The organism is Salinilacihabitans rarus, assembly GCF_024296665.1.
Taxonomy (GTDB): domain Archaea; phylum Halobacteriota; class Halobacteria; order Halobacteriales; family Natrialbaceae; genus Salinilacihabitans; species Salinilacihabitans rarus.
On record NZ_CP100762.1, the window covers coordinates 1,717,210 to 1,770,678 of the forward strand.

59 protein-coding genes and 2 pseudogenes (1 of these 61 only partly in view) are annotated in these 53,469 nt (G+C 68.3%); 41 read left to right on the forward strand and 20 right to left on the reverse strand.

Features of this window, described 5'->3' with window-relative positions; all coding sequences use genetic code 11:
- The 4 genes from NKG98_RS08960 to NKG98_RS08975 form a co-directional block, all read left to right on the forward strand.
- Positions 1 to 98, forward strand: the final stretch of a protein-coding gene (locus NKG98_RS08960) for a DUF357 domain-containing protein (RefSeq protein WP_254769314.1). It extends 187 nt beyond the left edge of the window; only the last 98 of its 285 coding nucleotides appear in the window; its start codon lies off the left edge, out of view; the stop codon is at positions 96 to 98.
- Positions 99 to 288: 190 nt separating this feature from the next.
- Positions 289 to 1,260: a transcription initiation factor IIB gene (locus tag NKG98_RS08965; RefSeq protein ID WP_254769315.1), complete on the forward strand. Its 972-nt coding sequence runs from the start codon at positions 289 to 291 to the stop codon at positions 1,258 to 1,260.
- 98 nt (positions 1,261 to 1,358) lie between these two features.
- On the forward strand, positions 1,359 to 1,538 hold the full coding sequence (locus tag NKG98_RS08970) for a DUF7836 family putative zinc-binding protein (RefSeq protein ID WP_254769316.1): 180 nt from the start codon (positions 1,359 to 1,361) through the stop codon (positions 1,536 to 1,538).
- A 259-nt stretch (positions 1,539 to 1,797) separates the two neighbouring features.
- Positions 1,798 to 2,034, forward strand: a complete 237-nt coding sequence (locus NKG98_RS08975; protein ID WP_254769317.1) for a UPF0058 family protein — start codon at positions 1,798 to 1,800, stop codon at positions 2,032 to 2,034.
- A gap of 224 nt (positions 2,035 to 2,258) precedes the next feature.
- On the opposite strand, the gene NKG98_RS08980 is transcribed toward NKG98_RS08975, so the two are convergent.
- A complete protein-coding gene (locus NKG98_RS08980) occupies positions 2,259 to 2,726 on the reverse strand; it encodes a DUF555 domain-containing protein (protein WP_254769318.1) in 468 nt (155 codons plus the stop codon).
- Between the two features lie 139 nt (positions 2,727 to 2,865).
- Between NKG98_RS08980 and NKG98_RS08985 the strand changes: the two genes are divergently transcribed.
- Positions 2,866 to 3,783, forward strand: coding sequence for a DNA-3-methyladenine glycosylase family protein (locus tag NKG98_RS08985; RefSeq protein WP_254769319.1), 918 nt, complete (start codon positions 2,866 to 2,868; stop codon positions 3,781 to 3,783).
- Positions 3,784 to 4,184: 401 nt separating this feature from the next.
- Here the strand turns inward: NKG98_RS08985 and NKG98_RS08990 are convergent, their stop codons facing one another.
- Entirely contained in the window at positions 4,185 to 5,153 is a 969-nt protein-coding gene (locus NKG98_RS08990; RefSeq protein ID WP_254769320.1) for a DUF3179 domain-containing protein, read from the reverse strand.
- On the opposite strand from NKG98_RS08990, the gene NKG98_RS08995 reads away from it, so the two are divergent.
- From NKG98_RS08995 to NKG98_RS09015, 5 genes and pseudogenes are all read left to right on the forward strand, one after another.
- Positions 5,152 to 5,433 carry a hypothetical protein gene (locus NKG98_RS08995; protein ID WP_254769321.1) on the forward strand — a complete coding sequence of 94 codons (282 nt, stop codon included), beginning with the start codon at positions 5,152 to 5,154 and terminating at the stop codon, positions 5,431 to 5,433. The genes NKG98_RS08990 and NKG98_RS08995 overlap by 2 nt on opposite strands.
- 103 nt (positions 5,434 to 5,536) lie before the next feature.
- Positions 5,537 to 5,771, forward strand: a pseudogene (locus tag NKG98_RS09000) (MarR family transcriptional regulator).
- Between the two features lie 97 nt (positions 5,772 to 5,868).
- Positions 5,869 to 6,045 carry a hypothetical protein gene (locus tag NKG98_RS09005; protein ID WP_254769322.1) on the forward strand — a complete coding sequence of 59 codons (177 nt, stop codon included), beginning with the start codon at positions 5,869 to 5,871 and terminating at the stop codon, positions 6,043 to 6,045.
- A gap of 245 nt (positions 6,046 to 6,290) precedes the next feature.
- A complete protein-coding gene (locus NKG98_RS09010; RefSeq protein WP_254769323.1) occupies positions 6,291 to 7,703 on the forward strand; it encodes an FAD-dependent oxidoreductase in 1,413 nt (470 codons plus the stop codon).
- Positions 7,704 to 7,861: 158 nt separating this feature from the next.
- Positions 7,862 to 8,980, forward strand: coding sequence for a Gfo/Idh/MocA family protein (locus tag NKG98_RS09015; protein WP_256558483.1), 1,119 nt, complete (start codon positions 7,862 to 7,864; stop codon positions 8,978 to 8,980).
- Between the two features lie 144 nt (positions 8,981 to 9,124).
- Here the strand turns inward: NKG98_RS09015 and NKG98_RS09020 are convergent.
- A pseudogene (locus NKG98_RS09020) lies at positions 9,125 to 9,361 on the reverse strand (NAD(P)/FAD-dependent oxidoreductase); the annotation flags it as partial.
- Positions 9,362 to 9,596: 235 nt separating this feature from the next.
- On the opposite strand from NKG98_RS09020, the gene NKG98_RS09025 reads away from it, so the two are divergent.
- The 6 genes from NKG98_RS09025 to NKG98_RS09050 all read left to right on the forward strand — a co-directional run bounded on the left by NKG98_RS09025 (position 9,597) and on the right by NKG98_RS09050 (position 12,744).
- On the forward strand, positions 9,597 to 9,971 hold the full coding sequence (locus NKG98_RS09025) for a winged helix-turn-helix transcriptional regulator (RefSeq protein WP_254769325.1): 375 nt from the start codon (positions 9,597 to 9,599) through the stop codon (positions 9,969 to 9,971).
- Positions 9,972 to 10,133: 162 nt separating this feature from the next.
- Positions 10,134 to 10,874: a glycoside hydrolase family 15 protein gene (locus NKG98_RS09030; protein ID WP_254769326.1), complete on the forward strand. Its 741-nt coding sequence runs from the start codon at positions 10,134 to 10,136 to the stop codon at positions 10,872 to 10,874.
- Between the two features lie 289 nt (positions 10,875 to 11,163).
- The gene (locus NKG98_RS09035) at positions 11,164 to 11,520 is read left to right on the forward strand and encodes a hypothetical protein (RefSeq protein WP_254769327.1); all 357 of its coding nucleotides are present in this window, start codon (positions 11,164 to 11,166) and stop codon (positions 11,518 to 11,520) included.
- Between the two features lie 82 nt (positions 11,521 to 11,602).
- Entirely contained in the window at positions 11,603 to 12,028 is a 426-nt protein-coding gene (locus NKG98_RS09040; RefSeq protein ID WP_254769328.1) for a CBS domain-containing protein, read from the forward strand.
- A gap of 121 nt (positions 12,029 to 12,149) precedes the next feature.
- Positions 12,150 to 12,335: a DUF5786 family protein gene (locus NKG98_RS09045; protein WP_254769329.1), complete on the forward strand. Its 186-nt coding sequence runs from the start codon at positions 12,150 to 12,152 to the stop codon at positions 12,333 to 12,335.
- 166 nt (positions 12,336 to 12,501) lie between these two features.
- Positions 12,502 to 12,744, forward strand: coding sequence for an amphi-Trp domain-containing protein (locus tag NKG98_RS09050; RefSeq protein ID WP_254769330.1), 243 nt, complete (start codon positions 12,502 to 12,504; stop codon positions 12,742 to 12,744).
- Between the two features lie 95 nt (positions 12,745 to 12,839).
- On the opposite strand, the gene NKG98_RS09055 is transcribed toward NKG98_RS09050, so the two are convergent.
- Entirely contained in the window at positions 12,840 to 14,186 is a 1,347-nt protein-coding gene (locus NKG98_RS09055; RefSeq protein WP_254769331.1) for a ribonuclease J, read from the reverse strand.
- Between the two features lie 785 nt (positions 14,187 to 14,971).
- Here NKG98_RS09055 and NKG98_RS09060 point away from each other — a divergent pair.
- Both NKG98_RS09060 and NKG98_RS09065 read left to right on the forward strand, forming a co-directional pair.
- Positions 14,972 to 15,625, forward strand: coding sequence for a DUF7504 family protein (locus tag NKG98_RS09060; RefSeq protein ID WP_425504404.1), 654 nt, complete (start codon positions 14,972 to 14,974; stop codon positions 15,623 to 15,625).
- A 301-nt stretch (positions 15,626 to 15,926) separates the two neighbouring features.
- The gene (locus NKG98_RS09065) at positions 15,927 to 16,763 is read left to right on the forward strand and encodes an alpha/beta fold hydrolase (protein ID WP_254769333.1); all 837 of its coding nucleotides are present in this window, start codon (positions 15,927 to 15,929) and stop codon (positions 16,761 to 16,763) included.
- A gap of 263 nt (positions 16,764 to 17,026) precedes the next feature.
- On the opposite strand, the gene NKG98_RS09070 is transcribed toward NKG98_RS09065, so the two are convergent.
- The 5 genes from NKG98_RS09070 to NKG98_RS09090 form a co-directional block, all read right to left on the reverse strand.
- Positions 17,027 to 17,170 (reverse strand): hypothetical protein, encoded by a 144-nt coding sequence (locus NKG98_RS09070; RefSeq protein WP_254769334.1) that lies wholly within the window; start codon positions 17,168 to 17,170, stop codon positions 17,027 to 17,029.
- An 86-nt stretch (positions 17,171 to 17,256) separates the two neighbouring features.
- A complete protein-coding gene (locus tag NKG98_RS09075) occupies positions 17,257 to 17,709 on the reverse strand; it encodes an Ig-like domain-containing protein (protein WP_254769335.1) in 453 nt (150 codons plus the stop codon).
- Positions 17,710 to 17,839: 130 nt separating this feature from the next.
- Complete coding sequence (locus NKG98_RS09080; RefSeq protein WP_254769336.1) at positions 17,840 to 18,514, reverse strand: hypothetical protein; 675 nt, start codon at positions 18,512 to 18,514, stop codon at positions 17,840 to 17,842.
- Between the two features lie 321 nt (positions 18,515 to 18,835).
- Positions 18,836 to 19,630, reverse strand: a complete 795-nt coding sequence (locus NKG98_RS09085; RefSeq protein WP_425504409.1) for a CBS domain-containing protein — start codon at positions 19,628 to 19,630, stop codon at positions 18,836 to 18,838.
- 154 nt (positions 19,631 to 19,784) lie between these two features.
- Positions 19,785 to 20,810 (reverse strand): MBL fold metallo-hydrolase, encoded by a 1,026-nt coding sequence (locus NKG98_RS09090; RefSeq protein ID WP_254769338.1) that lies wholly within the window; start codon positions 20,808 to 20,810, stop codon positions 19,785 to 19,787.
- An 81-nt stretch (positions 20,811 to 20,891) separates the two neighbouring features.
- On the opposite strand from NKG98_RS09090, the gene NKG98_RS09095 reads away from it, so the two are divergent.
- Positions 20,892 to 21,170 carry an acylphosphatase gene (locus NKG98_RS09095; protein WP_254769339.1) on the forward strand — a complete coding sequence of 93 codons (279 nt, stop codon included), beginning with the start codon at positions 20,892 to 20,894 and terminating at the stop codon, positions 21,168 to 21,170.
- 17 nt (positions 21,171 to 21,187) lie between these two features.
- Here NKG98_RS09095 and NKG98_RS09100 read toward each other — a convergent pair whose 3' ends face one another.
- Positions 21,188 to 21,724: a hypothetical protein gene (locus NKG98_RS09100; protein WP_254769340.1), complete on the reverse strand. Its 537-nt coding sequence runs from the start codon at positions 21,722 to 21,724 to the stop codon at positions 21,188 to 21,190.
- 75 nt (positions 21,725 to 21,799) lie between these two features.
- Between NKG98_RS09100 and NKG98_RS09105 the strand changes: the two genes are divergently transcribed.
- Complete coding sequence (locus tag NKG98_RS09105) at positions 21,800 to 23,227, forward strand: NAD(P)H-hydrate dehydratase (RefSeq protein WP_254769341.1); 1,428 nt, start codon at positions 21,800 to 21,802, stop codon at positions 23,225 to 23,227.
- Entirely contained in the window at positions 23,220 to 23,711 is a 492-nt protein-coding gene (moaC, locus tag NKG98_RS09110; protein WP_254769342.1) for a cyclic pyranopterin monophosphate synthase MoaC, read from the forward strand. Before NKG98_RS09105 ends, moaC begins: the two co-directional genes overlap by 8 nt.
- On the opposite strand, the gene NKG98_RS09115 is transcribed toward moaC, so the two are convergent.
- Complete coding sequence (locus NKG98_RS09115; RefSeq protein WP_254769343.1) at positions 23,708 to 24,121, reverse strand: DUF7344 domain-containing protein; 414 nt, start codon at positions 24,119 to 24,121, stop codon at positions 23,708 to 23,710. The genes moaC and NKG98_RS09115 overlap by 4 nt on opposite strands.
- Positions 24,122 to 24,233: 112 nt before the next feature.
- On the opposite strand from NKG98_RS09115, the gene NKG98_RS09120 reads away from it, so the two are divergent.
- A complete protein-coding gene (locus NKG98_RS09120) occupies positions 24,234 to 25,508 on the forward strand; it encodes a DUF7504 family protein (protein WP_254769344.1) in 1,275 nt (424 codons plus the stop codon).
- Positions 25,505 to 27,601 carry a hypothetical protein gene (locus tag NKG98_RS09125; RefSeq protein WP_254769345.1) on the forward strand — a complete coding sequence of 699 codons (2,097 nt, stop codon included), beginning with the start codon at positions 25,505 to 25,507 and terminating at the stop codon, positions 27,599 to 27,601. Before NKG98_RS09120 ends, NKG98_RS09125 begins: the two co-directional genes overlap by 4 nt.
- A gap of 114 nt (positions 27,602 to 27,715) precedes the next feature.
- Here NKG98_RS09125 and NKG98_RS18990 read toward each other — a convergent pair whose 3' ends face one another.
- Positions 27,716 to 27,850 carry a DUF7503 family protein gene (locus NKG98_RS18990; protein WP_256558484.1) on the reverse strand — a complete coding sequence of 45 codons (135 nt, stop codon included), beginning with the start codon at positions 27,848 to 27,850 and terminating at the stop codon, positions 27,716 to 27,718.
- 188 nt (positions 27,851 to 28,038) lie between these two features.
- The gene (locus NKG98_RS09130; protein ID WP_254769346.1) at positions 28,039 to 28,782 is read right to left on the reverse strand and encodes a beta-ketoacyl-ACP reductase; all 744 of its coding nucleotides are present in this window, start codon (positions 28,780 to 28,782) and stop codon (positions 28,039 to 28,041) included.
- A gap of 149 nt (positions 28,783 to 28,931) precedes the next feature.
- Between NKG98_RS09130 and NKG98_RS09135 the strand changes: the two genes are divergently transcribed.
- Complete coding sequence (locus tag NKG98_RS09135) at positions 28,932 to 29,363, forward strand: hypothetical protein (RefSeq protein ID WP_254769347.1); 432 nt, start codon at positions 28,932 to 28,934, stop codon at positions 29,361 to 29,363.
- A 4-nt stretch (positions 29,364 to 29,367) separates the two neighbouring features.
- On the opposite strand, the gene phaC is transcribed toward NKG98_RS09135, so the two are convergent.
- From phaC to NKG98_RS09155, 4 genes are read right to left on the reverse strand one after another with little or no spacing between them, the layout of a single operon-like run.
- Entirely contained in the window at positions 29,368 to 30,759 is a 1,392-nt protein-coding gene (phaC, locus tag NKG98_RS09140; protein WP_254769348.1) for a class III poly(R)-hydroxyalkanoic acid synthase subunit PhaC, read from the reverse strand.
- Positions 30,756 to 31,295 (reverse strand): poly(R)-hydroxyalkanoic acid synthase subunit PhaE, encoded by a 540-nt coding sequence (locus NKG98_RS09145; RefSeq protein WP_254769349.1) that lies wholly within the window; start codon positions 31,293 to 31,295, stop codon positions 30,756 to 30,758. Before NKG98_RS09145 ends, phaC begins: the two co-directional genes overlap by 4 nt.
- A 43-nt stretch (positions 31,296 to 31,338) precedes the next feature.
- Positions 31,339 to 31,836 (reverse strand): hypothetical protein, encoded by a 498-nt coding sequence (locus NKG98_RS09150; protein ID WP_254769350.1) that lies wholly within the window; start codon positions 31,834 to 31,836, stop codon positions 31,339 to 31,341.
- 8 nt (positions 31,837 to 31,844) lie between these two features.
- Positions 31,845 to 32,159, reverse strand: coding sequence for an AbrB/MazE/SpoVT family DNA-binding domain-containing protein (locus NKG98_RS09155; RefSeq protein WP_254769351.1), 315 nt, complete (start codon positions 32,157 to 32,159; stop codon positions 31,845 to 31,847).
- A 227-nt stretch (positions 32,160 to 32,386) separates the two neighbouring features.
- On the opposite strand from NKG98_RS09155, the gene NKG98_RS09160 reads away from it, so the two are divergent.
- From NKG98_RS09160 to NKG98_RS09185, 6 genes are all read left to right on the forward strand, one after another.
- On the forward strand, positions 32,387 to 33,043 hold the full coding sequence (locus tag NKG98_RS09160) for a MaoC family dehydratase (RefSeq protein ID WP_254769352.1): 657 nt from the start codon (positions 32,387 to 32,389) through the stop codon (positions 33,041 to 33,043).
- Between the two features lie 57 nt (positions 33,044 to 33,100).
- A complete protein-coding gene (locus tag NKG98_RS09165; protein ID WP_254769353.1) occupies positions 33,101 to 34,462 on the forward strand; it encodes a phosphohexomutase domain-containing protein in 1,362 nt (453 codons plus the stop codon).
- A 129-nt stretch (positions 34,463 to 34,591) separates the two neighbouring features.
- Positions 34,592 to 35,650, forward strand: a complete 1,059-nt coding sequence (locus NKG98_RS09170) for a BMP family lipoprotein (RefSeq protein WP_254769354.1) — start codon at positions 34,592 to 34,594, stop codon at positions 35,648 to 35,650.
- Between the two features lie 6 nt (positions 35,651 to 35,656).
- On the forward strand, positions 35,657 to 37,285 hold the full coding sequence (locus tag NKG98_RS09175) for an ABC transporter ATP-binding protein (RefSeq protein ID WP_254769355.1): 1,629 nt from the start codon (positions 35,657 to 35,659) through the stop codon (positions 37,283 to 37,285).
- Positions 37,282 to 38,514: an ABC transporter permease gene (locus tag NKG98_RS09180; protein ID WP_254769356.1), complete on the forward strand. Its 1,233-nt coding sequence runs from the start codon at positions 37,282 to 37,284 to the stop codon at positions 38,512 to 38,514. The genes NKG98_RS09175 and NKG98_RS09180 overlap by 4 nt, the downstream gene beginning before the upstream one ends.
- On the forward strand, positions 38,507 to 39,574 hold the full coding sequence (locus NKG98_RS09185; RefSeq protein ID WP_254769357.1) for an ABC transporter permease: 1,068 nt from the start codon (positions 38,507 to 38,509) through the stop codon (positions 39,572 to 39,574). The genes NKG98_RS09180 and NKG98_RS09185 overlap by 8 nt, the downstream gene beginning before the upstream one ends.
- A 13-nt stretch (positions 39,575 to 39,587) precedes the next feature.
- Here NKG98_RS09185 and NKG98_RS09190 read toward each other — a convergent pair whose 3' ends face one another.
- A complete protein-coding gene (locus NKG98_RS09190; protein ID WP_254769358.1) occupies positions 39,588 to 40,091 on the reverse strand; it encodes a cupin domain-containing protein in 504 nt (167 codons plus the stop codon).
- A 140-nt stretch (positions 40,092 to 40,231) separates the two neighbouring features.
- Here NKG98_RS09190 and cdd point away from each other — a divergent pair, with 140 nt between their 5' ends.
- Positions 40,232 to 40,618, forward strand: a complete 387-nt coding sequence (cdd, locus tag NKG98_RS09195) for a cytidine deaminase (protein WP_254769359.1) — start codon at positions 40,232 to 40,234, stop codon at positions 40,616 to 40,618.
- An 81-nt stretch (positions 40,619 to 40,699) separates the two neighbouring features.
- On the opposite strand, the gene NKG98_RS09200 is transcribed toward cdd, so the two are convergent.
- Positions 40,700 to 40,882 carry a hypothetical protein gene (locus NKG98_RS09200; RefSeq protein WP_254769360.1) on the reverse strand — a complete coding sequence of 61 codons (183 nt, stop codon included), beginning with the start codon at positions 40,880 to 40,882 and terminating at the stop codon, positions 40,700 to 40,702.
- 275 nt (positions 40,883 to 41,157) lie between these two features.
- Positions 41,158 to 41,586 carry a DUF488 family protein, N3 subclade gene (locus NKG98_RS09205; protein ID WP_254769361.1) on the reverse strand — a complete coding sequence of 143 codons (429 nt, stop codon included), beginning with the start codon at positions 41,584 to 41,586 and terminating at the stop codon, positions 41,158 to 41,160.
- Positions 41,587 to 41,646: 60 nt separating this feature from the next.
- Here NKG98_RS09205 and NKG98_RS09210 point away from each other — a divergent pair, with 60 nt between their 5' ends.
- From NKG98_RS09210 to nrfD (NKG98_RS09255), 10 genes are all read left to right on the forward strand, one after another.
- Complete coding sequence (locus NKG98_RS09210; RefSeq protein WP_254769362.1) at positions 41,647 to 42,468, forward strand: nucleoside phosphorylase; 822 nt, start codon at positions 41,647 to 41,649, stop codon at positions 42,466 to 42,468.
- 79 nt (positions 42,469 to 42,547) lie between these two features.
- Positions 42,548 to 43,168: a helix-turn-helix domain-containing protein gene (locus tag NKG98_RS09215; protein WP_254769363.1), complete on the forward strand. Its 621-nt coding sequence runs from the start codon at positions 42,548 to 42,550 to the stop codon at positions 43,166 to 43,168.
- Positions 43,169 to 43,275: 107 nt separating this feature from the next.
- Positions 43,276 to 43,533 (forward strand): 4Fe-4S ferredoxin N-terminal domain-containing protein, encoded by a 258-nt coding sequence (locus NKG98_RS09220; RefSeq protein WP_254769364.1) that lies wholly within the window; start codon positions 43,276 to 43,278, stop codon positions 43,531 to 43,533.
- Positions 43,526 to 45,997 carry a molybdopterin-containing oxidoreductase family protein gene (locus NKG98_RS09225; protein WP_254769365.1) on the forward strand — a complete coding sequence of 824 codons (2,472 nt, stop codon included), beginning with the start codon at positions 43,526 to 43,528 and terminating at the stop codon, positions 45,995 to 45,997. Before NKG98_RS09220 ends, NKG98_RS09225 begins: the two co-directional genes overlap by 8 nt.
- Positions 45,997 to 46,725, forward strand: a complete 729-nt coding sequence (locus NKG98_RS09230) for a 4Fe-4S dicluster domain-containing protein (protein WP_254769366.1) — start codon at positions 45,997 to 45,999, stop codon at positions 46,723 to 46,725. Before NKG98_RS09225 ends, NKG98_RS09230 begins: the two co-directional genes overlap by 1 nt.
- Positions 46,722 to 48,095 carry an NrfD/PsrC family molybdoenzyme membrane anchor subunit gene (gene nrfD / locus NKG98_RS09235; RefSeq protein ID WP_254769367.1) on the forward strand — a complete coding sequence of 458 codons (1,374 nt, stop codon included), beginning with the start codon at positions 46,722 to 46,724 and terminating at the stop codon, positions 48,093 to 48,095. Before NKG98_RS09230 ends, nrfD (NKG98_RS09235) begins: the two co-directional genes overlap by 4 nt.
- A complete protein-coding gene (locus tag NKG98_RS09240; protein ID WP_254769368.1) occupies positions 48,088 to 48,615 on the forward strand; it encodes a TorD/DmsD family molecular chaperone in 528 nt (175 codons plus the stop codon). Before nrfD (NKG98_RS09235) ends, NKG98_RS09240 begins: the two co-directional genes overlap by 8 nt.
- A 254-nt stretch (positions 48,616 to 48,869) precedes the next feature.
- On the forward strand, positions 48,870 to 51,350 hold the full coding sequence (locus NKG98_RS09245; protein WP_254769369.1) for a molybdopterin-dependent oxidoreductase: 2,481 nt from the start codon (positions 48,870 to 48,872) through the stop codon (positions 51,348 to 51,350).
- Positions 51,350 to 52,087, forward strand: a complete 738-nt coding sequence (gene dsrO, locus NKG98_RS09250) for a sulfate reduction electron transfer complex DsrMKJOP subunit DsrO (RefSeq protein ID WP_254769370.1) — start codon at positions 51,350 to 51,352, stop codon at positions 52,085 to 52,087. Before NKG98_RS09245 ends, dsrO begins: the two co-directional genes overlap by 1 nt.
- The gene (gene nrfD, locus NKG98_RS09255; protein WP_254769371.1) at positions 52,084 to 53,457 is read left to right on the forward strand and encodes an NrfD/PsrC family molybdoenzyme membrane anchor subunit; all 1,374 of its coding nucleotides are present in this window, start codon (positions 52,084 to 52,086) and stop codon (positions 53,455 to 53,457) included. The genes dsrO and nrfD (NKG98_RS09255) overlap by 4 nt, the downstream gene beginning before the upstream one ends.
- The last annotated feature ends 12 nt before the right edge of the window (positions 53,458 to 53,469 follow it).

Below are 53,469 nucleotides of genomic sequence, written 5' to 3' on the forward strand. Positions count from 1 at the left end.
CGCTGGCGTCGTTCTCGTACGGCCACGCCTGGCTCGACGCCGGCGCGCGCGTCGGCCTCTTCGACGTGCCGACCGACGGACACCTATTCACCGTTTAACCGGACCCCCATCGAATATCCATCACGATCAATCATCCGATAACCGAAACGCACATAACCGTCGACGCGGGGGTTTATTAAGCAGGCGAAAACTTTATATGGCTTTCGGCCTAACTCTACGTTAGCCGAGGCGTCCGGGTTTTCTTCTGGTTACCCCACCCGGGAGCCCCGAGTAACCATCCCATCCACCATGACCGACACGACAATTCGAACCTACACGGGTGAGACCGAACGGGAAGAGGAGACCGAACGAGCCGACGAGCAGGAGCGCTGTCCGGAGTGTGGCGGCCGGCTGGTGTCGGACGCCGAGCACGCCGAGACCGTCTGCGAGGAGTGCGGGCTGGTCGTCGAGGAAGGCGAGATCGACCGCGGGCCGGAGTGGCGCGCGTTCGACGCCAGCGAGAAAGACGAGAAGAGCCGCGTCGGCGCGCCCACGACGAACATGATGCACGACCAGGGGCTGTCGACGAACATCGGCTGGCAGGACAAAGACGCCTACGGGAAGGCGCTCAGCTCGCGCCAGCGCCAGAAGATGCAGCGGCTTCGCACCTGGAACGAGCGCTTCCGCACCCGCGACAGCAAAGAGCGCAACCTCAAACAGGCGCTCGGCGAGATCGACCGCATGGCCAGCGCGCTCGGCCTCCCCGAGAACGTCCGCGAGACGGCGTCGGTGATCTACCGCCGGGCGCTCAACGAGGATCTGCTGCCCGGCCGGTCGATCGAGGGCGTCGCCACCGCCGCGCTCTACGCCGCCGCCCGCCAGGCCGGCACCCCCCGCAGCCTCGACGAAATCGCCGCCGTCAGCCGCGTCGACCGGATGGAGCTGACCCGGACGTACCGCTACATCGTCCGCCAGCTCAACCTCGAGATCAAGCCGGCCGACCCCGAACACTACGTCCCGCGGTTCATCAGCGACCTCGACCTCTCCGAGGAGACCGAGCGGGTCGCCCGCGAACTGCTCGAGGCCGCCCGGACGGAGGGCGTCCACTCGGGGAAGTCGCCGGTGGGGCTTGCGGCCGCGGCCGTCTACGCCGCCGCCTTGCTGACCAACGAGAAGGTCACCCAGAACGACGTCAGCGACGTCGCCAACATCTCCGAAGTCACCATCCGCAACCGCTACAAGGAGCTGCTCGAGGCGTCCGACGCGGCGACGCCGGCCTGAACCGGTCACACGCCGGCGCGGAGTCGACCGCCCGTTCGGTCGGCATCGGATGGGGATTCGCGGCAACCTTTTTCAGCTCCGCTGTGAAATAGAATCACATGGAGGAAACGACCGTTCAACTGTTGTGTCCGGAATGCGCGAAAGACTGGCAGCTGCCGCCGGGAGAGCTGCCGGACGCCGCCGACACGTTCCACTGCCCGAACTGTCACGCGAGCCGCCGGACCGCCGAGTTCACCCGGACTGACCGCGACCTGCGGACCCTGAAACAGCTCGGGTAACGCGGCCCTCCGTTCTTCCAGTCGTTCACGCCCGACGGACGTTCTAACCCTCCGTCGGAACCCCGTCAGAAGCTGGGGACGACCGACCGTCCACGCGGACAATCGAAGATTTCCGTGCGGGCCCGCCGCCGGTTCCGCGCGAACGGTTTCGTTGTGCGATAGGTAAGAGGATGCTACACGACGGGAATCGGACAGGGTATGCGTGTTAACGCAACTCAAGATAATAATATAACCCTGCAGTGGATAGGACTGCATGGTTATGAAGAAACAGGAGCTCATTCACCTTCACGGCCTTCTCGCGGAGGTATCGAACCAGTGTGCCGAGTGGAACGATTGTCAAATCGACCTCGACGAGTACGAGTCGCTCGGTATTCGACCAACATCGATCCATAAATCCAAGACTGACCACAAGGCCGCTGTTTTTGCACTTGCCGGCGGAATTACGGAACACATGCGCGAGGGCGAGGCCGAAGCCGTCGCCGCAACCGCCGACTGAACGTCCCGAGTGAGTCGCCACATCCTCCGAGCGCCACGATTCCCGACTGGCGAGACTCGCCCCTGTTTCATATTCCCTCTCCCGTCGACGCCGGCCGGGACGGGCGGTCGACACTCACGGTCGTCCCCCTCTCCGGACGACTCGTAGACGGGTGGAGAACGTCGCGGTATCGTCGTATTTCGCCGCCGTTTTCCCGCGTAGTACGTCGTTGATCCGACGGCTCGTCACTCGATCAGGTCCTCGAACTCGGGGAGGATGTCGTCGTCGCTTTCGCCCTCGCCGTTGCCGTCGGCCTCGGTCACGGAGTCTTCGGGCTCTTCGTCGGCCGTCTCCGCGTCGTCGTCTTCGTCGTCCTCCTCGTCGAGAACCTCGATTTCCTTGACTTCGAGGGGGATGTTTTCGAGGCGCTGGCCGACCTCCTTGCGGGCGATACGGGAGGCGTGTTCCTCGCGCTCGACGTTGAAGACGGTCATCTCCAGTTCGAGCGCGACGAGCGCCTCGTCGGCGGCGATGAACGCGGGCGGCAGTTCCTCGCCCGACGGCGAGGTCCGCTCGCCCATGTTGATCTCGACGTAGTTCAGGTCAGGGTTCAGCATCTCGCCCGTCTTCGAGATGGCGATCCGGATCGCCTCGTCCTCCGTTTCGACGTCGAACACCGGCACCGCGGCTTCGACGACAACCCTGCAGTCCATACGTAGTTATTGTATGGCCTACAGTATGAAGGTTCGCCCTCGAACGGCGGAAAACGGCCCCCTGTGCCGCCGTCGGGGATCTGTGGCCGACCGTCCCGGTTCGAAAGGCCCAAGCCCGCCCCCTCGAACGGTCGATCGAATGGCGACCGGCGCGATCCCGATCGACGACCTCTCAGGCGGGATGGACCTCTACCTGACCCTCGAGAGCGGCCAGAGCTACCTCTGGCGGCGCGAGGACGGCCGGACGTACGCCGGCGAACGCGCCCCGGGTGCGTGGTATACCACCGTCGTCGACGGCTCGCGGCTCGGGGACGGCGCGGACCCCGTTCCGATCCGGGTCCGCCAGCGCGACGGCCTGCTCGAGTGGGAGTCGCCCGTCGACGCCGAACCGGCGGTCCGTCGGCTGCTCCGACTGGACGACGACCTCGACGCGGTCGTCGCCGACGCGCCCGCGGACCCCCTCGTCCGGGAGGCCTACGACGCCCACGCGGGGCTGCGACTCGTCGCCGACCCGCCGTTTGGCTGTCTGATCTCCTTTATCTGCTCGGCGCAGATGCGCGTTCGCCGGATCCACGGCATGGTGTCGACGCTCGCCCGCGAGTACGGCGACACAGTCGCGTGGAACGGCGAGACCTACCGCGCGTTCCCGACGCCCGAACGGCTGGCGGCCGCGACCGAGGCGGAACTGCGCGACCTCGGACTGGGCTACCGCGCCCCCTACGTCGTCCGCACGGCCGAGATGGTCGCCGACGGCGAGGCCCACCCCGCCGAGGCCCGCGAGTTACCCTACGAGGCGGCCCGCGAGTACCTCACCCGGTTCGTCGGCGTCGGCGAGAAGGTCGCCGACTGCGTCCTGCTGTTCTCGCTGGGGTTCGACGAGGCCGTCCCGCTCGACACCTGGATCCGGTCGGCGATCGCCGACCACTACCCCGACTGCGACCGGGGGTCGTACGCCGCGACCTCCCGGGCCATCCGGGAGCGGTTCGGCGGCGAGTACGCCGGCTACGCCCAGACGTACGTGTTCCATTTCCTCAGAACGGGCGGAAGTGAATCTTAGGCCCCGGTATTCGGGCGATTCGCTCCCGCGGGGAACGCCGGCAACTCCCACCTGCACGTCGGTCCAGCGGGGGTGTCCGGCGTGACGACGCCGGGGCTCACGCCGACCCAGCAGGTCCCGGCGTCGGCTGCGACCGTGATCGACCTCGAGGCCCAGCCGGTGACCGCCCTCCGGCGAGAGGTGATCGGCCACGACGACGTCGCCGATACGGAACTTGGCAGGCCTGTGCACCGAGAGGGCGTAGCCGGAGTGCTCTCCCGACGCTGCAATCACCCGAGGCGACGCAGACCGCATCGCGATGGGACTCCATTGCTACCACCTCTCGCCGAGTTCCTTGACTCAGTTTAGGAACGACCTCCGGCGCGAACTCCGCCTCGGTTCGAGGACGTCAGCCCTCCGGTTCAGTCGAAAAACGCGTCCGGCCCGTGGTCGTCCTGCCAGGTGAACGCGAAGAGGCGCCGCGCCGGCAGTCGGGTCAGCCGCCGTCCGTCGGCCGCCTCGCCCGTCGCGCCGTCCCAGACGGTCGAATCGGCGCGGAACCCTCCGCCCGGCTCCGGCTCGAACCCGTGTCCGGGGTCCTCGAACGCGTGAATCCCGTCGTCCGTCGCGAGCACGACGACGTCGACGCCGCCGACCGTCTCGGTCACGACGCCGCCCGCGTCGCGCACGCGGGGCAACGGAAACCCGACCGCCTCGCCGTCGAACTCGAGGCCCAGAACGACGGTCTTCGGGTCCAGATCCGTCCGCTCCCACGAGCGCGCGTCCGCCGTCCCGCGGTGGGCGGCCAGTCCGAACCCGTCCCCGTCGAAGTACCCGTCGTACGGCCGGCGGCCGTCGTACGCGACCGGCGCGGGCGCGTCGTCGTCGCTGGCGGCCTCGCTGCGGGCGTTCTCGGGGGGCTGGAGGACGACGCCGTCCGGGTGTCGGTCGCGGAACGTCTCCCAGGTCGTCGTCGCGGCCGGACGGACAGTCAGCCGACGGCCCTCGAACTCGCCGGCGATGCACTCGCCCGTGGACTGTTTCCACTCCGAGCCGGTCTCGCGGTCGTACATCACGAGGTCGTCGTCGGCGAGTTTCCCGCTGACGCCGAACTCGACCCGCCGGCCGTCGACCGTCCGCTCGTAGACGATCGCGCTGGCACAGAGGGGACACCACGTCACCGCGATCGGGACCGTCCCGTCGCCGTCGTCGAGCGCGTCGTTGACGATTTCGTGATAGTCGAGTATCCGCGTCGGATACGCTTTCGCCGGCGCCGAATCCGACTCGACGACGAGCACGTCGTCGGCGTCGTCCCCGACGTACTCCGTCCCGAACGTCGGGTCGTCGACGCTCGGAATCGCGTCTTTCGGTACCACCTGACGAACGTTCATGGGTCTCTCGACGAACCGTCCGTCCATAGTCGTTCCCGTCTCCCGGTCATCCGTCGGACGGCGCGTCCGTCGTCTCGATTCTTCCGGAACCGATCGAGCGGGCCTCCCGGTGGAACGAGCGATACGGCCTCCCGTTTCCACTGCTGGCCGACGAGTCGAAGACGGCGAGCGACCGACGATCGAGTACGTCCACCGCGGCGCGACGCCGGCCGACCGGCCGACAGTCGACGACCTTCTCGACCGCATCGACGAACTCGCGTCCGGTCACGTCCGACGATAACCCGCGGTCCGTGCCGTCGGCGTCGCGGCGGACGCGTCCGGTCGTGCACGGACGGCACAGCACCACTGAACGGGTATCCCCTCACCCGGACAACGAGACGCGTATGCCCCACGTCCCGGATCGGATCGACGACCTTCCGCCGAGCGCGAAACTCGTACTGAAAGTCCTCGAGGTCGAGGGTGCGATGACGCAGGGCCGGATCGCGACCGAGCCAGCGGACGGTCCGGTACGCGCTCGAAGCCCTCCGCGACGCCGGCGTCGTTCGGAAACAGGTGAACTTCCGCGACGCGAGGAAATCCCTGTACTCGATCTCCGACTCGATGGCGGCCGACGACTGACTTTCGTCGACGTTACCCCGTAACGCGGGGGTTCGCGCGTCTTTATAAGTTACTAAACGTTGGCCAGTACTGTAGAGTAACCTACGAGGTCAGCCCCATGTCCGCAGACATCACACCACCCGACCAGCCACCGTCCATCGGGGTCGACGCCGTCTCGTTCGAGCGGTATTCGGCCGTCGAGACGGACGATTCACAGGTGCTCGTCTACGACGAACTGAGCGAAGACGCCTGGATCCAGTCGGACGACTGGATCGACGCCCTCCTGATGGCCTGAGTTGTCGACGACCGGCCGGCCCGGTCGGGTCCCGCTCACCGATCAGGTGTGTACCGCGGGCACATCACCAACCGTACTATAAGCCGCTCGGAGTCCTACCCGACGACCGATGGGAAGCCGAACCCGCACCGAAACCGACGACCGCGCGAACCGAGAGACGAACCGGGAATGACCGGACCGACAGCCGCCCCGCCGCGTCCGCCGTCGAGTCGCGGCCCGAACGGCCGGCCGACGGGCCGCGACCGATGACCGACACGTTCGTGATCGTCGGCGGCGACGCGGCGGGGATGTCCGCCGCCAGCAAGGCGAAACGGGACGATCCGGACCTCGACGTGGTCGTCTTCGAGAAAGGCGACTGGGTCTCGTACGGCGCTTGCGGGCTCCCGTACTACGTCAAAGGCGAGATCCAGTCGCTCGAGGCGCTCGTTTCGGTCACGCCCGAGGAGTTCCGCGAAGAGCGCGACGTCGACCTCCGGACGGGCCACGAGGTCGTCGCGATCGATCCCGACGACCGAACGGTTACCGCCGAGTCCGACTCGGGAACGGTCGTCCAGCCGTACGATCACCTGCTGATCGCGACGGGGTCGGAGTCGGTGGTGCCGCCGATCGACGGGACCGACCTGACCGGCGTCTACACGCTCGGCTCGATGAGCGACGGGAAGGAACTCCGCGAGTACGTCGCTCGGGCCCGCGACGGTGGGTCGCTCCAGCAGCCGGATCGGGGGCCGGCCTGCCGGTACCTCGAGACCTGCACCGGCCCCATCGGGGTCGTCGGCGGCGGGTACATCGGAGTCGAGATGGCCGAGGCCCTGGCGGAAAACGGCTTCGAGGTGAACCTCTTCCAGCGCGGCGACCGCGTCCTGAAGGGGTTCAGCGCCGAAACGAGCGAGCGCGTCGCCGACCACCTTCGCGATCGTGACGTCGTCTTGCACCTCGACGCCGCGGTGGAGGAACTGGCGGGCGAGAGCGACGTCGAGGCCGTCGTCACCGTGGACGATCGGATTCCAGTCGACATGGTTCTGCTCGGGACCGGCGTCCGTCCCCGGACGGCCCTCGCCGAGGACGCGGGAATCGAACGCGGGGTGACGGGTGCCATCGCGACCGACGCCTACCGGGAGACGAACGTGCCGGACGTCTACGCGGCGGGCGACTGCGCCGAAGCGACCCACGCCGTCACGGGCGACCCGACGTACGTTCCGCTGGCGCTGACCGCGAATCGCCACGGTCGCGCGGTCGGGCGGACCGTCACCGGCCGCCCGACCGAAGGGGGCGACGTCGCCGGAACGGCCGCGGTGAAGGCGTTCGACGTCGAGGCCGCGCGAACCGGCGTCTTGGACCACGACGACGCGCGCGAGGCGGGGTTCGAGCCGGTCAGCGAGACCGTCACGGCCGCCTCGCGCGCGGGCTACTACCCCGGGGGCGGGACGGCGACGATCACGCTGACCGCCGACCGTGACTCCGGGCGCCTCCTCGGCGCGAGCCTCGCCAGCGAGTACGGGGAGGGCGCGGTCCACCGCAGCCACGCGATCGTCGCGGCGCTCCACGAGGACGCGACGGTCTTCGACCTCGAGAACTACGACCTCGCGTACGCCCCGCCGTTCAACACGACGTGGGACCCGGTGCTCGTCGCCGCGAAGGTACTCGCCGGGAAACTGTGACGACGAACGGCCGCCGGAGCGCCCCTCGAAAACCCGTGGCGCCGCAGTGTCGGCTTGTCGGAACGGTCGTTGCCACTGAGGCGGAAGTAACTCCCTCACCTGGTGGTGTGCGAACGCTTTTGGCCTACCAAACGTAAGTAAGTTACGTGTGGTAACATATGGCAAACGAACTATCGGCGAACGAACCGATACGCGTCGGCGTCGTCGGCCTCGGTAACATGGGAGTGCAACACGCGCGATCGGTCGATTCCCTCGGCCATCGAGTCGTCGGCGGGGCCGACGTCGACCCGAGGATGCGCGACCGATTTGGCGAAGAATTCGCCACACGCACGTACGAAACCCACGAGGAACTGTACGAGGCGGAAACGCTCGACGCCGTCCTCATCGCGACGCCGAACAAGTTTCACGAACCGGTGGCCGTCTCGGCGCTCGAGCGCGGGCTGGACGTCCTCATCGAGAAGCCGCTGGCGCACACGCTCGAGAGCGCCGAGCGGATCGCCCGGGCGGAGGAGGCGTCCGACGGGTTCGGCATCGTCGGCTTCCACAACCGCTTTTCGCCGGCGATGACGGTGTTCAAGGAGTACCAGGCGAACGCCACGTTCGGCGACGTGACGCACGTCCAGGTGGACTACGTTCGACGTCGGGGCATTCCCGGGCGGAACTCCTGGTTCACCGATCCGGAACTCGCCGGCGGCGGGGCCCTGATCGATATCGGCGTTCACGCGATCGACCTCGCGCTCTACGTGCTCGGATTCCCTCGAGTGGTCGAGGCGACGGGCATCAGCCGATCGGAGTTCGGCTGGCGACCGGAGTACGTCGACCCCGAACGGCCCGAATCGAACGACTGGAGCGCGGACGGGTCGTCCTTCGCGGTGGACGACTCCGCCAGCGCGTTCGTCCGAACCGCCGACGGGTGTACCGTCAGCGTCGAAGTGGCGTGGGCGGCCTCGCAGATGCCGCGCAACGAGGTGGTCGTCCGCGGAACGGACGGCGGCGCGTCGTTCGAAATCGGCGGCGACTCGCTGACGATCCACCACACGAGCACGCGCGGAACGCCACACTACCGGACGTCCGAGATCACGCCCACGTCACACCGGACGCCGCACGAGGCGCAACTCGAACTGTTCCTCGAGTCCATCGCGACCCGGGAGCCCCCGGCGTGCAATCGGTTCGATCAGGGACTGGCCGTCCAGGAGGTCGTCGACGCCATCTACCGCTCCGAGGACGCCAGCCGCTCGGTTTCGGTCGACCGCGCGGACGAGGAAACCCCGGCCTGACGCGCCGACGAGCCGACGGTGCTGCGCCGTTCGACGACCGGCCCGGAGTCGTCCCGAAATTGCGGCGGTCGAAACATTCGTCTCGGAACGATCTTTTGGCGGAGCGGTCGTGCGGGCGGTGTCCTAGGGACCCGATCGAGATCCTCAGTCGCTCTCCGCCGAAGAGTGGGTAGCGGCCTGTGCCCGTCGGCGCAGTTCCGCGGAGATCGCGGGAACGTCCTGCGGACCGACCGCTCCTTCGCGTTCCAGTTCCGCGAGCGACTTCGGGAACGTGCGGAGGCTCTTGTGGAGCGCGATGCCCGCGTCCGCACCCTGTCCCATCGCGACGGGGATCTGGTTGTGGCCGGGGGTCAGATCGCCGACCGCGTACAGGCCGTCGACGACGGCGACCTCGTAGCGGTCGGTTTCGGTGGGATCGATTGGTGTCGGCACGATAGTTACCTTCTGTAATCCAGTTACGCTTCGTTAGGTATAGGCGCGAGCCAACCGTCCCGTAATCGGATTACCGGGTCGTAACGCCGACTCGACCGCGACGTCGAGGGCACGGAGTCGACCCACCTCTAGTAACTAGATTACAATACGTAACTATATGGTGGTCCGGCACGACTGCACAGCCATGGCCGAGCCGATAGAGCAACTGGAAGTGTGGTGTGCGGGGGAAGACTGGTGTCCGGTCACGTCCACCGCGCTGTTGATCGGCAAGAAGTGGCACACCGTCGTTTTGCACCGGCTGCTCGCCAACGGGCCGCTCGGGTTCAACGCGCTGAAAGAGGAGGTCGGCGGCATCTCCAGTAAGGTTCTCTCGGACGTCCTCGAGGACCTCGAGACGAAACGACTGATCGACAGGGAGATCGTCAGCGAAAAACCGGTCCGCGTCGAGTACTCGTTGACCGAACTCGGCGAATCGCTCGAGCCGGTCATCTCGGAGATGGCCGACTGGGGGAACGAGTACCTCGTTCCGGCACCGGACGAGAGTAGTTCGATCGCGTGAATTCGACGGCCGCGTTCGTCCGACAAGTGACGGAACACCCGACTCACGTCATGAATACCGTCCTCCTGCGCGACACCACCCCGGACGTGTCCACCACGTGCACTCCCTCGATCCCCGAGCGGTCCACGCTCGACGCTGCCGTTCGCTCTGCGGGTGATACGGGTGACTGAGTCCGACGCGTATCCCCCGATCGAAGCCTACGGCGTCGTCGGCAACCTGGAGACGTGCGCGCTCGTCGGACCGGACGGATCGATCGACTGGTTCCCCTTCCCGCACCTCGAATCGCCGAGCATCCTCGCCGCGATCCTCGACGCCGAGCGCGGCGGTCGGTTTCGGATTCGTCCGACCGACTCGTTCGAGACGGACCGGTGGTACGTCGGGAAGACGAACGTCCTCGAGAACGGTTACGACGAGGACGTCGGGGCGTTCGTGCAGTCCTACGGGTCGGACGCGCTCGACGCGACGGGGCTGTTGCTCCCGGTCGTCGGCTTCCTGCCGTTCGACGACGAGCGCGTCCGGGGAACGATCGAGGCGATCGAGTCGGCGCTGGTCGACGACGACGTCTTCGTGTTACGATACGACGGCGAAGACGGACTCCCGGGCGACGAGGGAGCGTTCGTCCTCTGTTCGTGCTGGCTCGTCGACGCGCTCGCGCTCTCCGGGCGCGTCGACGAGGCCCGGTCCCGATTCGAGTCGCTGCTTTCGTACCTGAACCCGCTGGGGCTCGTCGCGGAGGAACTCGATCCCGAGACCGGAACCCACCTCGGGAACTACCCCCAGGCGTTCAGCCACATCGGGATCGTCAACAGCGCGCTCTACCTCGGCTACGCCCGGGGGCGCGAGACGCCCGGCCCAGCGCCGATGGGGATTCGTCTCGGCGAACCGATCTCGCCTCCCGAGTGAGGGGCGTCCGGGAGTAGGTACGGCCGTCGATCGATGATCGTCACGTCACTGCCGAAGGTCCCAAAGGAGTGACCCCCATTCCGCGGCGACGTAACCGCCGGTCACCAGAGAATCGTATTCGTTCGCGCGTTGGGTGCCACGTCCGTCGTAACGACCGGCGGGCCGGAATTCCCGTCGTCCGTGCGCGACCGACGCGTCGCCGTCGACGAGACGCGGTGAGGAACGCGTAACCCCGTTACTCGTCCGTTCGCGCGAGCTTTTGTGACCGACGGCCGTATCGAGGGTTACAATGACGAAAGCAGCGGTCATCATCCTCGCAGGTACCGACTCCCACGCCGACGCCGGTCGACTCGTGAACGGGCTCGAAACGGCCAAGGAGTTCGCCGAAACGGACGGCGACGACGTCGAACTCATCTTCGACGGCGCCGGAACGCAGTGGATCCCGGAGCTAGAGGACGAAGGGAGCGATTATCACGACCTCTACCGGGCCGTTCGAGACGATGCGGCGGCCTGTGACTTCTGTGCCGGGGCGTTCGGCGTCGGGGACGCCGTCGACGAGTCGACCGTCGTCGCGCTCGACGACCACGACGGCCACCCGAGCGTCCAGTCGCTCGTCGACGACGGCTACGAAGTCATCACCTTCTGACGCCGGTCGATCGGAGCGCCCGGCCGTCGACAGTTGAAAGCCCCGCTTTGAATACCCCGCGCGTGGGCGCTGTATCTGGATTATGCCCGTTGGCGAACTCGGTCCGGAGGAGGTCGTAACGGCGAGTAACGAAAGCACGCTGGGGGAGATCACGGAACTGCTCGACTCCGAAGGCGTGGGGACCGTCGTGATCACCGACGACGGCGCTCCCGTCGGGATCGTCACCGACCGCGACGCCGCCTTGGCGATCCACCAGTACGACGACGTCGCGGACGTGCCCGTAGCGGACGTGATGACGGACGATCCGGTGACGATCCGGGAAGACGAAGAGGCGATCGAGATTTCGCGGGCGATCGAGGAACACGACGTTCGTCGGTTCCCCGTCGTCGACGAAAACGGGAAGCTGACCGGAATCGTCACCCTCGACGACCTCGTCGCGACGATCGGCGAGCAACTCGACAACGTCGCGGATACGATCGAGGTCCAATCGCCGGGATACAGCCCCTGACGGGGCGCGATCGGCGGTTCGTCCGGGGAACGAGGCCGTTTATCGATTCTCGTACGATAGATCGCCTCACATGTGCGGGTAAACCGGTGGAGATAAGTGTGTGAGCGGGGAGGATACCGGTATGGGTTTTGGTAGCTACGACGAATCCGAGCAGCGGCAACCCGACGCGGATGTCGACGAGGACGAAGAGACCGCCGTCACCGTCCACGAGAACGACTACGAGGGCGAGATGAGCGTCGAGACCGGCGGCTCGACCGACGACCTCCTCGGCCAGCTCCAGGACATCAAAGAATCGAAAGAGGAGTGAGGCCGCGTCACGTCCGACGGTACGGGCGTCGGCACGCGGCTCACCGGTGTAGGCTCCATAACGGGACTCGAACCCGTCGCTCATAGGTTTCCCACCCAGTTTCTCGACGTCGTCTCCCGAGAATCCGCTCGAAGCGATACCGTACTCGTGGTGGACGGGGCAACCGATGCCCGAGGAAGAACTCTTCAAAACGGAAGCACTGCGGCCGCGGGCCGAGATCGCCGAAGCGCTCGTCTCCGCCGCCGAACGGATCCGCTCCGGGTCCGTGCGCCTGGAGAGCGGACCGGAGGAGCGGCGCGTGGCCCTCCCCGAAACCCCCACGTTCGAAGTCGAACTCGAACGACTGACCGATTCGGAGACCGCGGAGGAACGGTACGAACTGGAGGACGAAATTCGGTGGACCGAGTAGCACAGGCTACAGCGAACGTGGCCGCGCACGCGGTCAACTCACCTCGTTCACGAACGCCTACATGACAGCCTCGGCGCTGTGGCGCCGAGTCCGGCCTATTCCACTATCGGGATGACGTTCCCGTTGGACGTGACGTGGAGGTCGCGATCGAGCGCGTACCCCTGTTCGGACGCGAGATCGACGTACCCCGAGAAGCCCTTCAGGTCCTGGTGGGCGGGGATGATGTGCTGGGGCTGGAGCGCGTCGAGCATCTCGTAGTGGCCCTCCTGACGGAGGTGACCGGAAACGTGAATATCCGAGTAGACGCGCGCGCCCTGCATGCCGAGGAGTTTCTCGGCCTGGTAGCGCTGGCCCTCGTTCGTGGGCTCCGGAATGACGCGGGCGGAGAAGACGACCTTGTCGCCGTCGTCGAGTTCGTACGGGGTCTCGCCGCGGGCCATCCGCGTGAGCATCGCGCGCGGTTCGCCCTGATGGCCCGTCACGACCGGCAAGAAATTGCCCTTGCCCTCGTTCATGATGCGTTTGAACGTCCGGTCGACGGACTTTCGGTGGCCGAACATCCCGATATCCGACGGGAAGTCGATACCGAGTCGCTCGGCGGTGCCGGAGTACTTCTCCATCGACCGGCCCAGGAGAATCGGCTGTCGACCGATCTCCCTCGCGAACTCGACGAGGGACGTCACGCGGGCGATGTGACTCGAAAAGGTCGTCGCGACGATGCCGCCCGTGTAATCCTCCATGCTGTAGAGCGTATCCCGAAGGTGCTCGCGGGCGACGCTTTCGGAGGGCGTGCGACCCTTCTTGTTCGCGTTGGTGCAGTCCTCGATGTAACAGAGCACGCCCTCTCCTTCGCGCCCGATTTCGCGGAACCGCTGCATGTCGATCGGGTCGCCGATGACCGGCGTGTGGTCCATGCGCTTGTCCAGCCCGTAGACGATCGCCCCCTCCGGGGTGTGCAACACGGGGTTGATCGCGTCGATGATCGAGTGCGTGACGTTGACGAACTCGAGTTCGACCCCGTGGTCCCCGATCGTCATCGTCTCGCCGGGGTCCATCTCGATCAGGTCGTTTCCGACGCCGAACTTCTGTTCGTCTTTTATTTCCTCTCTCACCAGCTCGAGGGTGAACGGCGTCGCGACGACCGGCGCGTCGTACCGGTGGGCGAGTTTGGAGATGGCGCCGATGTGGTCGAGATGACCGTGGGTCGGCACGATCGCCTGCACGTCACCATCCAGGTCCGACATGACCCGATCGTCCGGGATCGCGCCCATGTCGATCAGGTCCAGGCTGTGCATGCCCTCGGTCCGGACGTTGTCGTGAATGAGGACCTTCGACAGGTTGAGTCCCATGTCGAAGATGACGACGTCGTTCCCTGCGCGGACGGCGGTCATCTGCCGTCCGACTTCCTCGTAACCGCCTATAGTGGCAATTTCGATTTCCATTGGTAAACCCGATCATAGCCGTCCGCACGATACGGCCCCACCGCCAGAACGGCCGCAAGATAGTGGAGTACGGACGTTCGGTTCGCGAACACCACGAGGACGTCATCGTCGGTATCCGAATCGAACGGTCCGTTCCAACCGTGCCAGGAAGGCGCCTCTTTCGGTCAGGTAGAAAGCCACGGCCTGGCTATAAGTATCTGCGGGTGTCGCGCGGATCGAGGTCCGACGTCGAGTCCGCGGCGATTGCGCGACGCACTCGACGCGGTTCGGGCGGCTCTCTCGACGAGATACCGATGCTAGATCGTTCCGTAGATCGTCCGAATCGTACACGTGTACTCACTGACGGCTCGCAGACCTATCGTGACGAAACGTATTTAGGGGAAAGCGAGAAACAAACGGCTAGCTTCGGTTCGGTCTCGTTTCCTTCGTAATGCCTCGATCGGTGCGGCCCGTTGGCGGTGTCCTCCTCCCGAGGCTGTCCGGCCCAGTACGCGCGGTTCGGCGGGCGAACTGCTGGTGGAACGAGACCGCACGTCCGTCCCGACCCATGCCCTCGGAATTCGACCTCCCATGTTCGCCGTGTGGAAACGACCTTCGAAAAACGACAGTCGATTCCGTCGAACTCGGACCCGACGTCGAACGCGAGGAGCCCATCGTCGTCGCCGTAGGTTGCGCGTGTGGCGAACGACGCCATCCGGACCGGACGCTCGCCCGGCTCGACCGGGTTACGTCCCGACAGTCGTGAGCGCTCCCGAACGACCGCCGAGTACCCTTCCCGATAACGCATGCCATCTCCCAGCGCGAATACCCGACCCGACGACGATTCAGTCGACCTCGACGCACTTCCCGAAACCGTCGCGAGCGGCTCGACGCTTCTCGTCGCGACGCCCGAGCCGATCGACGGGTACGCGTTACCGCTTCGGATCGCGGATCGATACGCACGCTCGGACGAGTGCCGTCTCGTCGTGACCGCGACCGTCGACGCCGAACGAACGATTCGGCAACAGCTGTCGCTCTCTCCATCTCCTGCGCCCGGATTCGGCGTCGTAGATGCGACCGGGGACGAACACCTCCTCTCCCTCTACCAGGAGTATCCGACGGTCTACCTCCCGTATCCGGGAGAGCTGGCTCACGTTAGCCTCGCCCTCTGGGAACTGGAAACGGCGCTCTCGCCCTCGCGGCCGAACCCCCACCTGATTTTCCGGTCGCTTTCCCCGCTCCTCGCCGAAGACTCCCTCGAGCGCGTCACGAACGTTCTCGGACGGCTAATCGAGCAACGCCGATCCAGCGGGAGCCTGACCGTACTCGGCATCGAATACACGGCCCACGACGAGCACACGATGGCCGCTCTCAGGGCGCTCGCCGACGCTATCGTGTGGGTCGATACGTCTCCCGACGCTCGACTCGAACTCGATTACCGACGGATACGAAACCGGTAACGTGATCGTCGACTTCGCTTGGCGGTGTTTCCTCCGAATAGACGGTTCGTCACGCGCCACCGTCCCTGCGCTCATAGATTCGAATCGGAAACCTCTCTCCTCCGTCTCGTCTCCGTTGGATGCGCCCGTTCAGCGCCGGGACGAGGACGACGACCGGGAGAGCGATTGAGCCGCCATCGAGCCGATTTCCGGCGACGAACGCGAGCGAGTCGCTCACGACCCCTCAAGTGGGCCGCGAACACGTCCGAACGCCGACCGACGCCAACCTCTATTGGCGTCCGCGTGGCCACGCTCATACGGTATGGATTACGAGTCATGGGCCGAAAACCAGGAAACGTCGACGGTATCGGTCGACGAGCACGACCTCGAAGTCGCCTACTACGACGACGGCGACGGCGAGCCGGTGCTGTTCTGCCACGGCATCCCGACGTCGTCGTTCCTCTGGCGCGACGTCGTCCCGTCGCTCGCCGACGAGTACCGGGTGATCGCACCCGACATGGTGGGATACGGCAACTCGGCGATGTACGACGGCTTCGATCGCTCGATCCGGGCGCAGGAGGAGATGGTCGACGGACTCGTCGACGAACTGGGCCTCGAGACGGTCTCGTTCGTCGGACACGACCTCGGCGGTGGGGTGGCGCTTCGCTACGCCGCCCACCGCCCCGACGCGGTCGAGACCCTCGTCCTCTCGAACGCGGTCTGTTACGACTCGTGGCCGATCGAGACGATCGTCACCCTCGGACTGCCGTCGACGATAAACGAGATGAGCGTCGACGACGCACGAGAGCTACTCGAAGGGATGTTCCGAGAGACCCGCTACGACGATCCGGACGGCGCGTTCGTCGAGGGGATGCTCGCACCGTGGGACTCCGACGAGGCGATCGTCTCGCTCTCGCGAAATGCCATCGGAACGAATACGAGCCACACGACCGAGATCGATCCAAGCGAAATCGCCGCTCGGACGCTCCTGCTGTGGGGCGTCGAGGACGAGTTCCAGCCGATCGAGTACGCCGAACGGCTGGAAGACGATATTTCGGGTGCCACCCTCGTCGGCGTCGACGAGGCCTCTCACTGGGTCATGGCCGACCGGCCCGACGCGTACACCGACCACCTCCGCGAGTTCCTCGACGGCGCCTGATCCGTCCACGTCTCTCGACTCACACCTTCACCTTCCGCTCGCTGAAATCGACAAATAGCACGTGCCGTAAGGTCTGCCGGAAGAACGAAAGCGCCCGCGGGAAGTTCGCGACCTCCATCGCGTGCCTCCAACCAGGTGGACGCGATCGCGAACTGCTCGCCGTCGTCGGCCCAGCGAAGTGCGACGCCGGGATCGTCCGGCTCGGCGGCGCTCGCGTACGGGAGGCCGTCGGTCTTGCGCTGGGGCATCGCCGTCGACAGCCGTCAGTCGTCGACGCCGGGGGCCGGCACCACCACGTCGACCGCAAGCGCGGCCGGATCGTCGTCACGGCGGGTGACCGCGAGCGCGACGACAGCGAGGCGATCCCCCCTTCCGCGTCTACGAGTCAGGGCCTCGGCGACGGTCACGGCCCGCCACGACTCCAGTCGAACCAACATTCCTTCCCGCAGAAGAGAGACCGGAAGGACTGATGGAGACGACCGGGAGTTCAGGTTTAGTGGAGGAAGAGCACGTTCACCTCGAGTTCTCCGCCGTCGAGAACGCGGATCGTCACGTTGGCCGGCTCGCCGTCGTCCGCTACCTCCCATTCCTTGTCCTGTTGGGCCACCGCCGTCTCGACGGCAACGCGATAGCGGCCGGGATCCGAGAGGAGGCCGACTGCGACGACCGAGTCCGCCGGATCCATCTCCGAATTGACCTGGAAGAGCGTCGTCTCGTCGTCACCTCTGGTCCGGTCGAGTCTCACGTCGACCTGTTGAGCAGTTCCGGTGGTGTTCTGTACTTTCAGCGTGCCCGAGGATCCGAGCTGTGACATGGTCGTGTCGTCGTCGGGTGATTGAGTGGTTTCTCTGCTGTCTTCACCGCGTCTGCCTGGCGGCCGCAAGTACTGGGCTGCCGGGAGCGTCGCCCCAAGTACTGTGACGCCGAGGAACGCTCGTCGTTTCATTACTCCTGAGAGCATATGGCGGACGTTCTATCAAATACCTTCTGTTGACCAAAATATGTATTTGAGCGTTAGCCGGGTCGAAGGCTCTTCGGGGCGGTCCAACCCGGCCGAGCCTGCGTGCGCGAAGCTGTCAGGCCGTGATCCCGCCGCAGGTCGACTCGAAGGTGTACCCGAACTCGACGTTTTCCTGGTTCGCGACTTCGTAGGCGGTGCAGCCGACGACGTCGTCGTCGGAGTTCACCCCGAGGACGATCCCGATAATCGAGGCCCACTCACACCCTTTTCTGTCCGTCCAGATCTCGTAGATCGGCGATCCCGAATCGCCGTTCTTCGAACCCATGTTCGTGACTTCGAACCAGTCGGGCCCGGCAGCGCAGTGACCACCAGTGATGATATCGCCGAGTGTCCCGCTGTCGTGGCACGTCCGGGCCCCGTACCGCTCGGCAATGTCGCCCTTCTTGTACTCGTAGCCGTCTTCCGTCGTGTGACCACTGATCCGTCGGGTGTCCGAGGAGGAGATCTTCACCTCGTCGTCGACGTTCAGGCTCGAGGACTCGTTTTCGATCAGGGCGTAGTCCGCATTGACGTTGATCACGTCCTGATCGTCGTTCTGGGGATCGAAGTTGGCGAAGTGGGTCTCGCTCTGGCCCTGGGTGGTGTCGACGTTGCTGTAGTAGGCGCAGTTGTCGACGTCCGCGAACGCGTGTGCACAGGTCAGGAAGTTGAGGTTCCCGCTCCCGTCGGAAACCGGGCAAGTACCCGTGAAGTAGGGGTACTCGTCGGTCGTGACTTCGTTGCCGATCACCCTCGATGCGAATTCGCTCGCACTCAAACATTATCCCCTCGTCGACGTCGGCGTCGTCGACTCGGCCGAGCGAGCGGAACGCAGTCGCCTTCGTCGTCCCGTCTGCCGTCTCGAACGTCCCTGCTGGCGTCACCTATACCGTCTCCTCGTTCCTCGATGGAGAGACGGTGCAAACTATCGATACGACGATGGATTGCACCGACCGAGACGAAGACGAGATGGACGAGGGCCTCGATATGGGACGCGAGCGCCCACGACGACGCGGCCGGAGTCCACGAGAACGCACCGATAACCGAACCCGTCTCGTCGGCCAGCGAGCGCTCACTGGTCGGGTTCGGTCTTCTCGATAAGCGGGTGGTGGGCGTAGTCGTTGATCGTGACGTCCGCGAGCGAGCGGAGTCCGCCGAGACGGGCTACTCGTTGGAACCCCAGTTCTCCGACCTCGTCCGGAGGGACATCGAGTACGTACGCGAGCGCGCGGTCGGTGTCGAGTTGGCGAGCGGCGAGCGCGCGGTGGTGTCCGTCGACGAGAAACAGCTTCGAGCCGTACGAGACGACGATGAGCGGTTCCGCGAGGCCGTTTTGTAGCTCGTACTTGCGCCCTTCGAGTTCGTCCGCGTACACCTCCCGCTGGGTCGGAACGAGCGACCCGACGGGCACGTCCCGTTCGGTGACGTCGATCGACGTCTCGTAGTTCCGTTCCAGCATCTCGCGGGTACTCTCGACTTTGGTAGGCGTCGTCCGCTCGATCTGGCTCCTGACGGCGTCGCCGTTGGAAAAGATCCCGAGTAACGCCCCCGCGTCGTCGACGACGGGGAGAAACTGGTGGCCCGTACGGAAGATGACGCGCGCCGCGTTTTTCACGGTCATCTCGGGACGGACGACGACGAGTTCCCGGCTCATGACGTCCTCGACCAGCGCGTCGCCGGACACCTCCAGGAGGTCGATCGCACCGACGAACCCGAGGAGGTCCCGATCGTCGCCGACGACGGGGAGCCCGGCGTACTGTACGCCCCCTTTCAGCCGGTCGACCACGTCCGTCACCCACGCGTCCGGGCCGACGGTGTCGACGTCGGTCGTCATGTACTCGTCGACCCGAACCTCGTCGAATTCCAGCAGCGACGTGCGGTTCGGCCTCATCTCGAATGGGCGTTATCCGCGTTCGAGTCCCGCACGCGCCCGATAATTGTACTCACGTGCGCTGAAAGAGACCGCGCTCCGAAAAAGGCTTCGGCGGTGCCGATCCCGTCGGGGCCGATCCGACTCGACCTCAGCAGAACTCCTCCAGCGTCGTCTGGTCGCGCTTGAGCGGCCGCGCCCGGTAGCCGTGTTCGGTCTCCAGGACGTCCGCGAACGCCTCGGCGAAGCCGTGGTGGGTGTAGACGACGTCGGGGTCGATCGCCCGGACGGTCGCGAGCAGTTCGTCGAAGTCGCAGTGGTCAGTCAGCGGGAACGTCGCGTCGTAGTTCCCGCGGTAGCGGTAGGAGTCGTCGACGGCCCACCCGGAGAAACCGGCTTTCAGCCCGCCCGTCCGGTCGACCAGCCGCTCGACCCACTCCGACCGGGACTGGTTCGACGGCAGGATCACGACCTCGTCGGTCAGCTCCGCGAGGTCGCCGTCCTCGTAGGGTCGGCCCGCGAACGCGAGGTCGCCGCCGGTCGCCGCCTCGATGGCGCGGTTCACGCGGTCGATCGAGTCCGAGACGAGGACGTCCCGGCCGGTCGCCTCGCTCGCGAGGTACTGGAGCTTCTGGGCCCGCCCGAGCGAGTAGCCGAACAGAAAGAGCGGCCGGTCGTCGTGCTCGCGGAGCCAGTCGCGGATCTCGCCTTCGAGGTCCGCCTGCGCCGGGAACCGGTACTCGGGGCGGCCGTAGGTCGTCTCCATCACCAGCACGTCGGCGGCGACGGCCTCGGGGTCGAACCCGTCGAGGTACCAGCGGTCGCGCGTGGAGAAGTCGCCGGTGTAACAGTAGCGCCGGCCGTCCTCGCCCTCGAACAGCGCCGCACGGGAGCCGACGACGTGGCCGGCGGGGACGAGGTCGATCCCCGGGGCCTCCTCGACGAACTCGACGGCGACGCCCGTCCGGGCGGCCGCGATGGCCGCCGTCGCGGCCGAGCAGACGACCGTCCCCGGACTCGACCGGAGGGTGTGGTCGGCGTGGGCGTGGCTGACCACGTTGACGTCACCGACCGCGCGCCTCGCGTCGGCGACGACGCGCCTGCCCACGTCGAAGTGGATGCCGTCGCGGCGCCTGACGGTTCCCACGCCCGCACCCGAACCGGATCGCTCGCTCACTGGCGGGACCACGGGCTCGAACTACCTCCGCCTGTCGGTCGCGGAGCCGGATTTTTGTCGCTCCCGCGCGATGGATCGCGTATGAGCGATCGAACCCGCGTACACGTCTTCGTCTCCGGAACGGTACAGGGCGTCTTCTACCGCGCGACGACCCGCGACACGGCCCGCGAGCGGGGCGTCGACGGCTGGGTGAAGAACCTCCCCGACGGCCGCGTCGAGGCGGTCTTCGAGGGGCCCGCCGACGCCGTCGAGGGGATGGTCGAGTGGTGCCACGAGGGCAGCCCCGCGGCCGACGTCGAGGACGTCGAGGCCGAGTACGAGGAGCCACGGGGCGAGGACGGGTTCGAGATCAGGTACTGAGCGGGCGGCCGCGGGGGTCAGGGCTCCGCGTTCGAACCGCTGTCGTTTTCCTCGTTCGTCTCGCCGGCCCGCCGGGCGGCGTCGAGCCACGGCGGTTCCTCGGTGTGGTCCCACCGCGCCCAGTCGGCCTTCTCGCCGGCGTAGTAGGCGCGGTAGGCGCCGACGGGGTCGCCGGGCCGTCTGTACTCGTCGGGCATCGCCTGCGGCCGGGGCGTCGGCTCCGCGGCGGGGAAGTCGATCGCCCCGGGATCGATCCGCTCGATCACGAGCCAGCTGGCGTGGTGGTCGTCGTTCCCGTAGCGCTCGCGGAACTCGGCGTCGAGCGCCCGGGCGTGCTCGCGCAGGCGCAGCCAGTTGGCCCGCGACTCGCCGGCCCAGACCGTGACGGGGTGGCCGGTGTGGGTCGGCCGGTAGAGGAACGCCGCGTCGTACCCGTTCGCCCGCGCCGCGGTACACAGCACCTGCGCGGCTTCGAGCAGCATCTTGTTCACGTGCTGGTCGCAGTGGTAGCGGGCGGCCAGTCGCGGGTCCTCGTCGAGCCAGAAGACGTTCACGGGCGAGCTATGTCGGGAAGCGGGTTGAGTCCGTCGTCCGCAATCTTCAACGACCGTCCCGCCGAACGCTCGGGTATGATCACTGGCGAGCGGATGGCCGCCGTCGACGAGAACGCGGCGGCGCTGGGGGTGTCACGAAAGCAGTTGATGGAGTCGAGCGGGAACGCCGTCGCCCGCGCCGTCCGGGCGGTCGCCGACCCCGGCGCGCGGGTCGTCGTCGTCGCCGGCCGGGGCAACAACGGCGGGGACGCCTTCGTCGCCGCACGGTTCCTCGACGAGTACGACGTCACCACCTACCTGCTCGGGCGCGCGGCGACTATCGGAACCGACATCGCCCGCGAGAACTGGGCGGCGCTCGACGCCGGCGACTACGACGTCCGCGAGGTGACCGACTCGCGGAATTTCGACCTGCCCGACTGTGACGTGGTCGTCGACGCGATGCTCGGGACGGGGATCAGCGGCGACCTCCGCGAACCCGCGGCGACCGCGGCGCGGGCGATAAACGAAGCCGACGCGACGGTCGTCGCCGTCGACGTCCCCTCGGGGTTCGACGCCGACGCGGGCGAGCACGCCAAAAACGGCGTCGAGGCCGACCGCGTCGTCACTTTCCACGACGCCAAACCGGGGCTCGACGCCCTCGACGCCGACGTGACGGTCGCGAACATCGGCATCCCGGCGGCGGCCGAGCGGTTCGTCGGGCCGGGGGACGTCCGACTCGCACGCCCGACCGACCGCGAGGGACGTCCCTACGTCGTCGGCGGCGGGCCCTACACCGGCGCGCCGGCGCTGGCCGCGCAGGCCGCGTTACGGGCCGGGGCCGAACTCCCCTTCGTCGCCGCGCCCGAGGCGGTCGCGGGCGAAATCCAGGGCTACGCCGAGGACCTGATCGTTCAGGCCTACGAGGGCGAGCACCTCACGCCCGAGCGGGTCGACGACCTCGTCGCGACGGCCCACCGGTACGGGAACGTCGTCGTCCTCGGCCCCGGCCTCGGAACCGACGCCGAGACCCGCGAGGCGGTCCGCGCGTTCCTCGAATCGTTCGCCGGCCGGGCGGTCGTCGACGCGGACGCGCTCCGGGTCGTCCCCGAGGTCGAGACCGAGGCGACGCTGATCTGCACGCCCAACCGCGGCGAACTGGCGGCGATGGGCGGCCCCGACGTCGACGACCTCCGGGCGGCGGCCGACGAGATCGAGGCGTTCGCGGCCGACCTCGGCCACGTCGTGCTCGCGAAGGGCGCCGACGACGTGATCACCGACGGCGAGCGGACCCGGATCAGCCGCTCCGGTACGGTCGGCATGAAAGTCGGCGGGACCGGCGACACGCTCGCCGGCATCGTCGCGGCGCTGTTCGAGGCCGCGGCCCCCCTCGACGCCGCGGCGGCGGCCGCCCGCGTCAACGGCGTCGCCGGCGAGCGACTGGCCGCGGACGACGGGCACGGCTTCCTCGCGTCGGACCTGCTCGAGGCGATTCCGGCGGCCCTGTGGGGTGTGGACGATGTCTGAGGGCGACGGCGCGGACGAGTTGACGCACACGACTGCGGAGGGCGACGTCCAGATGGTCGACGTCGGGGACAAACCCGACACGAAGCGGCGTGCGGTCGCCGCCGGCGAGATCCACCTGCGGCCGTCGACGATCGAGGCGATCCGCGCCGACGAGGTCGGCAAGGGCGACGTGCTCGCCACCGCGCGCGTGGGGGCGATTCAGGCCGTCAAGCACACGTGGGAGACGATCCCGATGTGCCACGCGATCCCGATCACGAACGTCGACACGGCGTTCGACGTCGGCGAGGCCCGGATCGAACTCGAGGTGACAGTCGAGACGACCGGCAAGACTGGCTGCGAGATGGAGGCTCTGGAGGGGGTGACCACGGGGTTGAACGTCGTCTGGGACATGGTGAAAGCCGTCGAGAAGGACGACGACGGCCAGTATCCGGCGACGCGGATCGAGGACGTGCGGGTGCTAGAGAAGGAGAAACGCGAGCCCTAGATGTCATACTCGACGTCCGCACACGTGCTGACGAGTTCTTCGAGGGCCGCCGGCGGGTCGCGGTACCTGACGGCGCCGGACCGGCCGTCGTACTCGACGACCCTCGCGTCGGCCAGTTTCGGGAGGTGGACGTGGAAGAGGTCGACGGTCACCGGGGCGTAGTCGGCGTCGGTCACCTCGTCGACGGGGACGTCCTCCTCGACCGCGGCGATCCAGCGGGCGAGCGTCTCCATCGTGGCGCGCTCGCGGCGCCGCAGGTAGTAGAGGGCGAGGCGTCGGCGTCGGTGGGCGAGCGCTCCGAGGTAGTCGTCGACGCGGACCTGCAGGCCCCCCGACGCCGGTCGCGGCGGCGGGTCTCGCGGGACGTTCGCTCCCCCGTCCCCGCCCCGGTCGTCGGCGTCGTCGCTCATCGTCGTACCCGTTCGACGCCCGCGGCCTTAAGCGGTCGCTCCGTCAGGGTTTCTGACCTGACCGGGCCGACGCGGCGACGGGTATTCATTTGTCGGGCTCGAAAGGAGGGTCATGACCAGCGACGGGTCCCCTGGCGACGATCGGGGATTCGACGGGACGTCGACGCTCGCCCCCGAACTGGTACTGGCGGTCGCCGACGCCGCGGGGTGTGACCCGCTCGACCTGCCGGTGCTCAACGGGGTCGTGGATCCGGACGCGCTCGAAGCGCTGTTCGTCGCGCCGGGGCACGGCGACGCGCCGGGACGCGGCGACGCGACGGGGCGGCCGACGGCCGTCGTCGCGCTCGCGCTCGGCGACCGCGTCGCGACCGTCGACAGCGACGGTTCGCTGTCGGTGGTGGCGTCCGGAACCGACGTCGAGGAGGCGCTGGGGGTCGTCGACGAGGCGACGGTCCACGCCGTACGCCACGACTGGGACGAGTCGCAGTCGCTCCACGCCACCGTCGTCCGGACGGTAGTCGCCGCCACGGATGCCGATCCGGTCGCCGTCCGCGGCGCGCTCGGCGACGTCGTCGACGCGAGCGCGCTCGACGCGCTGTTCCGGCCGCGCGCGAACGGTACCCCACGCGGCGAGGGCGCGCTCCGCCTGCCGTTTCGCGAGCACGACGTCGTGGTCCGCAGCGACGGGCTGGTCGCGCTCCAGCCGACGCTCGCGCGGATCAAGCACACCGGGGGGAACCTGCTCGTCGTCGGCTCGGTCCCCCGCGAGGTAAGCGACGGGACGAGCGAGGCGCTGCTCGGCACCGATCCGGACCGCTCGCGCGTCGTCGCCGTCGACGGCCGCCACGTGGGCACCGCCTTCGGCAGGCTCGCGGCCGTCGACGCGGCCCCCTCGCGATCGATCGTCGTCGACTACGGCGACGACGGCCGGTCGGTCGCGGCGACGCCGTCGACGACCCGCCGGCCGCCGGTCCGCGCCGTCGACGGCGACCTCGCGAAACTGACCGCGGCGATCGTCGACTCCGTCGACGACCTCGAACGCGGCTGCGACGGCTTCGCGCCCGGTCAGCTTCGCTTCTGTCTCGACTCGCTCGGCTCGATCGAGTCCCGCCACGGCCGGGACGAGGTACGGACCCTCCTGGAGACGGTCTGCGAGCGGATCGAGCGCGCGTCCGGCATCGGCCACTTCGTCCTGCTCGCCGACCGGGACTCCGAACACGTCCGCGCCGTCGAGGACCTGTTCGACGTCGTCGTCGAACTCCGCGCCGGCGTCGACGGCCCCCAGCAGCGCTGGCACCTGCGCGAGACGGGCCACTCGACGGCGTGGTTCCCGGCGACGCCCGAGGCGGAGGAGGGGGACGCGAGTACCGGGGGGCATCGGCCGTGAAACCGACGTTTCGCTCCCGGGCGGAGCCGCCGGGGCTGGTGATCCGCGACCCCGTTCAGGGGCGGCAGTTCCCGCTGGAGACGGCCGCGCCCGTCGAGCCCCGCCCGTCGGCGCGCGACCGCTTTCGCTTCCCGGTCGACGCCGCCGCGACGATCGACGCCGACCGGATCGACCTCCCGCTTGTCGTCGCGACGTACGTCCGCGACGCCGACGGCGACCTCGTCGCGGAGGCCGAACACTTCGCCTACGAGGAACTGCCCCCCGGCGAGTACGTCGTCGAACTGATGGCGCCGATCAAACTCTACCTCCGGGTCGAGGGCGCGCTGACGGTCGCGTCGTCGGCCGACCACCTGCGCCTCGAAGCCGACGGCGACGCGCCCGTGGAGGTCGGCGCGCGCTCGAACCACCGCCGGCCGCCCGCGACGGTGACGACGACCGCCGACCCCGAGGACCTGCTGGCCGCGGTGTCGACGTTCGGCGCCGCGCTGAAGACGACCAGCCCGGAGCGGTCGCTCCCGTCGCTGCGGGGCCACCCGCCGCGGATCGAGCGGGGCGAGGCGCTTCGGATTCCCGAGGGGCTCGACCCGCCGGAGACGGGGATCCGGATCGAACTCCCGCCGGAGCGAGCGGCGGTGTACGCCGCGAGCACCCTCGCGTACTACCTCGGCGCGACGGTCGAACCCGGTCCGGAGCCGCGACTCGTCGCCGACGGCGTCGACCGCCCGCTCGGCCGGCCCGGGCGGCCCCTCGAGGAGGCGGCCCGGGACCTCCTCGAACGGACGTTCCTCCTCGACTGCGTCGCCCGGACCGAGGGGCTCTACCGGGTCGACCTCCACGAGCGGCGCGAACTCGACGAGCGCGTCGACGTCGACTGGGCGGCGCTGTACGAGGCGTCGCCGGCCGAGCGCCTCCGGCGGTACCTGTCGATCCCCCGCGAGGCGGTGGCCGACCTCGTCCCGACGTGGCGGGTGGCGACGTACGCGACGCCGGCGCCCGCGAACGACCGCCTGCTCCCGTTCGCCGTCAACGGCCTCTCGCCGGTCCGGACGTCGGCGGTCCGGCACGCGGCGGCCCCGGCCACGCGGGAGCGACTGGGCGTCGACGAGTTCCTCAGGTCGGCGGACGCGCCGTCGCGGGCCCGCGCGGACGCGCCGGGCGTCGAGCGCGACCGGGCCTCCGACGTCTCCTACGTCTCTTTCCCCTCGACGGACGCGCTGGAGGTGGCGTGGCTCGGCGAGGAGCGGCCGATCGGCGCGAACCACCTGCTCGAAGCGGGCTTCGAGAACAAACTCGCGCGCGGGCGGCCCGGCGCGGGGATCGACATCACCGTCGTCTGTAACGACCCGTCGATGAGCGCGGAGTACGACGGCGCCGACCGGTCGCTGTACGGCGACCGCGACGAGTTGCCGTTCGACGTCGACGTCCGCTACGACCTCTCCCGGGAGGAACTCGCGGACGTCCTCGCGGCCGACACCGACTTCCTGCACTACGTCGGCCACAGCGAGTCGACGGCGTTCGTCTGTCGCGACGGCCGCGTCGACGCCGGCGACCTCGACCGCGTCGGCCCCTACGCGTTCCTGCTCAACGGCTGTACCTCCTACGAGCAGGGGGTCCGGATGCTCGACGGCGGGAGCGTCGGCGGAATCGTCACCCACAGCGACGTCGGCAACGACGACGCGACGGCCATCGGGCGGTCGATCGCACGGCTGTTGAACGCCGGCTTCTCGCTGCGGGCCGCCCTCGAAATCGCGCGCGACCGCCGGACCGTCGGCACCCAGTACGTCGTCGTCGGCGACGGCGGCGCGCAGGTCGCCCAGAACGAGGCCGGCACGCCGGTCCGCTACCGGATCGACTCCCGCGCGGACGGCCGGTACGACCTGCGCGTCGAGACCTACCCTACCCTGGAGGCGGGGATGGGCGCGATGTACCTCCCCTACCTCGACGGCGTCGACACCCACTACCTGACCGGCGGGGCGTTACCGCCGTTTGCCGTCGACGCCGCGCAACTGGCGCGGTTCCTCGGCCTCGAGGAGGTGCCGGTCCTGTTCGACGGCGAGCGCCGCTGGTCGAGCGAGGTCGACGTGGCGGCCTGAGCGAGTTCGCCCCGCACGACGCGGGGCGACACCCGTCGAACGGCGGACCGCCGTCTCGACTACCGAACGGGCGGGACCCGGAAAATCGGAGCGGCGTCGCCGGTCGACGCGCGATCAGTAGGTGGTGGCGCCGGAAGCCGCCGCCGCGCTGCCGGCCTGCGAGAGCGCCAGCATGATCGCGAACAGGAAGCCGATCGTTCGGGGGTTCTCGGTGACGTACGCCCGGAGGGCGGAAGTGTCTTCGGACATTGCATATTACCGGGCGGCGGCGACGCACTTGAAAATATCTTAACATTACATACCCAAAATAAATTGGCGTTACCGGGCGACGTCGAAAAGCCAATAGGTGATTACCGCGACGCTGGCGACGGTTCCCGACCGGTCCCGGGACGGGCGCTATCGGTGCCGCGAGGGAGACGGCGGCCGGCGCGTCGGTGTCAGAGGTCCATCCCGCCGTTGACGTCGATCACCTCGCCGGTGATGTACGAGGACTCCTCGCTGGCGAGAAAGCGGACGGTGGCGGCGACGTCCTCGACCTCGGCCAGCCGTTCGAGCGGGATGCTCGCGATGATCCGGTCGAGCACCTTCTGGGGCACCGTCTCGAGCATGTCGGTGTGGGTGAAGCCGGGAGCGACGCAGTTGGCCGTCGAACCGCCCTGGGCGAGTTCGAGCGCGATGGTGCGCGTGAAGCCGAACATGCCGCTCTTGGCGGCGGCGTAGTTGGCCTGCCCGAAGTTGCCCTGCTTGCCGACGACGCTCGAGATGTTGATCAGTCGGCCCTCCTCGGCGTTCCAGATGTCGTCGTAGAACGCCTGCGTGCAGTTGAACATCCCGCCGAGGTTGACGTCCATCACGCGCTCCCACTCCTCGCGGCTCATGTCGACGAACTGGGTGTCGGCGGTGATGCCGGCGTTGTTCACGAGGACGTCCGCGGGCCCGAACGCCTCGTGGCACGCCTCGCGCATCCGCTCGACCTCCTCGCGGTTCGTGACGTCGGCCTGGGCGGCGATCGCCTCGCCGCCGAGGTCCTCGATCGCCTCGACGGTCTCGTAGGCCGGCCCCTCCGAGGACCGGTAGTTGATCACCACGTTCGCGCCCTCCTCGCCGAGGCGCTCGGCGATGCCCCGCCCGATTCCGCGCGCCGATCCGGTGACGACGCAGGTTCGCCCGTCCATTGGCATGGTCGTGCACACGTTAGACGTCCGACGTTAAATAACGACCCCGTCCGTCTATCGTTCCGAAACACGCGTCGCGAGCGCCGCTCGACCGGGCGACGCGTACGTTTCAACCGACCGAAAAGACCTTCTCCTCGCGGGTCGACGTCCGGACCGTGTTCGCTTCGATCCCTCCGCTCGACCTCGCGGTGATCGCCGCCGGACTCGCCTTGCTGCCCCTCTCGGCGGCCGCGCTCGCGTACGCCGTCGCGGCCGACGCGAACGCGCGCGGCCGCCGCGGCCTCGAGTGGGGCGTCGGGACGTTCCTGTTCCCGATCCCCGTCGGTCCCCTCTACGCCGCCCGCCTGCTGGGCCGGCCGCCGGCCCGGACGCGCCCGCGCTCGCGGCGCGAACGCGCCGCCGGGTCGGTCGGCGTCGGCGGCCTCGTGGCACTCGCCGTCGCCGCGGCGGCTACGCCCCCGGACCCGCTCTCGGTCGCGACGGTCGCCGTCCCGCTGACCGCCGGCTTCGCCGCGCTCGCGTACGTCCTCCTGTACGGATCCGGCCCCGGACGGCGTCGCGAGCGCGTCCGGGGCGAGAGCGGGTGAGAAATCAGCGTTCGCGGGCCTGTTCGATCCAGTTTTCGATCCGGCCGGGCGCGATGCCCGTCTCGGCGGCGAGGGCGGCGGCGTCGGCGCCGGCGAGGCCGTCGAACGTCTCGATACCGGCCTCGCGGAGGTCGGTCGCGTACGCCTCGCCGACGCCGTCGAGGTCGGTCAGGTCGTCGGCCTCGACCGCGGGCCCGTCCGCCTGAAGCGTCTCCTCGCCGGTCTCGTCGACGTCGACGTCCTCGGCGAGGGCGGCGTCGGCTTCCTCGGGTTCGGGTTCGGGCACCCCGGGTTCGCCCTCGACGTCGGTACCGTTCGACCGCTCCTCGAACCACTCGCAGACGTCGGGCCAGAGTTCGGCGTGACTGCGCGAGGAGACGGACATCCCGATGTGGCCCGTCGGGAACTCCATGATCTCCGTGTCGTCGCTCGGGACGACCTCGTTGAACGGCTTGGACGCCCCCGGCGGGATCAGGTGGTCGTACTCGGCGACGATCTGGAGGATCGGCATCTCGAGGTTCGCGAGGTCGACGTGGGTCCCGTCGAGGTAGAGTTCGTTCTCGTACAGCCTGTTGTCCTGGTAGACGTCGCGGATGAACTGGTCGTAGGTCTCGCCGGCGACGTCGATGCCCTCGGCGAGCCACCGCTCCATCCGCGCGAAGTTCCCGACGAAGTCCTCGTCCTCGACGTTCTCGTAGAACCGGACGTACTTCGTGACGTTGTTCGCGACCGGGTCCATCAGCGCGAAGCCGACGTCGAGAAACTCCGCGGGGACGTTGTCGAAGGTGTCGGTCACCTCCTCGGGATCGTAGTACTCCTCGGCACCCCACAGTTCGAGGACGCCGCCCTCGCCGGCGAAACAGAGGCCGGCGGCCATCAACCCGAGGTTGCCGACCTTCTCGGGGAAGAGCGCGGCGTACATGGCGGACATGGTGCCGCCCATGCAGTAGCCGAGGACGTTGATCGCGTCCTCGCCGGAGCGCTCGCGGACGACGTCGACGCAGTTGTCGACGTACCGGGTGACGTAGTCGTCGAGCGTCAGCGAGCGATCGAGCGCCGACGGCTCGCCCCAGTCGATCATGTAGACGTCGAAGCCCGCTTCGAGCAGCCGCCGGATCACCGACCGATCCGGCTGGAGGTCGAGGATGTACGGCCTGTTGATCAGCGCGTAGACGACGAGGATGGGAACGTCGTGTCGTGTCTCGGTCTGGGGCTCGTAGTGTAACAGTTCGAGCTTGTTCTCCTCGTAGACGACCTCGCTCGGCGTCTGCCCCACCTCGACTTCGTTTACCGTCTCGGCGCGGTCGGGGGCGACCTGAAGCCGTTCGGCGGCCTCGGCGGCGTCCTCCCACGCCTGCCGCTGGGCGTCGAGCGCGAGTGCGTAGGGGTTTCTCATTCTTCTTCGAGGTGGTCGAGCACGCGGTCGAGTTTCTGCTCGACGGCGTGCTGGCGGCGTTCGAGTTCGACCAGCCGGTCGCCGACCTCGGCGACGTCGTTCCCGGTGGCGAACCCGAGCGTCCGGAGGGTGTTCTCGGCGGCCTCGTCGGCCTGCTGCTGGAGTTCGAGGACGTCGCCGACGGTCTCGCCGGTCAGCCGGGCGAACGCGGTCGTCGACATGACCTCCTTGAACGCCTCGTTGGCGGTGTTGAGCCAGATGTCGCGGAACTCCTCGACGTCGACGTCCTCGCCCTCGACGACGTCGTTCATTCGCTCGACCATCTGCCGGGAGGCGTCCATCCACGCCTCGTAGGCGCGGGCGTAGCCCTCGACGCCGTCGGCCATCTCCTCGTCCTCGGCGGTCCGCTCGACGGTCTCGGCCCAGCTTTCGACGAACTGCGCCTGCGCTTCCATGTTGGTCTCGACCGCGTCGAGGAACTGCTCGTTCCACTGCTCGACGAACGCGTTCCAGTCTTCGGGTTGTGTGTCAGTCATTGGCTACCGTATGGTGTGCGGACGGAAAAGGTGTGGTGGCGCTCTACGCCGAAGCGTCGAACTCCTCGGCCGCTCGCTCGACGTTCTCGGTGGTCGCGGCGACGCTCGTCTCGAAGCCCTCGTGGGCCTCGAGGAAGGCGTCGAACGAGGAGTCGACGACCTCCGCGTAGCCGTCGGCGAACTCGTCGTAGGCCTCGCCGGACTCCGCGAGGGCCTCCTGGAAGGCCTCGACCGACTGGCGCTGGGTCCGTGCGGTGGCGTCGACGCCCTCGTCGACCAGTTCGCGGAGGTCGTCGAAGTCGGCGGCCTCCTCGGGCATGGTCGACTCGAGGGCGTCGATGTAGGCGTGGACGGCGCCTTTGGTCAGTTCGGCGTTGCTCTCGACGAACGCGCCGGACGCCGAGACGGCGTCGGCGGCGGCGTCGAAGGAGGCCCGCTGGGCCTCGAGGGCGTCGTGGGTCAGCCGCTGGCTCTGCTCGACGGCGGTGCGCTGTGCTTCGAAGATCGCGGTAAACGGGTTCTGGGTCTGGGTCTGGGTCATGGTTATGGTTACTCCTCTCTGGTGCGTTTGACGGGGACGACGATCGTCTGAACGATGTCGCCCTCTTCGATGTCGAGGGCGTCGCGTTCGGGTTCGGGAATGCTGATCCGACCGCCGCTCTGGACGCGCGCCTTGAACGTCGCGGTGCCGACGCTCATCGGTCCGGCGCCCGACATCGCTTCGAACGGGTTCGTGGCGCCCGACTGCATCCACTGGGACAGCAGTTCCTGCTGGGATTCTGCGACCTGCTCGCTCGCCTCCTGCATCTCCTTCGTGAACAACGCGGGGTTCAGCCAGGGCAGGCGGTCGGAGTCCTCCGTCATCGATCGAACGAACGGGCCCGGACCTCATAAGAGTTTCCATCGAATACCATCTGATGACATTGAATGGTCTGGAGTGTCTGAGAGGGGGTGTAAAGGGGCTCTCCCTGCCGGTCGGTCCCGAACGTCCCGTCGGCCCGAACGCGCCCGTCTCGCCGGCGGTAACTCCCGCCTAGCCGGCGCCGGCCGACCAAAGAAGTGATAATCACGACGACCATAGCCCGCCTTACATGACGAAGCAGTTCACGGGGGCGACCAACATCGCCGCCATAACCAACGCCTGGGCGACGATGGCGAGCAGTTTTCTGCAGGGCGCGACCGCCGCCAACCGCGCCGCGCTCTCGGCGATGTTCGCCCCCGCGAACGACCGGAACGGCGCCGACCCGGACCCCGACGCCGACGCCGAGGCCGTCCCCGCGCCGATCCCCTCGGTCGACTACTCGACGCTCGACTGGGAGTTCGAGCGAACGGTCGACGACCCGAACCGAATCGGCGTCGGCGACGCCGTCACCTTCGAGAAGACCCTCTCCGACGAGGACGTCCGCGCGTTCGCCCACGTCAGCGGCGACACCAACCGCCTGCACCTCGACGAGGCGTTCGCCGCCGAGACGCGCTTCGGCGAGCGCATCGTCCACGGCACCCTCGTCTCCGGGCTCATCAGCGCCGCGCTCGCGCGCCTGCCGGGGCTTACCATCTACCTCTCACAGGACCTCGAGTTCCGCGCGCCGGTCGGCATCGGCGACCGGGTCGCCGCGCGGGTCGAGATCGTCGAGGACCTCGGCAACGACCAGTACCGCCTCGAAACGCGGATCCGCGACGAGGACGACGACCGCACCGTGATCGACGGCGAGGCCGTCGTCCTGATCGACGACCTGCCGGCGGAGTGACCCTTCTCCCGCGTCCAGGGCAGTGTCCCTAAGTAGTTGCTCGCGGAACCCCCTCCCATGACGTTGTTCGGGACCGCAGGGATCCGCGGCCCAGTCGACGCCGAGGTGACGCCGGCGCTCGCGCTGGCGGTCGGGCAGGCCGCTGGCGAACCGGGCGAGACGTTCGTCGTCGGCCGCGACGGACGCGAGACGGGGCAGGCGCTCGCCGCCGCGATGGAGGCCGGCCTCGAGAGCGCGGGGGCGGACGTCCGCCGGGTCGGCCGGGTGCCGACGCCCGCGCTCGCGTTCGCCTCGCGGGGGCGCCGGGGCGTGATGCTCACCGCGAGCCACAATCCGCCGGCCGACAACGGGATCAAACTCTTCGCCGACGGCGTCGAGTACGACCGCGAGCGGGAGGAGGCCGTCGAGGCCCGCGTCGACGACCCCGACGTCGCCCCCTGGGACGAGTGGGGCGGGGCCGAACGGGCCGACGTGCTCGGGGCGTACCGGACGGCGGTCGCCGACTACGTCCGCGGGCGCTTCGGCGACGAACCGCTCGCCGGCCTCTCGGTCGCGGTCGACTGCGGTAACGGCGTCGGCGCGCTCGCGACGCCGCAGGTGCTCGAACGCCTCGGCGCCGACGTCGTCGCGCTGAACGCGAGCGTCGACGGCCACTTCCCCGCCCGCGAGAGCAAGCCGACGCCGGAGACGCTGACCGACCTCGCCGCGTTCCTCGACGGCGGCGAGTTCGACCTCGGACTGGCCCACGACGGCGACGCCGACCGCCTCGTCGCCCTCGAAGGCGACGGGACGGTGATCCACGAGGACACGGTGCTCGCGGTCGTCGCCGAACGCTACGTCAGCGAGAGCGACGCGGCCGACCCCGTCGTCGTCACGACGCCGAACGCCTCCGCGCGCATCGACGAGCGGGTCCGCGAGGCCGGCGGCCGCGTCGAGCGCGTCCGTCTCGGGGCGCTCCACGAGGGAATCGCCCGGGAACGGCACGCGGCGCGAGAAGAGCCCGACACTACCGTCGTCTTCGCCGCGGAACCGTGGAAGCACATCCACACGGCCTTCGGCGGCTGGATCGACGGCGTCGCGAGCGCCGCCGTCGTGAGCGCGCTCGTCGCCGAGGCGGGCAGCGCCGCCGCCCTGCGCGACCCCGTGACCGAACGGCCGTACCGCAAGGTGAGCGCCGACTGCCCCGACGAGCGAAAGGCCGACGCGATGGCGACGCTCGAATCGTCGCTGCCGGCGGCGTTCCCCGACGCCGACGTCGACACCAGCTACGGCGTGCGCCTCGAGTTCCCCGACGCCTCGTGGGTCCTGGTGCGGCCGAGCGGCACCGAGCCGTACGTACGGCTCTACGCGGAGAGCGACGACGTCGAGGACCTCGTCGCCGCCGCCCGCGAGGTCGTCGAGGCGGCGATCGAGGGCTGACGCCGATGCCGGCGCCGTGGCCGCGGGCCGGCGGTGCTGTCTACCGTTCGACACGAAAGCTGGTCGTTCGTCCACGACCCCGGGAGGAATTCGTATAGTTTAACCCACCCTCGTGCTCTAGTCGGCTTCATGGCACGTGACAGACGGCGGTTCCTGAAGGGTGCTGGCGTGGCTGGCCTCGCGGCGATGGCCGGGTGCGTCGGCGGATTCGGCGACGAAGGCGGCGAAGGCTCGGACGTCAACGTCGGCATGGTGTACGCCACCGGCGGGCTGGGGGACAACTCGTTCAACGACATGGCCCGCGAGGGCGTCTTGCAGGCCGAAGAGGAACTCGGCGTCTCCCACAGCAAGACCGAGCCGAGTTCGGAGGGCGAGTTCGAGGGCGCCCAGCGGGACTTCGCGGAGTCCGGCGACTACGACCTGATCAGCTGTATCGGCTTCGCACAGGAGGACGCGCTCACCGAGAACGCGCCCGCCTACCCCGACCAGAACTTCATGCTCATCGACGCCGTCGTCGAGGAGGACAACGTACGGAACTACGTCTTCGGCGAACCCGAAGGCTCGTTCCAGGTCGGCCACCTCGCGGGGCTGCTGACCGACATGGAGTTCGCGGCGGGCGCGGGCGAGACCAACCCCGACGAGTCGGTCGTCGGCTTCGTCGGCGGCGTCGAGTCGCCGCTGATCGAGTCGTTCCAGGCCGGCTTCGAGGCCGGCGTCGAGTACGCCAACCCCGACGCCGAGGTCGTCTCGAGCTACGTCGGGAGCTTCAACGACACCGGGGTCGGTCAGGAGACCGCGCGTTCGATGTACCAGGACCAGGGCGCGGACATCGTCTTCCACGCCGCGGGCGCGACCGGCGTCGGCGTCTTCCAGGCCGCCCAGTCCGAGGGCCGGTTCGCGATCGGCGTCGACGCCGACCAGTCCGAGAGCGAACCCGACTACGCGGACGTCATCCTCGCGAGCATGGTCAAGCGGGTCGACACCGCGGTCTTCACCGCCATCGAGTCGGTCGTCAACGACGCCTTCGAGGGCGGCGAGACCGAGGTCCTCGGCCTCGAACAGGACGGCGTCGAGGCGGTCTACGGCGCGTCGATCGGCGACGAGATCCCCGACGACGTCAAGGGCGCCCTCGACGAGTCCCGACAGGCGATCATCGACGGCGAGATCGAGGTCCCGACGGAACTGTAACCGCGCATGAACCATCCGGGATCGGCCGAAACGGGGGACCCCGGCGAGGGGACGGCGGGCGGGGGCGACCTCGCGGTCTACCTCGACGGGATCACGAAACGCTTCCCGGGCGTCGTGGCGAACGACGAGGTCGACCTCCGCGTCGAGCGGGGGACCGTCCACGCCCTGCTCGGCGAGAACGGCGCGGGAAAGACGACGCTGATGAACGTCCTCTACGGGCTGTACGAGCCCAACGAGGGGCGGGTCGTCGTCGACGGCGTCGAGCGCGAGTTCGAGACGCCGCGGGACGCCATCGACGCCGGCGTCGGCATGATCCACCAGCACTTCATGCTGGTCGACACGATGACCGTCGCCGAGAACATCGCGCTCGGCAACGAGCCGCGCAAGTGGTTCGGGCTGGCGGTCGACCGCGAGCGCATCGATCGCGAGATCCGCGAACTCTGTGACCGGTACGGCTTCTCGGTCGACCCCGACGCGACGGTCGAGGAGTTGAGCGTCGGCGTCCAGCAGCGCGTCGAGATCCTCAAGGCGCTGTACCGCGGCGCGGACGTCCTCATCCTCGACGAGCCGACGGCCGTGCTCACGCCCCAGGAGGTCGAGGGGCTGTACGCCGTCCTCGAGGAACTCACCGATCAGGGGAAGACGGTCATCTTCATCACGCACAAACTCGGCGAGGCGACTCACGCGGCCGACGAGATCACCGTCCTGCGCGACGGCCGGTCGGTCGGCACGGTCGACCCCGCGGGGACGACCCACGAGGAACTGGCCGAACTCATGGTCGGCCGGGAGATCATCCTCGAAGTCGAGGCCGACCCGGTCGACGCCGGCCGGCCGGTCCTCGAAGCGAGCGCGCTGTCGGTCGAGGACGACCGCGGCGTCGAGGCCGTCTCCGGGATCGACCTCGAGGTCCGCGCCGGCGAGATATTCGGCATCGCGGGCGTCGACGGCAACGGACAGGCCGAGTTGATCGAGGCGATCACGGGGCTGTGTACCCCCGACGGGGGGACGGTCCGCTTCCTCGGCGAGGACGTCACCGACTGGCCGCGCCGCCGGCGCATCGACGCCGGCATGGCCTACATTCCGGAGGACCGCCACGAGCGCGGGCTCGTCATGTCCTTCGACCTCGTCGAGAACGGCATCCTCGGCAGCCAGCGCTCGCCGCCGTTCGCCGACGGCGGCCGGATCGACTGGGACGGCGCGCGGACCCACGCCGAGGAGATCATCGAGACCTACGACGTCCGTCCGCCGAACGCCGACGGCGACGCCCAGTCGTTCTCCGGGGGCAACCAGCAGAAGTTCATCGTCGGCCGCGAGTTCGAACGCGACCCCGAACTCGTCGTCGCGACCCACCCGACCCGCGGGGTCGACGTCGGGTCGACGGAGTTCATCCACGACCGCCTGCTCGACCTCCGGCGCGAGGGGACGGCGATCCTGCTCGTCTCCTCGAAACTCGACGAGGTGCGAGGGCTCTCGGACCGCCTCGCGGTCATCCACGAGGGCGAGTTCGTCGACGTGGCCGACCCCGACGCCGTCACCGAGGAGGACCTCGGACTCCTGATGGCCGGGGAGCGTCCCGAGAGGCGGGAACGCGAGGTGTCGCCCGCAGACGCCACGTTCCGGGGTGAGGACCGATGAGGGACGACCTCGAGGTGCTGCTCGAACGCCTCGTCCACGCGTCGGTGTTCGAACGCATCGTCATCAGCGTCGCGGCGCTGTTCGCCGCGATCGTCGTCGGGGGCGTCCTCGTGTTCGTCTCCGGCGGCTTCGCCTCCTGTCGGACAGGGCTCGACCTCGCCGGCTGGACGTTCTGTTACAACCCGATGCAGGTCTACTACGAACTGTTCCTCGGCGCGCTCGGCCACCCGCTGGAGGGGGGCTGGCACCCGCTGAACTACGACATGGCGACGACGCTGCGGGAGACGACGCTGCTGATCTTCGCGGGGCTGTCGGTCGCCGTCGCGTTCCGCGCGGGCCTTTTCAACATCGGGACCCAGGGACAACTCGTCGTCGGCGGCCTCGCGACGGCGGTGACGGTGCTCTACGCCGCGGCGATCGTTCCCGCGGGCTTCGTCGGGACGCTCGTCCTCGTCCCGATCGGGGTCGCCGCCGGCGCGCTCTTCGGCGGGCTCTTCGGGGCGATCCCCGGCGTGTTGAAGGCCTACGCCGACGCCAACGAGGTCATCACGACGATCATGCTCAACTTCGTCGCGGCCGGCATCACGTCGACGCTGCTCTCCTGGCGGTTCCAGGACCCCGACAGCGCGAACCCACAGACCGCGCGCGTCCCGGAGTACGCCGAGATTCCGACCATCCCGTACGTCGGCTTCGACGTCCGGATGGACTTCTCGCTGCTCGCGCTCGGGTTCGCCGTCGTGCTCATGGTCGCCGTCGCGTGGATGCTCGCGCGTACCTCGTTCGGCTACGAGCTACGCACCAGCGGCATCCAGCCGGAGGCGGCCGCCTACGGCGGCGTCGCCGAGAAGCGCATGATCGTTTCGAGCATGACCCTCTCGGGCGCGCTCGGCGGGGTCGCCGGCGCGTTCTGGGTGCTGATGCAACACGGCCGCTGGCTCGAGAACGTCCCGCCGATCGGGTTCGACGGCATCGCCGTCTCGATCCTCGCGGGCAACAACCCGCTCGGGGTCGGCGCCGCCGCGTTCCTCTTCGGCGTCCTCTCCAGCGGGTCGCGCTCGATCGGCACCGCGACGAACGTCCCGCCGGAACTGGTCGGCGTCCTCTCCGGGCTCCTCATCCTGTTCGTCGCGATGCCCGAGTTCTTCCGGATGATCGGGGGTCGCTACCTCGACCTCGGGGCCGAGCGTCCGGCCCGGGCCGACGGCGCCGGAGGTGCTGACGATGATTGACGGCCTCTCGCGCCGGCGCGTCGGCGGGGGCCTCGCCGTCGTCGTCGCGCTCTGGCTCGTCGCCGCCGTCGCGTTCCCCGACTCGTGGGCACGCGCGCTGCTCGGCGTCGTCGCCAGCCCGAGTACGCACACGGCGACGCTGCGTCTCGCCGTGCCCATCGCGCTGGCGGCCATCGGCGGCATCTTCGCCGAGAAGAGCGGCGTCATCAACATCGGCATCGAGGGGCTGTTGATCGTCTCGGCGTTCTCGGCGATCCTCGTCACCTACTGGCTGGGCGCCGGCGAGTCGACGCTGCTCGTCTCTCACCACTGGTGGGGCTTTGCCGCCGGCGTGCTCGCGAGCACGCTGTTCGCGCTGGTGTTCGCGGTCGTCTGCATCGAGTTCAAGGCCGACCAGATCATCGCCGGCCTCGCGGTGTGGCTGATCGCGCTGGGGCTCGCGCCGTTTGCCTCGCGGATCGTCTTCAACAGCCCGAACACCGCGGGCGTCGGGCGGTTCCAGAACGTCACGGTGCCGGTGCTCTCGGAGGTTCCGGTCGTGGGCTACCTGCTGTTCGACACCGAGCCGCAGGTGTACGTCATGCTCGGCTCGGCCGCCGCCGGCTGGTACCTGCTCTCGCGGACCGCGTTCGGCCGCTGGGTCGTCGCCAGCGGCGAGAACCCGAAGGCACTGGACACCGCGGGCGTCGACGTCCGGAAGGTCCGCTACGCGGCGGTGCTCCTCTCGGGCTTCTTCGCCGGCCTCGGCGGCGCCGGCTTCGCCCTCGGCCAACTCGGCACCTTCGCCGGCGGCGGCGACACCGCCATCGGCGGCCGCGGGTTCATCGCCATCGCGACCTACCTGTTCGCGAACTACCACCCGATCGGCGCGCTCGCCGGCTCGTTCCTCTTTGCCGGCCTCGACGCGATCCAGCTTCGCCTGCAGAACCTCGGCTACGCCGTCCCGACGGAACTCATCCGCACCATCCCGTACGTGACGGTCGTCGTCGTGCTCGTCTTCGTCGGCAAGACGCGCCTCCCCGAGGCCGCCGGCGAGCACTACGACCCCGGCGAGGACTGATCGGCGTCGACGCTCACTCGACGTCGAGGGTCCCGCCGCAGTCGGGACAGACGAAGTCCGCGTCCCCCCGCGAGAGCCGCATGGCCTCCCGGCCGCAGTCGGGACACGAGACGTCCCGGCCGTCCAGCGCCGGAATCCGGGCGATGCGCACGTCCTCGCTGTCCCGCGGCGCGCCCAGCGCGAGCGCGACGACGCGCCCGTCGCCGTCGTTCCGGCCGGTCTGGAACTCGCCGGGGGCAAAGCGGATCGCCTCGTTCTCGCCGACGACGACCTCGCGGGTCTCGTCCTCGTCGCTCGCGCGCGTCTCGAACGTCGCCTCGCCTTCGAGGACGACGAACACCTCCTCCTGGTCGGCGTGGGCGTGCAGCGACCCGCTGAACCGCTCGCCGGGATCGAGGGCGTAGCGAACGATCGCGAGGTCGGCGGCGTTGAGCGGCCCGGTCAACGCCCGGCGGTCGGCGTGGAGGTCGTCGTCGTACGGGTCCGGGTCCACGTCGCTGATCGAAACCTTCCGCATGGGCGCGCGTTCGGGACCCGGGATCAAAGCGCTACTCCCGTCCGCTCCCCCGGCGGGCGACCCGGCGCGTGAGCGGCCGGCGTCCTCGGACGCGGCGGTCCGTCGGTGCCTTCTTGAGTGCCGTCGGACTACCGGGGGGCATGGACGACCTGATCGAGGCCGCCCGCGACGTCCAGGACCGCGCCCACGTCCCCTACTCCGGCTACCGCGTCGGCGCCGCCCTCGAAACGGCCGACGGCGAGGTCTACGTCGGCTGCAACCTCGAGAACGCGAACTACAGCAACAGCCTCCACGCCGAGGAGGTGGCGGTCGCCGAGGCGGTCAAGAACGGCCACCGCGACTTCTCCCGGCTCGCCGTCAGTTCCGACCGCCGGGACGGCGTCACCCCCTGCGGGATGTGTCGCCAGACCCTCGCCGAGTTCTGCGACGCGGACCTCCTCGTGCTCTGTGACGAGGGCGAGGCGGTAAGCGAGTACACCCTCGGCGAACTGCTCCCGAACGCGATCACCGAGGAGATGCTGGATTGACTCACCGAACGCTGCTCTGCCCAGAATTCGTTGATCTGTCCGGAAAATCCGCCGACGTCCGTCGGAATCGAACGAGGGTCGTTAATCGCCGGAACCAGCGTCAGCTAACGATCCATAAACGAGGCCGAGAGTGACGACGACGAATCCAAGTATCAAGCCGAGTGCGGCGAAGGTAGTCCACGTACGGCCATAATTGCCGTAGAGGAGGAGGTCGTGAAAGAGTTTGAAGCCAGAACCCAGCATCAGGGCGATACCGAACAGCATCGGTCTCACTCCGTGCATGGTTAGTGATCTATTTGTTGTGTTCTTAGGAATGGCGATCGTACAATAACTCTGTCCGGAGTAGATGCGCCCGAGATACAGTGAAAAAACATCTAAAGAGCCGAAAGAACGAAAACTTCCGATGTACGAGTGCTTCGTTTCATTCCACGGATTCCACCAATCTGGCCGGACGAACGATAGCCGGGTGTCGCCGCCGGAGCTAATTCTGTGTCTCGTCTGCGGGAGGTCAGAGGTCCGCCGCCAGAAATTTCTCGCGGTCACTCGCCCTCCAGTACGTCTCGCAGAATCGTCCGGTGACACCGCTTCTTCTCGGTGTTCTCGTAGCAGACGAGCACCAGCGACTCCCCGGATTCGAGGCGCTCGTCGAGCGCCGCGAGCGCCGCGGTCGCCGCCGGGTCCTCGGCGAGGTGCTCGCGGTAGGCGCGCTCGAACCCGACCCGGTCCCACGCGGCGTTGTGCGCCTCCTCCTCGCAGAACCCCCGCATCTTGAGGTCCGTCTCGGCCCGCTCGACCGCCGCGAGGAGGTCCTCGGGGGGACCGAGTTCGGGGACGTTCTCGTCGACGGCGGCGTGAAACCACGAGGTGGGTTTGCGGACGACGCCCACGAGCGTCGCCTCCGGGTCGACCGCCGCGAGGTCGTGGCGGAGCGCGGCGACGTAGGTGTCCGCGAGCGTTCCCCGTGTCATACCGGGGTTACGCCCGCCCTGCATTTATATACGGGGGCGGCACCAACGTCCGACTCTCAGATGACCGGGGACAGCGAAGACCCGAACGCCGACGTACAGTACCACCTCGAAGTCGCGCCCGACGACGTCGCCGACACCGTGCTCCTGCCGGGCAACCCCGAGCGGATCGAGAAGATCGTCTCCGTCTGGGACGACCACGAGGAGCGGGCCCACCACCGGGAGTACCGGACGGCGACGGGCACCTACGAGGGGACGCCGATCAGCGTGACGTCGACGGGCATCGGCAGCCCCTCGGCGGCCATCGCCGTCGAGGAACTCGCACGGGTCGGCGTCGACACCTTCGTCCGGGTCGGCTCCTGCGGGGCGATCCAGCCCGAGATGGACGTCGGCGACCTCGTGATCACGACCGGCGCGGTCCGACAGGAGGGCACCAGCGACGAGTACGTCCGCGAGGACTACCCCGCGGCCGCCGACTACGAGGTCGTCACGGCGCTGGTCGCCGCCGCCGAGCGCCTCGGCTACGACTACCACACCGGCGTGACGATGAGCGCAGACTCCTTCTACGCCGGCCAGGGCCGCCCCGGATTCGACGGCTTCGAGGCCGCCGGCGCGGCGGCCCTGCTCGACGAACTCCGCGAGGCGAACGTCGCGAACATCGAGATGGAGGCCAGCGCCATCCTCACGATCGCGAACGTCTACGGCCTCCGTGCGGGCGCGGTTTGTACGGTGTACGCCAACCGCGAGACCGGCGAGTTCCGCACCGAGGGCGAGTCGCGGGCCGCCGAGACCGCCTCGCTTGCGACCCACCTGCTCGCGCGGATGGACGCGGTGAAACGCGAGGCGGGCGTCGACCGGTGGCACGCGGGCCTCTCGGTCGAGTGACCCCGAGGACGCCCTCGCCCGTTCCTATCCGGTGGGAATCATAGGCCGACACTTGCCCTCGACGGCCCGATTCTCGACCATGTCTAGCCAGGGGGGAACCGAAATAGCTCCAGCGAACCGCGACGACCGTCGGGACCTCCGGGCCGAGATCCGATTCGACGTCAACCGGTCCGACTGTCCGCTCGCGGCGACCGGCGACGAGGACGTCCTCACACACCAGATCATCGAGGACGTCTGTTACGTCGTCTCCGACGCGGCTGACGACGATCCGTCGGTGCGACAGACGGGAACGGTGATGGACGGCTGCTGTCCCTGTTCGATCTTCCGTCACCACGGCTGTGTCCCGGTTCTCACCTCGGTCGACGGCGACACCGTGGTCGTGACGACGTACCTCTCCGATCGGGCGTCGCTGCGGTCGCTGGTCGACGAGTTGCGGACGGTGGTCGACGGCGTCTCCCTGCGACGGCTCACCGGGCCGACCGGGGGCGAGTTCTCGGACGTACGCTCGGCGAACCTCTCGCTGTTGAGCGAGATCGAACGGGAGACGCTGACGCGGGCGATCGAGGCGGGGTACTACGACGACCCCCGCCGGATCGAGTTCGGCACCCTCGCGCAGCGTCTCGACGTGTCGAAGCCGACGCTCTCCCAGCGGCTCCGCTCGGCGGAGTCGAAACTGCTGCTCGACCTTCTCGGGGAGTGACGCCCCGCAGTCGCGCTCGGCCGGTCAGGGGACCGTTATAAAGAGGGCAACTGTTCGCACTCGCTGGTTCGGCCGACGGGTACCTACCGTACTGTAGAGGTGTCACGATGGACGACGTAGACGATCGGATGACGGACGAGGAAGCGGTCGGGGTCGACGCCGACACGTGGGAGGACGCGGCCGACGAGATTCTCGCGGACGGCCCGTACGATTCCGAACTCGGCAAGCGAATGAGTCGGGACGCCGTCCGGGTCAGCATCGGACGGATGTCCGAGACGGAGTTCCACGAGAAGTACCACGAGGACGTCCTCGCGGAGTTCGGCGTCGACGAGCGCCCGACCGGGCCGGGGGGCGCCGATGAGTGACCGCGACACCGGCGTGAGCAGGCGGTCCGTGTTGCTCTCGGCGGGTGCCGCCGCGGGCGTGCTGGGCGTCGGCGGCAGCGGCCTCCAGTCGCTCGGCGAGCGCGGCGGAACCGTCCACGACGTCGAGCGGTTCCTCGACCGGAACGGCGTCTTCCACGGATACTGTTCGCCGAACTGTCGCGGCAAGTGCCAGATGGACGTCCACGTCCGCGACGGGCAGATCAAGAAGGTCGAACCGAAGGTCCCCGACAACGAGGACTACCAGCGTTCGTGTACGCTCGGGCTCAGCCACGCCCAGCGGACCTACAACCCGACGCGGCTGAAGTACCCGATGAAACGGGCCGACTGGTCGCCCGGTGACCCGAATCCGTCGGGGCGTGGCCCGGACGCCGAGTTCGAGCGCATCGAGTGGGGCGAGGCCCTCGACTACGTCGCCGACGAGATGCTTCGCGTACGCGAGGAGTACTCGCCCGAGAGCGTCTACTTCGAACTCGGCTCCGGGACCGACGGGATCGGTGGGACGGTCTACAACCGCCTCGCCGGCGCGTTCGGCGGGACGATGAAGGCGTGGTCGATCGACATCAACGTCGGCCTCGGCTTCCGCCGCGTCACTGGCGCCGGGTACTTCAACACCCCGACCAACCAGGCGACGGACATCGAGAACGCCAACACCATCGTCATCTGGGGCGGCAACGTCTTCGAGAGCCGGTTCCAGATGGACGCGTCGAAGGTCCTCGACGCGAAACAAAACGGCGCGAAGATCGTCGTCGTCGATCCCGTCTACAACACGACGACCACGAAGGCCGACCTGTGGCTGCCGGTCGAACCCGGCAAGGACGGCCACCTCGCGATGGCGATGATCCACACGACCTTCGAGGAGGACTACCTCGACGAACAGTTCCTCCGGGAGCGCACGCTCGGGCCGGCCCTGGTTCGGGAAGACGGCTCCCTGCTGAAAACCGCCGACGTCTTCGCGGACGGCGACGAGGAGACGCCGGTCGCGCTCGATGCGGAATCGGGCGACCCGGTCGCCCTCGAACCCGAAACGTACGGCGAGTACGCCCTCTTCGGCGAGTACGAGGTCGACGGCGAGACGGTGACGACCGGCCTGACGGAGATTCGGGAGGCTGCCGCCGAGTACGCCCCCGAGGACATCGCGGAGTACGTCGGCGTCGACGCCGAGAACATCCGGCAGACCGTTCGCTGGCTCGGCACGCGCGGCCCGGGCGGCATCCTGACCGGACTGGGCGTCGACCGGTACGTCTACGGCCACGTCTTCGGTCAGGCGTACGCCATCTTGCTCGCCCTGCTCGGACAGTACGGGATGAGCGGGTGCGTGACCGGCGGGATCACCCAGGGCGGCGGATTCGCGAGCGATTACGGCGGCGTCGAAGGCGCGCCCGGCCCGCGGTCGCTCCAGCAGAAGGGCATCCTCTCGGCGATGGCGGGTGAGGACGACCACCCGATCAAGGCCATGTACGCCATGGCCTCGAACTTCACCGCCAACCAGATGCCCAACCGCCAGGAGTGGCTGGACGCTCTCGAGAACGTCGACATGGTCGCCGTGGCGGACATGCAACACACGCCGACTGTCCAGCACGCGGACATCATCCTGCCGGCCTCCCACTGGTTCGAGCGCGAGGACGTCACCGGATCGTGGACCCAGCCACACGTTCGCTACCGCGAACCGGTCCACGAACCGCTGTGGGAATCGAAGAGCGACCACTGGATGCTCGTCAGGCTGGCCGAGCGGTTGGGTTACGGCGAGCACTTCGACCGCGACCGCGAGACGACGCTGCGGAAGGTCCTCGACGCCGAGGAGCGTTTCTCCCTCGAGGACCTCCGCGAGAAGGGGACCTTCTTCGACGACAGCGCCCCCGAGATCATCTGGCAGGGCGAGTTCAACACCCCCAGCGGGCGCCTCGAGATCTACGACGAGGACGCCCCCTCCGAGGACGGGACGTCCCTCGAAGTCCCGGTCCCGATGGAGAGTCGGACGAGTCCCGACCACGAACTCGCCGGCGAGTATCCCCTCACCTTCCTCCAGAAACACAGTCGCTGGCGGATCCACTCGCAGTTCGGGCGGATGCCGTACCTGCGACAGATCGAGTCCGAACCGGTCGTCGACATCAACCCGAGCGACGCCGAGGAACGGGGCATCGAGGACGGCGACTACGTCCGCATCTTCAACGACCGCGGCGAAGTCGTCGTCAAGGCCCGACACAACGAGGGCTACCGGCCCGGGATGGTCAACGTCAACCAGGGCTGGTGGGGAGACGACTACGTCCGGGGCCACCACAACGACCTCACGCACACCGACGTCAGCGACGCGATCGAGAACTTCGCGTTCTACGACACCCGCGTCGAGGTCGAGCCGGCCCCCGACGACGTCGACACGAGCCAGTACACGGACCCCGAGCGAGCCCCGTGGCTCACCGACTCGGGAAACGGAGGTGATACCTGATGACGAACTACGGCATGGTAATCGACCAGGAACGGTGCATCGGCTGTCAGGCGTGTTCGACGGCCTGCACCGAGGAGAACAACGTCGGTCTCGGTCAGGTCTGGAACCGCGTGCTGACGAAAGGTGGTGACAGTATCGAGACGCCGTCGGGGAGCTACCCCGTCGACGGCAGCGACGGCACCGGGAGCCTCTCGATGGACTTCCAGCCGACGGCCTGCCAGCACTGTGACAACGCCCCGTGCGTGAAGGTGTGTCCGGTCAACGCGACCTACAAGCGCGAGGACGGCATCGTCACCATCGACTACGAGAAGTGTATGGGCTGTCGGTACTGCATGAGCGCCTGCCCGTACAACGCCCGGGTGTTCAACTACGACGAACCCGAGCACGTCCCCGCGGAGGGGACCGGCAACGTCCCGGAACGGCCACAGGGCGTCGTCGAGAAGTGTACCTTCTGCAGCCACCGGGTCGAGGAGGACCTCGATCCGGCCTGCGTCGTCGCCTGTCCCGCCGACGCGCGGATCTTCGGCGACCTCGACGACCCCGACAGCACCGTCTCGCGGTACGTCGACAAGTACGAGACCCACCGGCTGCTCGAGGACCTCGAAACGTCGCCGAGCACCTACTACGTGCGCGGCGAGATGACCCCCGGCCGGCAGCGGGTGGGCAAGGAACTGGAGGGAACGGAGCGCAAAGACGTCTCCCTCCCGGACGGAGGTGAGAGCCAATGAGCACCGACGCGAGAGCGGAGGCCGGCGTCCTCGTCCCGCGGTTCGGCAGCCGCGGGAAAGCGTGGGTCGGCCTGCTGGCCGTTCTGGTGCTCGTCGGGCTGGGGGCGTGGATCTACCAGCTCCAGCAGGGGCTGGCGGTCACGGGCATGGACAACGTCTTCTCGTGGGGGCTGTACATCATGCTGTTCGTCTTCTTCATCGGCCTCTCGGCCGGCGGACTGATCATCTCGAGCGCGCCGAAGTTCTTCCACTCGAAACGCTACGACAGTCTCGCCGCGCTCGGCGTCCTGCTCAGCCTGGGCTGTATCGTCGTCGCCGGGCTGTTGATTCTGCCCGACCTGGGGCGGCCGAGCCGGATCACCGGCTTCCTGACGTCGCCGGACTTCCGCTCGCCGATGGTCTGGGACTTCGCGATCGTCGTCCTCTACGGGCTCTTTAGCGCCGGCTACCTCTGGTTGCTGACCCGGCGCGATCTGGCGAAGATGGGCTCGCGACTCGCCTTCGGCGTCGAGGACACGCCCGAGGGTCGTGAACGCGACCGCAAGCGGGCGTTCTGGGCGGCGGCGGTCGCGATCCCGCTGGCGATCGCGCTGCACTCCGTTACTGGCTGGATCTTCGCGACGCAGATCGGGCGTGGTGACTGGTTCAACCCGCTGGTGGCGCCGATGTTCATCATGAAGGCGCTGGTCTCCGGGCTGGCGCTGCTGCTGGTGACCGCCATCCTCGCGGATCGGCTCACCCGCTTCCGCCTGCCCGAGGCGCTCGTCCCCGAGTTGGGCAAGGTGCTGGGCGTGTTCGTGGCAGTGCACGTCGTCTATCTGGTGGCGGCCGAGCGGTTGCCCCACGCGTGGGCGGCGCACTTCGACTTCTGGTCGATCACGAGCGCGTTCCTCGTCGGGGACACGGTCCACTTCTGGCTGTGGACGGTCGTCGGCGGCGCCATCCCGATCGCACTGCTCGCCGTTCCCTCCTTGCGGCGCAACGTTGGAGCGGTGTTCGCCGCGAGCGTGGCGGCGATCGTAGGCATCCTCTTCGAGGGCGTCTACCTCGTCTTCACCGGCTACACCGACCTGAACATCGACGCCGCCCCCGGCGTGACCACCGGCACCGACTACACGGGGTTCGGCGCCGACATCTGGGCGACCGCCGGCAGCTACACGCCGACGGTCGTCGAACTCGCCGTCACCGTCGGCATCGTCGCTCTCGGCGCGTTGCTGGTCACCCTCGGCCTGCGCTTCCTGCCGCTGCAACCCGGCGGCGGCGCGCCCGTCGGTGCGGGCGGCGACCGGACCGCGCCCGACGCGGACCCGGCGGTCGCCGACGGCGGCCGCGAGACCGACGCCGACGCGGGGGCCGATCGTCGTGAGTGAGACGCCGTCCGGACTCGACGACGGGCGTCAGCTAGCCGAGGGCTACGCCGTGCTGGCCCGCTGCTGGCGGCGGCCGACCGCCGACCTGCTTGACGCGGCGGCGGACGCGCTCGGCCGGATCGACCCGGCGGTCCGTGACGCCGCGGTCAGCCCGCTCCGGGCCGAGCACGCGCGACTGTTCGTCGGCCCCGGCGAGCCGACCTGCCCGCCGTACGAGAGCGTCTACCGCGACGAGAACGGGGCAGTGCTCGGGCCGTCGACGCGCGACGTCGTCGAGTGGTACCGGGCGTACGACCTCGGGCTCGACCCCGACTGGCCGGACCTGCCGGACCACGTCGCGACCGAACTCGAGTTCGCCGCCTACCTCCTCGACCGCGGCGAGCCGGAAGCCTGCGAGCGCTTCCTCGACGAACACCCCCGCCAGTGGCTCGGGGAGTTCCTCGCCGACGTCGAGCGCGAGACCAGCGAGCCCTACTACGCGGCGCTCGCCCGGGCGACCGCCACCGCGGTCGACCTCTAGGCGGCCCCTTTCTCCGGCGGTCGTGAATCGCCGTCGTCCGTCACGTACCGCTTCGCGACGCCGTGGCGGAGAGCCGACGGGTTCGCGGACGCGTTATAAATGGCTGAATTATTCGACACTGAGCGCTCGGCGGCGCGGCCCGTAGTAGCGGCCGGAGGAATTACGATGGGTAATACAGACGACGATTTAGCGATCGAAGGCGACGGAACCGGCCTCGGCGCCGGCCGGAGCGTGTCGGTCGTCGGGGGGACCGCATGAGCGGCCGGGACCGCACCGAGGTCAGCAGACGGTCGGTGTTGCTCTCCGCGGGCGCCGCCGCCGGCGTACTGGGACTCGGCGGGGCGTCCTCGCTTCGGTCGCTCGACGGGGTAGACCGGGCCGGGACGGTTACCGATCTCTTCGACGAGACGCAGGTGCTCAACACGGCGTGTGCCCCGAACTGCCGGGGGAAGTGTCCGCTCAACGTCCACGTCAGGGACGGCCAGATCAAGTTCGTCGAACCGCAGATGACCGACGACGAGCGGTACCGTCGGGGCTGCCTGCTGGGCCAATCGCACGTCCAGCGCGTCTACAGCCCGAAGCGGCTGAAGTACCCGATGGTACGGAGCGACTGGTCTCCGGGCGAGCCCAACCCGGAGGGGCGCGGCTCCGACGCCGAGTTCGAGCAGGTCTCGTGGGACGAGGCGATCGGGTACGTCGCGGACGGGATGGAACGGGCCCGGGAGGAGTACGGTCCGGAGAGCGTCTTCTTCCACACCGGCTCCGGCGACAACGGGAGGGGGACGACGCTGTTCGGACGGCTCGCGGCGATGTTCGGCGGCACCCAGCAGGCCTGGTCGATCGACTCGAACGTCGGCGTCGGGTTCAACCGCATCACCGGCCACGGCTTCTTCCTCCCGCCGACAAACGAGTCCGAGGACTGGGTCAACGCGAACACGATCATCGTCTGGGGCTCGGACCTGTTCGCGAGCCAGTTCCAGAGCGACGCGTCGAAGGTCCTCGACGCGATAGAGCGCGGCGCCAAACTGGTCGTCGTCGACCCCGTCTACACGACGACGGCGGCGAAGGCCGACCTCTGGCTGCCGATCAAGCCGGGGAAGGACACGCACCTCGCGCTCGCGATGATCCACGAGGTGCTCGCCGCGGAGACCTACGACGCGGAGTTCCTCCGCGAGCGGACGACCGCCGGCGCGCTCGTCCGGGACGACACCGGCGAGATGCTCCGGATGCGCGACGTGGGCGGCGGCGCCGACGACGACCGCGTCGTCGGAATCCACGCCGAGACCGGCGACCCGGTCCCGCTGGAACCCGACACGTACGCGAACGTCGAACTCCTCGGCGAGTACGAGGTCGACGGCGTCGCCGCGACGACGTCGCTGTCGCTCCTCGAGGACCACGTCGAGGAGTACTCGCCGGAGGCGGTCGCGGAGGTCGCCGACCTCCACCCGGAAGACATCCGGACGGCGATTCGCTGGCTGGCGACGCGCGGTCCCGGCGGTATCGCCCCGAGTTACGCGATCGGACGCTACAAGTACGGTCACGTGTTCGGACAGACCTACGCCATCCTGCTCGCGCTGACGGGCGACTACGGCAAGTCGGGGACGATCCAGTCTCACCACCCATCCGGGACGTCGCTCCACAGCGGCGACTACGGCAGTCCGGAGGGTGCAGCGGGGACCCAGACGCTGTTCATGCACGAGGTGCCCGACGCGCTAGAGCACGGCGACCCCTTCCCGATCAAAGCGATCTACGGGATGGAGTCGAACATGCTCGTCAACCAGTTCCCGGACCGCAAGCGCTGGATCGAACTCCTCGAGAACGTCGACACGTTCGTAATGGCGGACTTCCACCGCACGCCGACGGTCCAGCACGCCGACATCATCCTGCCTGCGGCCCACTGGTTCGAGCGCGAGGACATCACCGACGCGTGGGGCTCGCACCCGCACATCTCCTACCGGACGAAGGCCCACGAACCGCTCTGGGAGGCGCGGGACGACTACTACATCATCGCCGACCTCGCCGAGGCGCTCGGCTACGATGACCTGTTCCTCGGCGACAAGCACGCCGAACTGGAGAAAATCGCCGCGAATGACGACCGGTTCGACTTCGACGAACTGCGCGAGAAGGGGAACATCCGCGTCAGCGACAACGTGATCAAGTACACCGAGCCGTTCCCGACCGACACCGGCCGGATCGAGATCTACGACGAGGACCAGCCCGTCGAGGAGGACGGGACGGTCCTCGACCTCCCGCGGCCGATCGAGGACCGGACGGCCGACGACCACGAACTCGCCGACGAGTACCCCCTGCTGTTCATGCAGAAGCACTCGAAGTGGCGCATCCACTCGCAGTGGGCGGACAGCGCCATGACCCGGAAGTTCAGTCCGGAGCCGACGCTCGACGTCCACCCGTCGGACGCGGCCGAGCGGGGCATCGAGGACGGCGACTACGTCCGCGTCTACAACGACCGCGGCGAGGTGGTCGTGAAGGCGACGTACAACGAGGGAATGCGCCCCGGGCTGATCAACGTCGATCAGGGGTGGTGGACGGAAGACTACGTCCACGGGAACCTGCAGGACCTCACCCACATGGAGGTCAACGACCTCGCGCCGACGTTCGCTTTCTACGACGTCCGGGCGGAGGTCGAACCCGCGCCCGACGTGGACGCGAGCCAGTACGAAGACCCCGAGCCGGCCGACTGGGTCGACGGGGTCCCCACCGGAGGTGACGACTGATGACGAACTACGGCATGGTGATCGACCTGGAGCGGTGTATCGGCTGTCACGCCTGCGCGGTGAGTTGCAGCCACGAGAACAACGTCTCCCTCGACAAACAGTGGAACCGGATCCTCACGGAGGGCGGCGAGAACGTCGACACGCCCGACGGCGAGTACCCCGAGGGGGGACGCGACGGCACGCTGTCGATGAATCACCTGCCACTCGCCTGCCAGCACTGTGACAACGCCCCGTGCGTGAAGGTGTGTCCGGTCAACGCGACCTACAAGCGCGAGGACGGCATCGTCACCATCGACTACGAGAAGTGTATGGGCTGTCGGTACTGCATGAGCGCCTGCCCGTACAACGCCCGGGTGTTCAACTACGACGATCCGATCACGGTCCCGTCCGAGGGAACCGGCAACGTCGAGGCACGCGGGAAGGGCGTCGTCGAGAAGTGTACCTTCTGCAGCCACCGGGTCGAGGAGGACCTCGATCCGGCCTGCGTCGTCGCCTGCCCCGCCGACGCGCGGATCTTCGGCGACCTCGACGACCCCGACAGCACCGTCTCGCGGTACGTCAAGAAGTACGAGACGGACCAGCTACTCGACGACCTCGAGACCGACCCGAACACCTACTACGTCCGCGGGGAGATGACCCCCGGCCGGACGCGGAGCGGGAACGAACTCGAAGGGACCGAGAAGAAAGTCACCGGCAACCCGAACGGCGTCGCGACCGACGGAGGTGAGAGCCAATGAGCACCGACGCGAGAGCGGAGGCCGGCGTCCTCGTCCCGCGGTTCGGCAGCCGCGGGAAAGCGTGGGTCGGCCTGCTGGCCGTTCTGGTGCTCGTCGGGCTGGGGGCGTGGATCTACCAGCTCCAGCAGGGGCTGGCGGTCACGGGCATGGACAACGTCTTCTCGTGGGGGCTGTACATCATGCTGTTCGTCTTCTTCATCGGCCTCTCGGCCGGCGGACTGATCATCTCGAGCGCGCCGAAGTTCTTCCACTCGAAACGCTACGACAGTCTCGCCGCGCTCGGGGTTCTCCTGAGTCTGGGCTGTATCGTCGTTGCCGGCTTGTTGATTCTGCCCGACCTGGGGCGGCCGAGCCGGATCACCGGCTTCCTGACGTCGCCGGATTTCCGCTCGCCGATGGTCTGGGACTTCGCGATCGTCGTCCTCTACGGGCTCTTTAGCGCCGGCTACCTCTGGTTGCTGACCCGGCGCGATCTGGCGAAGATGGGCTCGCGGCTCGCCTTCGGCGTCGAGGACACGCCCGAGGGTCGTGAACGCGACCGCAAGCGGGCGTTCTGGGCGGCGGCGGTCGCGATCCCGCTGGCGATCGCGCTGCACTCGGTGACGGGGTGGATCTTCGCGACGCAGATCGGGCGTGGCGACTGGTTCAACCCGCTGGTGGCGCCGATGTTCATCATGAAGGCGCTGGTCTCCGGGCTGGCGCTGCTGCTGGTGACCGCCATCCTCGCGGATCGGCTCACCCGCTTCCGCCTGCCCGAGGCGCTCGTCCCCGAGTTGGGCAAGGTGCTGGGCGTGTTCGTGGCAGTGCACGTCGTCTATCTGGTGGCGGCCGAGCGGTTGCCCCACGCGTGGGCGGCGCACTTCGACTTCTGGTCGATCACGAGCGCGTTCCTCGTCGGGGACACGGTCCACTTCTGGCTGTGGACGGTCGTCGGCGGCGCCATCCCGATCGCACTGCTCGCCGTTCCCTCCTTGCGGCGCAACGTCGGGGCGGTGTTCGCCGCGAGCGTGGCGGCGATCGTAGGCATCCTCTTCGAGGGCGTCTACCTCGTCTTCACCGGCTACACCGACCTGAACATCGACGCCGCCCCCGGCGTGACCACCGGCACCGACTACACGGGGTTCGGCGCCGACATCTGGGCGACCGCCGGCAGCTACACGCCGACGGTCGTCGAACTCGCCGTCACCGTCGGCATCGTCGCTCTCGGCGCGTTGCTGGTCACCCTCGGCCTGCGCTTCCTGCCGCTGCAACCCGGCGGCGGCACCCCGCTCGGCGTCGGCAGTGAGGAGCGTCCCGGGGCCGACGCGGACCCGGCGGTCGCCGACGGCGGCCGGGGCGTCGAATCGGGCGAGGGGGACCCCTCGTCGTGAGCGACGGGCGTC

What these genes read in the sequence shown, in the direction of transcription:
- NKG98_RS08965 (WP_254769315.1), top strand. Translation starts at nt 289, where the DNA reads ATGACCGACACGACAATTCGAACCTACACGGGTGAGACCGAACGGGAA.
- NKG98_RS08970 (WP_254769316.1), top strand. Translation starts at nt 1,359, where the DNA reads ATGGAGGAAACGACCGTTCAACTGTTGTGTCCGGAATGCGCGAAAGAC.
- NKG98_RS08975 (WP_254769317.1), top strand. Translation starts at nt 1,798, where the DNA reads ATGAAGAAACAGGAGCTCATTCACCTTCACGGCCTTCTCGCGGAGGTA.
- NKG98_RS08980 (WP_254769318.1), bottom strand. Translation starts at nt 2,726, where the DNA reads ATGGACTGCAGGGTTGTCGTCGAAGCCGCGGTGCCGGTGTTCGACGTC.
- NKG98_RS08985 (WP_254769319.1), top strand. Translation starts at nt 2,866, where the DNA reads ATGGCGACCGGCGCGATCCCGATCGACGACCTCTCAGGCGGGATGGAC.
- NKG98_RS08995 (WP_254769321.1), top strand. Translation starts at nt 5,152, where the DNA reads ATGGGTCTCTCGACGAACCGTCCGTCCATAGTCGTTCCCGTCTCCCGG.
- NKG98_RS08990 (WP_254769320.1), bottom strand. Translation starts at nt 5,153, where the DNA reads ATGAACGTTCGTCAGGTGGTACCGAAAGACGCGATTCCGAGCGTCGAC.
- NKG98_RS09005 (WP_254769322.1), top strand. Translation starts at nt 5,869, where the DNA reads ATGTCCGCAGACATCACACCACCCGACCAGCCACCGTCCATCGGGGTC.
- NKG98_RS09010 (WP_254769323.1), top strand. Translation starts at nt 6,291, where the DNA reads ATGACCGACACGTTCGTGATCGTCGGCGGCGACGCGGCGGGGATGTCC.
- NKG98_RS09015 (WP_256558483.1), top strand. Translation starts at nt 7,862, where the DNA reads ATGGCAAACGAACTATCGGCGAACGAACCGATACGCGTCGGCGTCGTC.
- NKG98_RS09025 (WP_254769325.1), top strand. Translation starts at nt 9,597, where the DNA reads ATGGCCGAGCCGATAGAGCAACTGGAAGTGTGGTGTGCGGGGGAAGAC.
- NKG98_RS09035 (WP_254769327.1), top strand. Translation starts at nt 11,164, where the DNA reads ATGACGAAAGCAGCGGTCATCATCCTCGCAGGTACCGACTCCCACGCC.
- NKG98_RS09040 (WP_254769328.1), top strand. Translation starts at nt 11,603, where the DNA reads ATGCCCGTTGGCGAACTCGGTCCGGAGGAGGTCGTAACGGCGAGTAAC.
- NKG98_RS09045 (WP_254769329.1), top strand. Translation starts at nt 12,150, where the DNA reads ATGGGTTTTGGTAGCTACGACGAATCCGAGCAGCGGCAACCCGACGCG.
- NKG98_RS09050 (WP_254769330.1), top strand. Translation starts at nt 12,502, where the DNA reads ATGCCCGAGGAAGAACTCTTCAAAACGGAAGCACTGCGGCCGCGGGCC.
- NKG98_RS09055 (WP_254769331.1), bottom strand. Translation starts at nt 14,186, where the DNA reads ATGGAAATCGAAATTGCCACTATAGGCGGTTACGAGGAAGTCGGACGG.
- NKG98_RS09060 (WP_425504404.1), top strand. Translation starts at nt 14,972, where the DNA reads ATGCCATCTCCCAGCGCGAATACCCGACCCGACGACGATTCAGTCGAC.
- NKG98_RS09065 (WP_254769333.1), top strand. Translation starts at nt 15,927, where the DNA reads ATGGATTACGAGTCATGGGCCGAAAACCAGGAAACGTCGACGGTATCG.
- NKG98_RS09075 (WP_254769335.1), bottom strand. Translation starts at nt 17,709, where the DNA reads ATGAAACGACGAGCGTTCCTCGGCGTCACAGTACTTGGGGCGACGCTC.
- NKG98_RS09095 (WP_254769339.1), top strand. Translation starts at nt 20,892, where the DNA reads ATGAGCGATCGAACCCGCGTACACGTCTTCGTCTCCGGAACGGTACAG.
- NKG98_RS09105 (WP_254769341.1), top strand. Translation starts at nt 21,800, where the DNA reads ATGATCACTGGCGAGCGGATGGCCGCCGTCGACGAGAACGCGGCGGCG.
- moaC (WP_254769342.1), top strand. Translation starts at nt 23,220, where the DNA reads ATGTCTGAGGGCGACGGCGCGGACGAGTTGACGCACACGACTGCGGAG.
- NKG98_RS09115 (WP_254769343.1), bottom strand. Translation starts at nt 24,121, where the DNA reads ATGAGCGACGACGCCGACGACCGGGGCGGGGACGGGGGAGCGAACGTC.
- NKG98_RS09120 (WP_254769344.1), top strand. Translation starts at nt 24,234, where the DNA reads ATGACCAGCGACGGGTCCCCTGGCGACGATCGGGGATTCGACGGGACG.
- NKG98_RS18990 (WP_256558484.1), bottom strand. Translation starts at nt 27,850, where the DNA reads ATGTCCGAAGACACTTCCGCCCTCCGGGCGTACGTCACCGAGAACCCC.
- NKG98_RS09130 (WP_254769346.1), bottom strand. Translation starts at nt 28,782, where the DNA reads ATGCCAATGGACGGGCGAACCTGCGTCGTCACCGGATCGGCGCGCGGA.
- phaC (WP_254769348.1), bottom strand. Translation starts at nt 30,759, where the DNA reads ATGAGAAACCCCTACGCACTCGCGCTCGACGCCCAGCGGCAGGCGTGG.
- NKG98_RS09145 (WP_254769349.1), bottom strand. Translation starts at nt 31,295, where the DNA reads ATGACTGACACACAACCCGAAGACTGGAACGCGTTCGTCGAGCAGTGG.
- NKG98_RS09150 (WP_254769350.1), bottom strand. Translation starts at nt 31,836, where the DNA reads ATGACCCAGACCCAGACCCAGAACCCGTTTACCGCGATCTTCGAAGCA.
- NKG98_RS09155 (WP_254769351.1), bottom strand. Translation starts at nt 32,159, where the DNA reads ATGACGGAGGACTCCGACCGCCTGCCCTGGCTGAACCCCGCGTTGTTC.
- NKG98_RS09160 (WP_254769352.1), top strand. Translation starts at nt 32,387, where the DNA reads ATGACGAAGCAGTTCACGGGGGCGACCAACATCGCCGCCATAACCAAC.
- NKG98_RS09165 (WP_254769353.1), top strand. Translation starts at nt 33,101, where the DNA reads ATGACGTTGTTCGGGACCGCAGGGATCCGCGGCCCAGTCGACGCCGAG.
- NKG98_RS09170 (WP_254769354.1), top strand. Translation starts at nt 34,592, where the DNA reads ATGGCACGTGACAGACGGCGGTTCCTGAAGGGTGCTGGCGTGGCTGGC.
- NKG98_RS09175 (WP_254769355.1), top strand. Translation starts at nt 35,657, where the DNA reads ATGAACCATCCGGGATCGGCCGAAACGGGGGACCCCGGCGAGGGGACG.
- NKG98_RS09180 (WP_254769356.1), top strand. Translation starts at nt 37,282, where the DNA reads ATGAGGGACGACCTCGAGGTGCTGCTCGAACGCCTCGTCCACGCGTCG.
- NKG98_RS09185 (WP_254769357.1), top strand. Translation starts at nt 38,507, where the DNA reads ATGATTGACGGCCTCTCGCGCCGGCGCGTCGGCGGGGGCCTCGCCGTC.
- NKG98_RS09190 (WP_254769358.1), bottom strand. Translation starts at nt 40,091, where the DNA reads ATGCGGAAGGTTTCGATCAGCGACGTGGACCCGGACCCGTACGACGAC.
- cdd (WP_254769359.1), top strand. Translation starts at nt 40,232, where the DNA reads ATGGACGACCTGATCGAGGCCGCCCGCGACGTCCAGGACCGCGCCCAC.
- NKG98_RS09200 (WP_254769360.1), bottom strand. Translation starts at nt 40,882, where the DNA reads ATGCTGTTCGGTATCGCCCTGATGCTGGGTTCTGGCTTCAAACTCTTT.
- NKG98_RS09205 (WP_254769361.1), bottom strand. Translation starts at nt 41,586, where the DNA reads ATGACACGGGGAACGCTCGCGGACACCTACGTCGCCGCGCTCCGCCAC.
- NKG98_RS09210 (WP_254769362.1), top strand. Translation starts at nt 41,647, where the DNA reads ATGACCGGGGACAGCGAAGACCCGAACGCCGACGTACAGTACCACCTC.
- NKG98_RS09215 (WP_254769363.1), top strand. Translation starts at nt 42,548, where the DNA reads ATGTCTAGCCAGGGGGGAACCGAAATAGCTCCAGCGAACCGCGACGAC.
- NKG98_RS09220 (WP_254769364.1), top strand. Translation starts at nt 43,276, where the DNA reads ATGGACGACGTAGACGATCGGATGACGGACGAGGAAGCGGTCGGGGTC.
- NKG98_RS09225 (WP_254769365.1), top strand. Translation starts at nt 43,526, where the DNA reads ATGAGTGACCGCGACACCGGCGTGAGCAGGCGGTCCGTGTTGCTCTCG.
- NKG98_RS09230 (WP_254769366.1), top strand. Translation starts at nt 45,997, where the DNA reads ATGACGAACTACGGCATGGTAATCGACCAGGAACGGTGCATCGGCTGT.
- nrfD (WP_254769367.1), top strand. Translation starts at nt 46,722, where the DNA reads ATGAGCACCGACGCGAGAGCGGAGGCCGGCGTCCTCGTCCCGCGGTTC.
- NKG98_RS09245 (WP_254769369.1), top strand. Translation starts at nt 48,870, where the DNA reads ATGAGCGGCCGGGACCGCACCGAGGTCAGCAGACGGTCGGTGTTGCTC.
- dsrO (WP_254769370.1), top strand. Translation starts at nt 51,350, where the DNA reads ATGACGAACTACGGCATGGTGATCGACCTGGAGCGGTGTATCGGCTGT.
- nrfD (WP_254769371.1), top strand. Translation starts at nt 52,084, where the DNA reads ATGAGCACCGACGCGAGAGCGGAGGCCGGCGTCCTCGTCCCGCGGTTC.